This window comes from Pseudomonas fildesensis (assembly GCF_001050345.1).
Classification (GTDB): Bacteria; Pseudomonadota; Gammaproteobacteria; order Pseudomonadales; family Pseudomonadaceae; genus Aquipseudomonas; species Aquipseudomonas fildesensis.
Genome location: NZ_LFMW01000004.1, coordinates 57029 through 113206, shown reverse-complemented (window position 1 = coordinate 113206; position 56178 = coordinate 57029). Strand labels below are relative to the sequence as shown.

At 61.2% G+C, this 56178-nt stretch carries 54 protein-coding genes and 1 pseudogene (2 of these 55 only partly in view); 24 read left to right on the top strand and 31 right to left on the bottom strand.

All coding sequences use genetic code 11. From position 1 onward, the window contains the following. The 3 genes from ACR52_RS06925 to fdhA all read left to right on the top strand — a co-directional run. Positions 1-488, top strand: partial view of a sarcosine oxidase subunit gamma gene (locus tag ACR52_RS06925; RefSeq protein WP_048722236.1) — the 3' portion only. The gene continues 145 nt to the left of window position 1, outside the view; 488 of the gene's 633 nt are visible here — the last part of the coding sequence; the start codon falls outside the window, past its left edge; its stop codon occupies positions 486-488. Positions 489-678: 190 nt separating this feature from the next. Beyond that, positions 679-1536 (top strand): formyltetrahydrofolate deformylase, encoded by an 858-nt coding sequence (gene purU / locus ACR52_RS06920; protein ID WP_048722233.1) that lies wholly within the window; start codon positions 679-681, stop codon positions 1534-1536. Positions 1537-1648: 112 nt separating this feature from the next. Continuing rightward, entirely contained in the window at positions 1649-2848 is a 1200-nt protein-coding gene (fdhA, locus tag ACR52_RS06915; protein ID WP_048722231.1) for a formaldehyde dehydrogenase, glutathione-independent, read from the top strand. Positions 2849-3262: 414 nt separating this feature from the next. Here the strand turns inward: fdhA and ACR52_RS06905 are convergent, their stop codons facing one another. From ACR52_RS06905 to ACR52_RS06885, 5 genes are all read right to left on the bottom strand, one after another. Beyond that, a complete protein-coding gene (locus ACR52_RS06905; RefSeq protein WP_048722225.1) occupies positions 3263-4237 on the bottom strand; it encodes a hypothetical protein in 975 nt (324 codons plus the stop codon). A gap of 118 nt (positions 4238-4355) precedes the next feature. Next, positions 4356-4616, bottom strand: a complete 261-nt coding sequence (locus ACR52_RS06900; protein ID WP_236692119.1) for a hypothetical protein — start codon at positions 4614-4616, stop codon at positions 4356-4358. A gap of 312 nt (positions 4617-4928) precedes the next feature. Then, positions 4929-5387, bottom strand: a complete 459-nt coding sequence (locus tag ACR52_RS06895) for an anti-sigma factor domain-containing protein (RefSeq protein ID WP_048722220.1) — start codon at positions 5385-5387, stop codon at positions 4929-4931. Positions 5388-5472: 85 nt separating this feature from the next. After that, positions 5473-6150 (bottom strand): anti-sigma factor, encoded by a 678-nt coding sequence (locus ACR52_RS06890; RefSeq protein ID WP_048722219.1) that lies wholly within the window; start codon positions 6148-6150, stop codon positions 5473-5475. After that, on the bottom strand, positions 6147-6773 hold the full coding sequence (locus tag ACR52_RS06885; protein WP_048722217.1) for an RNA polymerase sigma factor: 627 nt from the start codon (positions 6771-6773) through the stop codon (positions 6147-6149). The genes ACR52_RS06890 and ACR52_RS06885 overlap by 4 nt, the downstream gene beginning before the upstream one ends. A gap of 151 nt (positions 6774-6924) precedes the next feature. Here ACR52_RS06885 and ACR52_RS06880 point away from each other — a divergent pair, with 151 nt between their 5' ends. Continuing rightward, positions 6925-7497: a DUF2780 domain-containing protein gene (locus ACR52_RS06880; RefSeq protein WP_048722215.1), complete on the top strand. Its 573-nt coding sequence runs from the start codon at positions 6925-6927 to the stop codon at positions 7495-7497. On the opposite strand, the pseudogene ACR52_RS06875 reads toward ACR52_RS06880, so the two are convergent. Then, positions 7494-7742: pseudogene (locus ACR52_RS06875) on the bottom strand (acyltransferase); the annotation flags it as partial. The gene ACR52_RS06880 and the pseudogene ACR52_RS06875 sit on opposite strands and share 4 nt — an antisense overlap. A gap of 119 nt (positions 7743-7861) precedes the next feature. On the opposite strand from ACR52_RS06875, the gene rloA2 reads away from it, so the two are divergent. Genes rloA2 through creD form a run of 4 tightly spaced genes read left to right on the top strand, consistent with a single transcriptional unit; the run spans position 7862 to position 11903 of the window. Then, positions 7862-8362, top strand: a complete 501-nt coding sequence (gene rloA2, locus ACR52_RS06870) for a retropepsin-like aspartic peptidase RloA2 (protein WP_027605972.1) — start codon at positions 7862-7864, stop codon at positions 8360-8362. An 8-nt stretch (positions 8363-8370) separates the two neighbouring features. Beyond that, entirely contained in the window at positions 8371-9039 is a 669-nt protein-coding gene (gene creB, locus ACR52_RS06865; protein ID WP_048722206.1) for a two-component system response regulator CreB, read from the top strand. After that, positions 9039-10478, top strand: coding sequence for a two-component system sensor histidine kinase CreC (gene creC, locus ACR52_RS06860; RefSeq protein WP_048722203.1), 1440 nt, complete (start codon positions 9039-9041; stop codon positions 10476-10478). The genes creB and creC overlap by 1 nt, the downstream gene beginning before the upstream one ends. Before the next feature lie 51 nt (positions 10479-10529). Beyond that, positions 10530-11903: a cell envelope integrity protein CreD gene (gene creD / locus ACR52_RS06855; protein ID WP_048722200.1), complete on the top strand. Its 1374-nt coding sequence runs from the start codon at positions 10530-10532 to the stop codon at positions 11901-11903. Positions 11904-12210: 307 nt separating this feature from the next. Here creD and ACR52_RS06850 read toward each other — a convergent pair whose 3' ends face one another. The 8 genes from ACR52_RS06850 to ACR52_RS06820 all read right to left on the bottom strand — a co-directional run bounded on the left by ACR52_RS06850 (position 12211) and on the right by ACR52_RS06820 (position 21309). Next, positions 12211-12840 carry a glutathione S-transferase gene (locus ACR52_RS06850; protein ID WP_048722197.1) on the bottom strand — a complete coding sequence of 210 codons (630 nt, stop codon included), beginning with the start codon at positions 12838-12840 and terminating at the stop codon, positions 12211-12213. 135 nt (positions 12841-12975) lie between these two features. Continuing rightward, positions 12976-13146 carry a DUF4175 domain-containing protein gene (locus tag ACR52_RS30770; RefSeq protein WP_161799289.1) on the bottom strand — a complete coding sequence of 57 codons (171 nt, stop codon included), beginning with the start codon at positions 13144-13146 and terminating at the stop codon, positions 12976-12978. Further along, the gene (locus ACR52_RS06845) at positions 13143-14246 is read right to left on the bottom strand and encodes a PepSY-associated TM helix domain-containing protein (protein WP_048722195.1); all 1104 of its coding nucleotides are present in this window, start codon (positions 14244-14246) and stop codon (positions 13143-13145) included. The genes ACR52_RS30770 and ACR52_RS06845 overlap by 4 nt, the downstream gene beginning before the upstream one ends. A gap of 63 nt (positions 14247-14309) precedes the next feature. After that, on the bottom strand, positions 14310-16718 hold the full coding sequence (locus ACR52_RS06840; protein ID WP_048722193.1) for a TonB-dependent siderophore receptor: 2409 nt from the start codon (positions 16716-16718) through the stop codon (positions 14310-14312). Positions 16719-16869: 151 nt separating this feature from the next. Further along, positions 16870-17838, bottom strand: a complete 969-nt coding sequence (locus tag ACR52_RS06835) for a FecR domain-containing protein (RefSeq protein ID WP_048722190.1) — start codon at positions 17836-17838, stop codon at positions 16870-16872. After that, positions 17835-18353 (bottom strand): RNA polymerase sigma factor, encoded by a 519-nt coding sequence (locus ACR52_RS06830; protein WP_048722187.1) that lies wholly within the window; start codon positions 18351-18353, stop codon positions 17835-17837. The genes ACR52_RS06835 and ACR52_RS06830 overlap by 4 nt, the downstream gene beginning before the upstream one ends. 329 nt (positions 18354-18682) lie before the next feature. Continuing rightward, complete coding sequence (locus ACR52_RS06825; protein ID WP_048722184.1) at positions 18683-19390, bottom strand: 3'-5' exonuclease; 708 nt, start codon at positions 19388-19390, stop codon at positions 18683-18685. Continuing rightward, positions 19387-21309, bottom strand: coding sequence for a putative nucleotidyltransferase substrate binding domain-containing protein (locus tag ACR52_RS06820; protein WP_173439211.1), 1923 nt, complete (start codon positions 21307-21309; stop codon positions 19387-19389). Before ACR52_RS06820 ends, ACR52_RS06825 begins: the two co-directional genes overlap by 4 nt. 247 nt (positions 21310-21556) lie before the next feature. On the opposite strand from ACR52_RS06820, the gene ACR52_RS06815 reads away from it, so the two are divergent. Together ACR52_RS06815 and ACR52_RS06810 are read left to right on the top strand one after the other, a co-directional pair. Continuing rightward, a complete protein-coding gene (locus ACR52_RS06815) occupies positions 21557-22003 on the top strand; it encodes a response regulator (RefSeq protein ID WP_048722178.1) in 447 nt (148 codons plus the stop codon). Between the two features lie 124 nt (positions 22004-22127). Further along, positions 22128-22598, top strand: a complete 471-nt coding sequence (locus ACR52_RS06810) for a hypothetical protein (RefSeq protein WP_152687594.1) — start codon at positions 22128-22130, stop codon at positions 22596-22598. 56 nt (positions 22599-22654) lie between these two features. On the opposite strand, the gene ACR52_RS06805 is transcribed toward ACR52_RS06810, so the two are convergent. Continuing rightward, entirely contained in the window at positions 22655-24832 is a 2178-nt protein-coding gene (locus ACR52_RS06805; protein ID WP_048722172.1) for a malate synthase G, read from the bottom strand. 410 nt (positions 24833-25242) lie between these two features. Here ACR52_RS06805 and ACR52_RS06800 point away from each other — a divergent pair, with 410 nt between their 5' ends. Then, positions 25243-25755 (top strand): glycine cleavage system protein R, encoded by a 513-nt coding sequence (locus tag ACR52_RS06800; protein ID WP_048722170.1) that lies wholly within the window; start codon positions 25243-25245, stop codon positions 25753-25755. A gap of 222 nt (positions 25756-25977) precedes the next feature. On the opposite strand, the gene rarD is transcribed toward ACR52_RS06800, so the two are convergent. From rarD to ACR52_RS06775, 5 genes are all read right to left on the bottom strand, one after another. Then, entirely contained in the window at positions 25978-26862 is an 885-nt protein-coding gene (rarD, locus tag ACR52_RS06795; protein WP_048722168.1) for an EamA family transporter RarD, read from the bottom strand. A gap of 177 nt (positions 26863-27039) precedes the next feature. Continuing rightward, positions 27040-28014: a serine/threonine protein kinase gene (locus ACR52_RS06790; protein ID WP_017138020.1), complete on the bottom strand. Its 975-nt coding sequence runs from the start codon at positions 28012-28014 to the stop codon at positions 27040-27042. Between the two features lie 225 nt (positions 28015-28239). Further along, positions 28240-30138: a PhoX family protein gene (locus tag ACR52_RS06785; RefSeq protein WP_048722165.1), complete on the bottom strand. Its 1899-nt coding sequence runs from the start codon at positions 30136-30138 to the stop codon at positions 28240-28242. Between the two features lie 81 nt (positions 30139-30219). Next, positions 30220-30984, bottom strand: coding sequence for a TOBE domain-containing protein (locus tag ACR52_RS06780; RefSeq protein WP_048722162.1), 765 nt, complete (start codon positions 30982-30984; stop codon positions 30220-30222). Between the two features lie 57 nt (positions 30985-31041). Further along, on the bottom strand, positions 31042-31779 hold the full coding sequence (locus ACR52_RS06775) for a ComF family protein (protein ID WP_048722159.1): 738 nt from the start codon (positions 31777-31779) through the stop codon (positions 31042-31044). Positions 31780-31871: 92 nt separating this feature from the next. Here ACR52_RS06775 and bioB point away from each other — a divergent pair, with 92 nt between their 5' ends. The 6 genes from bioB to ACR52_RS06745 all read left to right on the top strand — a co-directional run bounded on the left by bioB (position 31872) and on the right by ACR52_RS06745 (position 36777). After that, the gene (bioB, locus tag ACR52_RS06770) at positions 31872-32927 is read left to right on the top strand and encodes a biotin synthase BioB (protein WP_048722156.1); all 1056 of its coding nucleotides are present in this window, start codon (positions 31872-31874) and stop codon (positions 32925-32927) included. A gap of 76 nt (positions 32928-33003) precedes the next feature. Next, positions 33004-34185 carry an 8-amino-7-oxononanoate synthase gene (gene bioF / locus ACR52_RS06765; RefSeq protein ID WP_048722154.1) on the top strand — a complete coding sequence of 394 codons (1182 nt, stop codon included), beginning with the start codon at positions 33004-33006 and terminating at the stop codon, positions 34183-34185. Then, the gene (locus ACR52_RS06760) at positions 34178-34909 is read left to right on the top strand and encodes an alpha/beta fold hydrolase (protein WP_048722150.1); all 732 of its coding nucleotides are present in this window, start codon (positions 34178-34180) and stop codon (positions 34907-34909) included. Before bioF ends, ACR52_RS06760 begins: the two co-directional genes overlap by 8 nt. Beyond that, entirely contained in the window at positions 34902-35714 is an 813-nt protein-coding gene (gene bioC, locus ACR52_RS06755; RefSeq protein WP_048722148.1) for a malonyl-ACP O-methyltransferase BioC, read from the top strand. Before ACR52_RS06760 ends, bioC begins: the two co-directional genes overlap by 8 nt. Then, positions 35711-36391 carry a dethiobiotin synthase gene (bioD, locus tag ACR52_RS06750; protein ID WP_048722145.1) on the top strand — a complete coding sequence of 227 codons (681 nt, stop codon included), beginning with the start codon at positions 35711-35713 and terminating at the stop codon, positions 36389-36391. Before bioC ends, bioD begins: the two co-directional genes overlap by 4 nt. Positions 36392-36495: 104 nt before the next feature. Further along, positions 36496-36777, top strand: a complete 282-nt coding sequence (locus tag ACR52_RS06745) for a hypothetical protein (protein WP_048722142.1) — start codon at positions 36496-36498, stop codon at positions 36775-36777. Positions 36778-37026: 249 nt separating this feature from the next. On the opposite strand, the gene ACR52_RS30765 is transcribed toward ACR52_RS06745, so the two are convergent. After that, a complete protein-coding gene (locus ACR52_RS30765) occupies positions 37027-37188 on the bottom strand; it encodes a hypothetical protein (RefSeq protein WP_161799288.1) in 162 nt (53 codons plus the stop codon). Positions 37189-37217: 29 nt separating this feature from the next. Between ACR52_RS30765 and ACR52_RS06740 the strand changes: the two genes are divergently transcribed. The 4 genes from ACR52_RS06740 to ACR52_RS06725 all read left to right on the top strand — a co-directional run bounded on the left by ACR52_RS06740 (position 37218) and on the right by ACR52_RS06725 (position 44278). Further along, entirely contained in the window at positions 37218-39023 is a 1806-nt protein-coding gene (locus ACR52_RS06740) for a phenylacyl-CoA dehydrogenase (protein WP_048722139.1), read from the top strand. 205 nt (positions 39024-39228) lie between these two features. Continuing rightward, positions 39229-40518 (top strand): GGDEF domain-containing protein, encoded by a 1290-nt coding sequence (locus tag ACR52_RS06735; protein ID WP_048722137.1) that lies wholly within the window; start codon positions 39229-39231, stop codon positions 40516-40518. A gap of 90 nt (positions 40519-40608) precedes the next feature. Next, on the top strand, positions 40609-42381 hold the full coding sequence (locus ACR52_RS06730; protein ID WP_048722134.1) for an acyl-CoA dehydrogenase C-terminal domain-containing protein: 1773 nt from the start codon (positions 40609-40611) through the stop codon (positions 42379-42381). A 118-nt stretch (positions 42382-42499) separates the two neighbouring features. After that, positions 42500-44278 carry an acyl-CoA dehydrogenase C-terminal domain-containing protein gene (locus ACR52_RS06725; protein ID WP_048722132.1) on the top strand — a complete coding sequence of 593 codons (1779 nt, stop codon included), beginning with the start codon at positions 42500-42502 and terminating at the stop codon, positions 44276-44278. A 241-nt stretch (positions 44279-44519) separates the two neighbouring features. On the opposite strand, the gene ACR52_RS06720 is transcribed toward ACR52_RS06725, so the two are convergent. Next, the gene (locus tag ACR52_RS06720; protein WP_048722130.1) at positions 44520-45419 is read right to left on the bottom strand and encodes a LysR family transcriptional regulator; all 900 of its coding nucleotides are present in this window, start codon (positions 45417-45419) and stop codon (positions 44520-44522) included. Positions 45420-45628: 209 nt separating this feature from the next. On the opposite strand from ACR52_RS06720, the gene ACR52_RS06715 reads away from it, so the two are divergent. The 3 genes from ACR52_RS06715 (at position 45629) to ACR52_RS29210 (ending at position 47655) form a co-directional block, all read left to right on the top strand. Next, positions 45629-46897 (top strand): aspartate aminotransferase family protein, encoded by a 1269-nt coding sequence (locus tag ACR52_RS06715; RefSeq protein WP_048722128.1) that lies wholly within the window; start codon positions 45629-45631, stop codon positions 46895-46897. Positions 46898-47079: 182 nt separating this feature from the next. Then, positions 47080-47400, top strand: a complete 321-nt coding sequence (locus tag ACR52_RS06710; protein WP_048722125.1) for a helix-turn-helix domain-containing protein — start codon at positions 47080-47082, stop codon at positions 47398-47400. A 96-nt stretch (positions 47401-47496) separates the two neighbouring features. Continuing rightward, positions 47497-47655, top strand: a complete 159-nt coding sequence (locus tag ACR52_RS29210; RefSeq protein WP_010207008.1) for a YqaE/Pmp3 family membrane protein — start codon at positions 47497-47499, stop codon at positions 47653-47655. A 5-nt stretch (positions 47656-47660) separates the two neighbouring features. Here ACR52_RS29210 and pqqE read toward each other — a convergent pair whose 3' ends face one another. The 9 genes from pqqE to ACR52_RS06665 all read right to left on the bottom strand — a co-directional run. Continuing rightward, positions 47661-48842: a pyrroloquinoline quinone biosynthesis protein PqqE gene (gene pqqE / locus ACR52_RS06700; RefSeq protein ID WP_048722119.1), complete on the bottom strand. Its 1182-nt coding sequence runs from the start codon at positions 48840-48842 to the stop codon at positions 47661-47663. After that, the gene (gene pqqD, locus ACR52_RS06695; protein ID WP_048722115.1) at positions 48784-49059 is read right to left on the bottom strand and encodes a pyrroloquinoline quinone biosynthesis peptide chaperone PqqD; all 276 of its coding nucleotides are present in this window, start codon (positions 49057-49059) and stop codon (positions 48784-48786) included. Before pqqD ends, pqqE begins: the two co-directional genes overlap by 59 nt. After that, positions 49056-49808, bottom strand: a complete 753-nt coding sequence (gene pqqC, locus ACR52_RS06690) for a pyrroloquinoline-quinone synthase PqqC (RefSeq protein ID WP_048722112.1) — start codon at positions 49806-49808, stop codon at positions 49056-49058. The genes pqqD and pqqC overlap by 4 nt, the downstream gene beginning before the upstream one ends. A gap of 11 nt (positions 49809-49819) precedes the next feature. Next, positions 49820-50731: a pyrroloquinoline quinone biosynthesis protein PqqB gene (gene pqqB, locus ACR52_RS06685; protein ID WP_048722109.1), complete on the bottom strand. Its 912-nt coding sequence runs from the start codon at positions 50729-50731 to the stop codon at positions 49820-49822. A 71-nt stretch (positions 50732-50802) separates the two neighbouring features. After that, positions 50803-50877, bottom strand: a complete 75-nt coding sequence (pqqA, locus tag ACR52_RS29205; RefSeq protein ID WP_003194766.1) for a pyrroloquinoline quinone precursor peptide PqqA — start codon at positions 50875-50877, stop codon at positions 50803-50805. Between the two features lie 159 nt (positions 50878-51036). Continuing rightward, positions 51037-53406 carry a pyrroloquinoline quinone biosynthesis protein PqqF gene (gene pqqF, locus ACR52_RS06680; protein ID WP_048722106.1) on the bottom strand — a complete coding sequence of 790 codons (2370 nt, stop codon included), beginning with the start codon at positions 53404-53406 and terminating at the stop codon, positions 51037-51039. Positions 53407-53454: 48 nt separating this feature from the next. Continuing rightward, positions 53455-54249 carry a carbon-nitrogen hydrolase family protein gene (locus tag ACR52_RS06675; protein ID WP_048722102.1) on the bottom strand — a complete coding sequence of 265 codons (795 nt, stop codon included), beginning with the start codon at positions 54247-54249 and terminating at the stop codon, positions 53455-53457. 10 nt (positions 54250-54259) lie between these two features. Continuing rightward, positions 54260-55942: a flavin monoamine oxidase family protein gene (locus ACR52_RS06670; RefSeq protein WP_048722991.1), complete on the bottom strand. Its 1683-nt coding sequence runs from the start codon at positions 55940-55942 to the stop codon at positions 54260-54262. Positions 55943-56108: 166 nt separating this feature from the next. Further along, a protein-coding gene (locus ACR52_RS06665) for an Lrp/AsnC family transcriptional regulator (protein ID WP_048722099.1) crosses the window boundary here: on the bottom strand, positions 56109-56178 show its 3' portion. The gene runs 377 nt beyond the window's last position; only the last 70 of its 447 coding nucleotides appear in the window; the start codon falls outside the window, past its right edge; its stop codon occupies positions 56109-56111.

Genomic DNA, 56178 nt, shown 5'->3' with positions numbered 1-56178 from the left:
ATCTGACCCTTCGTGGTGATGGCCACGATGCAGCCTTCGCAGCCGGCGTGCACAAGGCCTTGGGCATCGAGCTGCCCGGCGCCCTGACCGTCATCGTCAAAGGCGAAACCAGCCTGCAATGGCTCGGCCCGGATGAGTGGCTACTGATCGTGCCAAGCGGCGAAGAATTCGCTGCCGAGAAAAGCCTGCGTGAGGCACTGGGTGAATTGCATATCCAGATCGTCAACGTCAGCGGCGGCCAGCAGATTCTTGAACTGAGCGGCCCGAACGTGCGCGAAGTGCTGATGAAGTCCACCAGCTACGACGTGCACCCCAACAACTTCCCGGTGGGCAAGGCGGTGGGCACGGTGTTCGCCAAGTCGCAGCTGGTGATCCGCCATACCGCTGAAGACACCTGGGAACTGGTGATTCGTCGCAGCTTTTCGGATTACTGGTGGTTGTGGCTGCAGGATGCCTCCGCCGAATTTGGCCTGAGCGTAGAAGCCTGATCGAATGAGCACATAACTTCTGTTATGAGCAGGCTGTTGTGGCGAGGGGGCTTGCCCCCCGTTGGAGCGCGCAGCGGTCCCAATAAGGTCAGTGCATTTTTTCTGAAATAACCGAGCGGCAGGTTTTGGGGCTGCTTCGCAGCCCAACGGGGGACAAGCCCCCTCGCCACGAAGGCCTGAGGATTCCAATATGAGCCGCGCACCCGATACATGGATTTTGACCGCCGACTGCCCCAGCGTGCTCGGCACGGTGGACGCGGTCACCCGCTACCTGTTCGAGCAGGGCTGCTACGTCACCGAGCATCACTCGTTCGATGATCGCCTCTCGGGCCGATTTTTTATCCGCGTGGAATTCCGTCAGCCAGACGGTTTTGATGAGCAGGCTTTCCGCGATGGCCTGGCCACGCGCGGCGAAGCCTTTGGCATGATCTTCGAGCTGACGGCGCCGAACTACCGGCCAAAAGTGGTGATCATGGTCTCCAAGGCCGATCACTGTCTTAACGACCTGCTGTACCGCCAGCGCATCGGCCAACTGTCGATGGACGTGGTCGCGGTGGTGTCCAACCACCCTGATCTCAAACCGTTGGCCGACTGGCACCAGATTCCCTACTACCATTTCCCACTCGACCCCAACGACAAACCGTCCCAGGAGCGTCAGGTGTGGCAAGTGGTGGAAGACACGGGCGCCGAACTGGTGATCCTTGCGCGCTACATGCAAGTGCTGTCGCCGGAGCTGTGCCGCAAGCTGGATGGCAAGGCGATCAACATCCATCACTCATTGTTGCCGGGGTTCAAGGGTGCCAAGCCGTATCACCAGGCGTACAACAAGGGTGTGAAATTGGTTGGCGCGACGGCGCATTACATCAACAACGATCTGGACGAAGGCCCGATCATCGCCCAGGGCGTTGAGGTGGTAGATCACAGCCACTATCCGGAGGATTTGATTGCCAAGGGGCGCGATATCGAAGGGCAGACATTGGCCCGAGCCGTGGGGTATCACATTGAGCGGCGGGTGTTTTTGAACGCCAATCGGACGGTGGTGCTCTGACTCCCGATGAGGCCCTAACAAACAACACAAGAAACAGCATCTGTACCCGAGCATTTAACGCGCTGCCTGCCTGGGCAACGCGGTTCCATAAAAACAACAGCGAGGTGAAAGCATGTCTGGTAATCGTGGTGTCGTGTATCTCGGCAACGGCAAGGTCGAAGTACAGAAAATCGACTATCCCAAAATGCAGGACCCCCGTGGCAGGAAGATTGAGCACGGCGTCATCCTGCGCGTGGTCTCCACCAACATCTGCGGCTCCGACCAACACATGGTGCGCGGCCGCACCACCGCTCAGACCGGCCTGGTGCTCGGTCACGAAATCACCGGTGAAGTGATCGAGAAGGGCAGCGACGTCGAAAACCTGAAAATCGGCGACCTGGTCTCCGTGCCGTTCAACGTTGCTTGCGGCCGCTGCCGCTCATGCAAAGAGCAACACACGGGCGTATGCCTGACCGTCAACCCGGCCCGTGCCGGTGGCGCCTATGGCTACGTCGACATGGGCGACTGGACCGGTGGCCAGGCCGAATACGTGCTGGTGCCATACGCTGACTTCAACCTGCTCAAACTGCCGGACCGCGACAAGGCCATGGAGAAAATCCGCGACCTGACCTGCCTCTCCGACATTCTCCCTACTGGCTACCACGGCGCTGTCACGGCTGGCGTTGGCCCGGGCAGCACCGTGTACATCGCCGGTGCTGGCCCTGTCGGTCTGGCCGCAGCGGCTTCTGCACGCCTGCTCGGTGCGGCGGTGGTGATTATTGGCGACGTCAACTCCATCCGCCTGGCCCACGCCAAGGCGCAAGGGTTCGAAGTGGTCGACCTGTCCACCGACACCCCGCTGCACGAACAAATCGCCGCGCTGCTGGGTGAGCCTGAAGTGGACTGCGCCGTCGACTGCGTGGGCTTCGAAGCGCGTGGCCACGGTCATGACGGCGCCAAGGCGGAGGCCCCGGCCACCGTGCTCAACTCACTGATGGGCGTGGTGCGCGTGGCGGGCAAGATCGGCATCCCCGGCCTGTACGTCACCGAAGATCCAGGTGCCGTCGACGCCGCTGCGAAAATGGGCAGCCTGAGCATCCGCTTTGGTTTGGGCTGGGCCAAATCCCACAGCTTCCACACCGGGCAAACGCCGGTGATGAAGTACAACCGCCAGCTGATGCAGGCGATCATGTGGGACCGTATTCACATTGCCGACATCGTGGGGGTTGAAGTCATCAGCCTGGATGACGCGCCACGCGGGTATGGCGAGTTTGATGCGGGCGTGCCGAAGAAGTTTGTGATTGATCCGCATAAGTTGTTCAGCGCGGCCTAAATCGCAGGCGAAATAAAAAGGGCGACCCGAGGGTCGCCCTTGTTTTATGGAACATTAGTCCTTCATAAGAAACCAGCTGATAGCCATGCCTGCAATGGAGAGGCAGGGAACGAGTGTCGGTATCACCATCCAGTACTTGAGGTGCCGAGGTATTTTTTTAACGTCCTCAACGAGTACCAAGCGCCTCCATTGGAGTACTTTTGGGATAAGAATGATGGTCGCCATGGCGAATAGGCGTTGCGGTCTTCCTTCAAAATGAGCTCTACGAAAGATGTCTTTGTTCACGACTAGATAGGGGCTGTGTTGCACATAGCGTTCTGCTGCATCGAGTTTTTTGTACATGGCACAAAAGATGAGCGGGAAGCTAAGTAGCATGAGGGCGCATGAGCTCAACATAATAAATTCCAGGTACATTTAGTCCCTCGCAGCCTCATAGAGAAATTTACCCGCAATTTCCCCACCTTCGGCTCCGAGCTTGCCTAAGGCGAGTCCACCTGCGGCACCGCCGACGATGGCACATGCTAAGGCTCCGGCGCCTGCTGTAGGTATACCGAATACAATCATGCAGGCGCCGATACCGATAGAGGCCCCAATTGTCCCGCCCAGGGATGCGCCGCCAACGCCAAACACTAACTTGCCTCCTTCAACATACTTCGCTTGCGTACATTCCTGCTCACGCCCCGTAGAGCACGCCTGCGCTATCTCCATCGCGGTTGCCCCAACATCCAGCGCTATACCAATGTAAGTCCCTTTCTTCAACATTTCCGAGGCTTTGGCGACTCGCTTGACCGTGTCCTCATACCCGAGAATCTGTCCATGATGCCAGTAGCTCTTACTGGAAATCCCCAGCATCTTTTTAATCGACCCTTCGTTTTTCAGCCCCGTACCAAAGCGGGCCATGCCGGAAATTTGGCCATCCAGCGTCGCAAACAATGCCCTGCGTTTGACCAGGAACTCGCTCCTTGCCGCCGTGGTGCCCTTACTCAAGTACTGCTTATGCAAATCGTCGATTTCCTTGAGGGTCTTCTCGATTTGCGCCAAGTGCTTGCTCCATGCACTGCTGGCGGCCCCGATGCCGATAGAGGAATAAGTCATGATTGCCTGTAACTGATCGTAGTTTTTGATCAAGAATTGATCGGCGGCAGAATGTGCCAATAGCGCATGTTTGATTTTCGCCGCCGATTGCATCAATCGTGCTTCTTCAGCCGTGCAAGCCGCTGTTCGACTGTCGCCGATAATGACCAGTTGCCCAGGCAATACCATTGTGTTGCGGATGTGTTGATTGAGCGTGTCGAACTTTGTCTGCGTCTGCGGATTAAGCGACAGGCTTTGCTTGAGCAGCGGATACGGCTGCGCTCGATCATTGATAAATACGTAGGGTCCCTGCATCGCGTACACCTCCATGGCTGTGGCGCACGACTATAAGAAGGCGCCACAAGCGGTGTAAGGCGTGTACAGGGACGTTTTTAACGTTTCGGAAATGGACTACTTAAGTTCAGGCTCATGCCTACGATTGTAGGCGGCGGCTGATCACGTCGAGCAAATCGCACCCATCGCGCAACGGAATGGCGCAGAGCAGGGCGAAGTCCTGGAGGACGATGGTGTCGGTTTGCAGGCCCTCGCGAAACGCCAGGTTTTCCATGACTTGGGTCACCGCGCGGATGCGGTAGACAGCGGCGTCGTGGAGGACGTCGAGGGGCACTTGGGTGTCGATGAGCAGGGAAGGGGTAGTGCTGTCGTGGCCGGTGAGCGGCATGTATCGGTTCATGTTTTAACCTTCATTTCAGAGAATGGGGCTACCACTCACACGTCGCCAAACGAATGGGTGGCAGCTGTACGCAGGTTGGCGAACCGGTGAAATGAGGCAAAGCCGGCAGACCCGAGGGTCTCCCACGCACAGCCGCCATAAAGGACAGCATCGCGGGTGCAAAAAAACCTGCAAAGGAGCAGGTGCTTTTGCATGCCTTACTTCAATCGAGTCGCCAAACCCGTGTCGCCATGTGGACGACCGCCGAACTATAAGCGCCATCCTTCGCCGGGAGCAAGTCGCCTGGGCGGTGAGCGGCGCTTGGGGGTGGGGTTAACGAGTAGCCAGTGCGCCTTGATAGACAGTCGGGCCTGTCGGTTGCTTACTCACCGACCCACCCTTGCTTTCCGAACTCACCATCAACTCCACCGGCTTGCTGATGGATTCCTGCTGGCGCGGATTCAAGCCGATGATGCCTTTGCCATCTTCCGGCAACAGGCCCAGGGACACGGGCGTGCCGCCTTCGGGGATGGCCCACAGTTCCAGGCTCTGGTCCGGCGCCGGGGCTGTGGCGGCGATGGGCTGCACTTCCAGGTAGTCCTTGTGGGCCATGATCTGCGCGGCCGGTTGCTGGGTGGTGGTCACCAGCGTGGCGGCGGATTTGACGCTGTCCTGGGTGTAGAGCGCGCCGCCGATACCGGCAACCACCACCACGCAGGCGCCGATAAACAGGCGGGAGCGGCTCCAGAATGGAGGCTTGTGCTCAATCACTTGGGGTTGGATCGCAGTCATAAGTCTCTTCCTGACAAATTTTGTAGTCAGTTCATGGACCCTCGTGATCGCGATGGGTTCCTGAACCTATCGTCGGCGATCTTCGTTAGAGTGATGCCAATTGGCCTTGATACAGCACGGGGCCGGTCGGTTGGCCGCTTGGCGAACCCCCTCGAGGTTCCAGGGTGACGGCGAGGGTCACTGACGCTTTCAGCAACGCTTGTTGCTCCTTGCTCAACTCGATTCGACCTTTGCCGGCAGCCGGTACGACGCCCAGGGAAATGGGTTTGCCGCCGGTCGGAATCGCCCACAGTTCCAGGTCACGCGCTGCTTCCACTGCGGCCAATGTCAGCGGTTCGACTTGCAGGTGATCGGCAAATGCCTTGATCTGCAGGGCCGGTTGCTGGCTGGCATTGACCAGTGTGGCGTTGTACCCAAGGCCGTTGTCGCGCTGGTAAAGCACGCCCACCAGCAGCGCGACGACCACGGCGCACGCAGCCGCCAGCAGGCGGATGTTCATCCAGAACGGTTTCTTCGCCGGTACATGCAGCACTTGCGGTTCGATGCGCGCCTTGATGCCTTCCCAGACATGCTCTGGCACCGGTCGCTCCGGCAATGCACCGGTGAGGCTGGCGAGGGCATCCTGCCAATGGCCGAGTTCGACGCGCAGCGCGGCGTCGTCGAGCAGCAGGGCATCAAAGCGCCGGCGGGCAGTGGCGGGCATCAGGCCGATGGCGTAATCGGCGGCCAGAGCGCGGCGCAAGGAGGTGGTTTGGTAGTTCATGATTCAAGGCACCTGCGCAGGCGTTCCATGCCGCGACGTATCCAGGATTTGACCGAGCCCAGGGGCGCCGCCAACTGCTCGGCCAATTCCGAGCATGACAGGCCCTGGAAGTAAGCCACGGTGATCGATTGGCGCTGCATGCCGTCGAGGGTGTCGAGGCAGCGGTTCAGGGCGCGGGCCTCGCGCTCGCTGTCGAGTTGCTCGTGAGCGCTGGCCCCCTCGTCGAGCAGGGCGTCCTGCTGACCGTCGGCCAAGGGTTGTTCACGGCGCTTGCGCAGTTGGTCGATGGCCAGGTTGCGGGTGATGTTGACCATCCAGGTCATCGGCGCCGCCAGGTGCGCTTCGTAGCGCGAGGCGTTGTACCAGATGCGCACGAAGGCCTCCTGCAGCACTTCTTCGGCGAGGTCCGAACGCCCCATGAAACGCAAGGCAACGCCGTGCAATCGCGGCGAAACACTGCGGTAGAGGGTTTCGAACGCCTGGCGATTGCCCAGGGCACATTGGGCCAGCAGGGGCAGCAACGGATCAATATCATTCGCGGAAATAGGGCTTCTCCAGGCACTCGAGCGAGGGCGATGGGACTGCGCACGGTAGGCAGAGGGTAGTCCAGCTTGGGCATTCATTCCATCCGACTCCGGGCAGCGTATGAAGGATATACGCGGGGCAGGGCGATTCGGATGCAGTGATGTCTGGACCTCATCCTGGTGTGGGAACAATCCTCCGGGACTGTCAGTCAAACACCTGTTTTTAGCGCTTAATTCAGAGGTTGTCTTGATGAAGATTTCACGCGGTTTCGCCCTTTCCTGCCTGATGACCCTGGCTGCCAGCCCAGTGTTTGCCGCAGGGTTCAGCCTTGGCGATGCGGCCAATGCCATCTCTGGGATGCAGGGTGGCAACAACAAGGCCGCTGCCGCAGCACCGTCGTCCGAGACGGCCGGCCTGCTGAGCGCCCTGACCTCACAATTGAACGTCACCCCCGAGCAAGCCGTCGGCGGCACGGGTGCCATGCTGGGGCTGGCCAAGAATAGCCTGAGCGGCAACGACTATTCGCAACTGGGCAAGAGCGTGCCGGGCCTGGATCAGCTGTCGGGCAACAATGCGCTGGGCAGCCTCGGGGCCTTGAGCGGGATGCTCGGCCAGACCGGTGGCAGCAAGACCAGCGGCCTGGACGGCTTGCTGGGTAACGTGAAGAACACCAACGACCTGAACACCGCGTTCAGCGCGCTGGGCATGGACAGCGGGATGATCGGCCAGTTTGCGCCGGTGATCCTGCAATACCTGGGCGGCCAGGGTGCCAACAGTTCCGTGTTGGGCAAACTGGCCCAGGCCTGGGGCACAGGCGGCTAAGGACGTTCCGCGCGCAGTTCATCGATGCGCGCATCTTTCTCCTTCCAGAGCTGGTTGACCCAGTTCTGGACGGTCTGGCGAAACGCCGGATCGTTCTCGTAATCGCCCTGCCACAACGCCGGGTCCAACTCACGGGTGCGGATATCAATGATCACTTTCGGCACCGCGCCGCTGATCAAATCCCAGAACCCCGGAATCGTCTGCTGCGGATAGACCACGGTCACGTCGAGCACTGCGTCGAGCTTTTAACGTCGTGACGCAGAGCGTCACAGCAGGCATTCCCACGCAGAGCGTGGGAACGATCTAACTAAGTACTGCTTTTGCGGTCTAGAATCCGCCTACTTCTTTCCGAGGAAACCACTTCGTGAAACTGCTTCTTGCCTCCCTCGCCCTGGTTGCCCTGCCTGTCATGGCCGCCGAACCGACCCTTTACGGTCGTTACGAATACATCCAGCTGCCGGAGATCGGCGAAACCTTCAAGGCCAAGATGGACACCGGCGCGCTCACCGCGTCGCTGTCGGCCCGCGACATCGAAACCTTCACCCGTGACGGCGACGATTGGGTGCGCTTCCGCCTCGGCGGCAAGGACGCGACCAACAAAGTCTATGAACACAAGGTCTCGCGCATCAGCAAAATCAAGAGCCGCGCCGACGAAGATGACGACAAGGATGAAGCCACCGTCGCCAAGCGCCCGGTGATCGACCTGGAAATGTGCCTGGGCAACGTGAAGCGCACTGTCGAGGTCAACCTCACCGACCGCAGCAGCTTCAACTACCCGCTGCTGATCGGCGCCAAGGCCCTGCGTGAATTTGGTGCAGCAGTGAACCCGGCCCGTCGCTACACTGCCGACAAACCAGACTGCTGATCGAGCCCATGCCGCACATCCTGATTGTCGAAGACGAAGCGGCGATTGCCGACACGCTGATATTCGCCCTGCAAGGCGAGGGCTTTACCACCACCTGGCTGACGCTTGGCCAGGCTGCGCTGGAGCATCAGCGCCAGACCCCGGCCGACCTGATCATCCTCGATATCGGCCTGCCGGATATCAGCGGCTTTGAAACCTGTAAACAGTTGCGCCGCTTCAGTGAAGTGCCGGTGATGTTCCTCAGTGCCCGCGATGGCGAGATCGACCGGGTGGTGGGGCTGGAGATTGGCGCCGACGATTATGTGGTCAAGCCGTTCAGCCCACGGGAAGTGGCGGCGCGGGTGCGGGCGATCCTCAAGCGCGTTGGCCCAGGTGTTGCGGCCGTCGTGTTCCAAGTCGACCTTGAGCGCATGCAGATCAATTATCGGGGTCAGCCCTTGAGCCTGACGCGCCATGAATTCCGCCTGCTGCAAAGCCTGCTGGAACAACCCGAGCGCGTATTCAGTCGTGAACAACTCTTGGACGCGGTGGGTGTGCCCGCCGATGCCGGCTACGAGCGCAATATCGACAGCCACATCAAAAGCCTGCGCAGCAAGTTACGCAACGTGGCCGCCGATGCCGAGCCGATCCAGACCCATCGCGGCCTCGGCTACAGCTACAGCCCGAGCAACAGCTGATGCGCCTGGGGCTGCGGATTTTCCTGGTGTATGCGTTGTTTATCGGCCTCACCGGCTACTTCGTGCTCAGCACCGTGATGAAGGAAATCCGCCCCGGCGTACGCCAGTCCACCGAAGAAACCCTGGTGGACACCGCCAACCTGCTGGCCGAAGTGCTGCGCGATGACGTGAAGAACGGCACCCTCGGGCAGAGCCACTGGCAGGCATTGCTCAAGGCCTACGGCAACCGCCAGCCTGGCGCGACTATCTGGGGCCTGCCGAAAAACCAGGTCAACCACCGTATCTACGTGACCGACGCCAAAGGCACGGTGTTGCTCGATTCCACGGGCGAAGCGGTGGGCCAGGATTACTCCAAGTGGAACGACGTGTACCTGACCCTGCGCGGCGAGTACGGCGCGCGCTCCACGCGCAGCGAACTGGAGGACCCCACCTCGTCGGTGATGCACGTCGGCGCGCCAATCCGCGACAAAGGCCAGATCATCGGCGTGGTCACAGTGGCCAAGCCCAACAGTTCGTTGCAACCCTACGTCGACCGCACCGAGCGCCGCTTGCTCTGGTACGGCGCCGGGCTGGTGATTCTGGGCCTGTTGCTGGGCGCGTTGCTGTCGTGGTGGCTGAGCGCGGCCCTGAGACGACTGACCGCCTATGCCGAGGCCGTCAGCGAAGGGCGCAGGGCTGAGTTGCCGCATTACCGGGGCGGCGAACTCAAGCAGCTGTCCACCGCCGTGGAGCACATGCGCACGCAGTTGGAGGGCAAGGCTTACGTCGAACACTATGTGCACACCCTGACCCACGAATTGAAAAGCCCGCTGGCAGCGATTCGCGGTGCGGCGGAGCTGCTGCAGGGCGACATGACTCGCGAGCAACAGCAGCGCTTTGTCGGCAATATCGACAGTGAAAGCGCGCGCCTGCAACAGTTGATCGAACGCCTGCTGAACCTGGCCCAGGTGGAGCAACGCCAGGGGCTGGAAGAGCAGGTGAGCATCCCGCTGGCGGCATTGGTCGACGATGTGCTCAAGGCCCAATGTGCGCGGATTGAAGGTGCCGGCTTGCAGGTCGAACAGACGATTGCCACGGACGTGAAGGTATTCGGCGAACCCTTTCTGCTGCGTCAGGCCTTGGGTAATTTGCTGGATAACGCCCTGGACTTCACACCGCCCGGCGGCGCATTGAGGTTCAGCGCCCAGACGCGTCACAACGACGTCGAGGTCCGCCTGTTCAACCAGGCCGCCCCCATTCCCGACTACGCCTTGCCGCGCCTGAGCGAGCGTTTCTACTCGCTGCCACGCCCGGCCAGCGGGCGCAAGAGCACCGGCCTGGGCCTCAATTTTGTCGAAGAGGTGATGAAGCTGCACGGCGGCGTCTTGCAGATCGGCAATGTGCCCGGTGGTGTGCAAGCGGTGCTGCATCTCCACACAGTCTCCACAGAACCCACATAAATCCCCCACACGCGCGGCTCACTCTCTGCCCATCAAAACAGGGAGAGACCCATGAACCGCAGCCTGCTTTTCAAACTTGGCGCGATTGCGCTGCTGATCCTGCTGTTGCTGATTCCGTTGCTGATGATCAACGGCATCATCAGCGACCGCCAGCAACTGCGCGACGGCGTACTGATGGACATCGCCCGCAGCTCCAGTTACGCCCAACGCCTCACCGGCCCGGTGATGGTGGTGCCGTATCGCAAGACCGTCCGCGAGTGGAAGCTCAATGAAAAGCTCAACAAACGCTACGAGGAAACCCGTGAAGTGCACGGTCGTCTGTATTTCCTGCCGGAGCATTTTGCGCTCGACGGCCAGGTGCAAACCGAACTGCGCGCCCGGGGTATTTACCAGGCGCGGCTGTTCCATGCCGACAACCGCATCAGCGGGCGCTTCGTGCTACCGGAGCAACTGGGCATCAAGGAAAACTTTGCCGATTACCGCTTTGAGCCGGCGTTTCTGGCGGTGGGCATCAGCGATATTCGCGGCATCGAAAACGCGCTGAAGCTAGAGCTGGGCGCACAACGTCTGGAGTTCTCGCCGGGCACCCAGGTGGACTGGCTGGGCGAGGGCGTGCATGTAGCGCTGCCGGAGCAGGACAGCAAAAAGCCGGCCCCGCTGGACTTTGCTTTCGACCTGCGCCTGCAAGGCACCGAGCAACTGCAAGTGGTGCCGGTAGGCAAGACCAGCCAGGTGTCACTCGCCTCGAATTGGCCGCACCCGAGCTTCATCGGCAACTTCCTGCCGGCACAGCGGGACGTCACCGACAAGGGCTTCACCGCCAATTGGCAAACCTCGTTTTTCTCCACCAACCTCGAAGAAGCCCTTCGCGGTTGCCTGGCCGAGCGTGGCTGTGACGACTTCAATAACCGCAGCTTCGGCGTGAACTTCATCGACCCGGTGGACCAGTACCTCAAGAGCGACCGCGCGATCAAATACGCGCTGCTGTTTATCGCGCTGACCTTCGCCGGGTTCTTCCTGTTCGAGGTGCTCAAGAGCCTGGCGGTGCACCCGATTCAGTACGCGTTGGTGGGTGTTGCGCTGGCGTTTTTCTACCTGCTGTTGTTGTCGTTGTCCGAGCACCTGGGCTTTGCGCTGGCGTACCTGATATCGGCGAGTGCCTGCGTATTGCTGATCGGTTTTTACGTGTGCCACGTGCTGCGCAGTGTCGCCCACGGCCTCGGGTTTTCGGCCGGCTTGGCGGCGTTGTATGGCTTGTTGTACGGGTTGTTGAGTGCCGAGGATTACGCGCTGTTGATGGGCTCGCTGTTGCTGTTCGGCCTGCTGGGTACCGTGATGGTGCTGACGCGCAAACTGGATTGGTATGGCGTGGGCAAGCGCAAGGCGGCCGAGCCGTTGGAGTTTGACCTGGAGGCGGTGCAATGATCGGGTTGCGGGAGGATCAGCGGGTGAGGGTGCAGTTGGTGAGCAGGATCAACGCGCTATTCCCTGTGGCGAGCGGGCTTGTTGTGGCGAGCGGTCTTGTTGTGGCGAGCGGGCTTGCCCCGCGTTGGGCTGCGAAGCAGCCCCAAAACCAGCCGCTTCGGATTGACTGATACACCGCATGCTGCTTGATTGGGGCTGCTTCGCAGCCCAACGCGGGGCAAGCCCGCTCGCCACAACAAGCCCGCTCGCCACAACAAGCCCGCTCGCCACAACAGCCCCGCTTGCCACAGGGTAATGCGTCACCAGGTTAAACCGGCGGCTGGGTGTCCAGCATCGAAGGCCGTAGGCTGACTTCGGCATACCAGTCAGCCAGCTTTGGGTTGGCGGTGCGCCATTGCAGGTCCGGGTGGCGGAAGTCCAGATAGCCCAGGGCGCAGGCCACGCTGATCGAGGCAATGTCGAAGTGACTGGTCAGTTCGGCAATCGCGTCCTGCTCAAGCTCGGCGACGGCGCGGCGGATTTTGTTGCGCTGTTCGTCGAGCCACGGAGCCCAGTGTTTTTCCACCGGGCGCAGGGCGGTTTCGTAACGCACCAGCACGGCGGCGTCCATGATGCCGTCGGCCATCGAGGCCAGGGTCAGGCGGCGCCAGCGGGCGGAGCCGTCACGGGGGATCAGCGGGTTGCCGACGTGCTGGTGGTCAAGGTAATCGAGGATCACCCGGCTGTCGTGCAACACGGAGCCGTCGGCCAGGCGCAGCGCCGGGATCTTGCCCACGGGGTTGCCCTGGACCACTTGGGCGTCCGGTGTGACGGGGGTCGGCACACAGGCTTGTAGGGCCACGCGGTCCTGCTGGCCGGTCTCGATCAGCAGCACGCGGACTTTGCGCACGAACGGCGAGGCGGGGTTGTGGAACAAGGTCATGCTGGGTGCGGACATGAATATTTCCCGTGTAGGAGCGAGGGGGACGCCTAGTCCTTGCTCGCGAAGAGCGTTAACGATAACGCAGCGCGGCAGATTTTACGCGGCGCTCTCAGGTTTTTCGCGAGCAAGGGCTAGCTGCTCGCCTCGCTCCTACAATAATGCCCAAACGCCAATGGCGGCGGGGATGCCCAGGCCCACCCAGCTCAATGTGTCCCACAGCCCATCGCCCAGCAACGCGGCGAACAAACCGGTAGCACTCAGCAAACCAATCCCCAGTGGAATGCCAAACACCTTCCAGAAATTCGACTGACGCGGCTTCATGCCTTGCCCGCCTTGCGTCTGACGATCCAGAGATAAACCCCGCTGCCCAGCACGATGATGGTCAGCACATCCAGCGCCGCCCAGAGGATCTTCATCGGCATGCCGCCGTAGTCGCCAAAGTGCAGCGGCTGCGACATGCCCATGGCGTCCATGTACCACGGCCGCTCGGCGATGGCGGTGACGGCCAGGGTGCGGGCGTCGATCAACACGGGCGTGAGCAAGTGCGAGGTCAGGTGCGTGCTGCCCTTCATGAACACCGCGTAATGGTGCTCGCTGGAAAAGCGTGTGCCGGGGAAGGCGATAAAGTCCGGCTGCATGCCGGGGGCGGCCTTGGCGGCAATCGTCAGCAGCTCGGTGGCGGGTGCGCGCAGGGTCAGCGGCGGTGCGTTTTTGTAGGGTTCGATCATTGCGCTGAGGCTGTCGGTACGCCACGCAGCGATGATCAGGTCGGCACAGGCACTGATCACCCCGGTCACGCCCACCACCAGCGCCCAGGTCAGCGTGACCACGCCGATCAGGTTGTGCAGGTCGAGCCAGCGCAGGCGGGTGGATTTGTCCTGGCGCACGGTGGCGAACTTCAAGCGGCGCATGAACGGCAGGTACAGCACCGTGCCCGAGACAATCGCCACCACAAACAGAATGCCCATGAACGCCAGCAGCAACTTACCCGGCAGGCCGGCAAACATGTCGACATGCAGGCGCAGCAGGAACAGCGTGAAGCCGCCATTGGCCGACGGCATCTCGACCGTTTCACCGGTGCGCGCGTCGAGCATGAAGGTGTGGGACGAGTTGGGTTCGGTGCCGGCCGTCGCGGCCATGATCGCGATCACGCCGTTCTTGTCGTCCTCATCCCACGCCAGGTATTGCATGGCTTCGCCCGGGCGATGGGCCTGAGCCTTGGTCACCAGTTGCTCAAGGTTCAGTTGCGGGGTATCGGCGGGCATCTGCTTGAGCACAGGCTCGTTGCCCAGCAGGTGGTCGATCTCGTGGTGAAACACCAACGGCAGGCCGGTGAGGGCGAGCAGCAGCAGGAATACTGTGCAGATGAGGCTGGTCCAGGTGTGGATGAAGGACCAGCGGCGGATGGTTTTGCTTTTCATGGTTCATCCAAATGCAAAAGGGCCACGGCGCTGCCGTGACCCTTGGGTGACCGTGTCAGTGGCTTACCACTTGTAGTTCACAGCCGCCACGACATTGCGCTCATCACCGTAGTAGCACCAGGCACCGTCGCAGGTTGACAGGTAATCCTTGTTGAAGATGTTCTTGGCGGTGACATCCACCGAGACACCTGCGAGTACTGGGTTCAGACGGCTCAAGTCGTAATGCACGGCAGCGTCATACACGGTGTACGAACCGACGTGGCCGTTGGCTGTATTGGCAGTGTTGCCGTAGGTATCGCCCACGTAACGTACGCCGGCGCCTACCCCGAAACCATCCAGAACCCCTGCATGCCAGGTGTAGTCAGACCACAGCGACGCCTGGTTGCGTGGCACCAGCTTCATGCGGTTTCCTTTGTCGTCACCCTTGAGGATTTCGGTGTCGGTGTAGGTGTAGGAACCCACCAGTTTCAGGTTGTCGGTGACTTCCGAAGTGGCTTCCAGCTCCAGGCCGCGCACGCTGATTTCGCCGATCTGGCTGGTGACGTTGTTTTGTGTCACCGAAACGTTTTGCTGGCGCAGGTCGAACACGGCAGCAGTCAGCAGGGTTTTGCTGCCCACTGGCTGGTACTTCACGCCAACTTCGGTCTGCTTGCCTTCGGTCGGTTTGAACGACTCGGTGGCACTCGCGCTGGCGCCGGCGGTGGGCTGGAACGACTCGGTATAGGAAATGTAGGGCGTGATGCCCGAATCGAACACATAGCTCAGGCCCGCGTTGCCGCTGAAGGCCTTGTCGCGTTGGGTGTTGGTGGCGTCATTCAGGTTGAAGAAGGTGGTGCCGGTGTGAATCCAGTCCTCACGGCCGCCAAGGGTCAGGCGCCATTTATCCAGGGAGATCTGGTCCTGGATGTAGAGGCCGGTCTGCACGGTTTTCTGGTTGTAATCGTAGAAGGTGAAGGGGTCGCCAGCCGGGCGTGGCTGGTTGTAGATCGGGCGGTTCGGGTTGATGCTCGCCGCGTTGCCTTCGATCCAGTGGTAGTCAGTGTTGGTGCGCTGGTGATCCAGGCCGAGCAACAGTGTGTGGCTCAAGGCGCCGGTCTGGAAGTCGGCCTGGAAGTTGTTATCCACAGCCAGCTGCGAGATGTCTTCGTCCACTTTGTCGTAAATGCGCTTGAGCATGCCATCTGCACCGACGGCGGTGTCGCCATAGCTGGAGTAGGTGGTGTTGAAGGCCAGTTCGCTCTTGGTGTAGCGCAGGTTTTGCTTGAACTGCCAGACATCGTTGATGCGATGGTCGAAAGCGTAACCGAGAGCGTAGTAGGTGCGGTCGTAGTAGTCCTGATCCGGCTCGCCAAGGTTTTTGTGATGGGAGATCTTGCCCGCTGGCGAAGGCAGCTTGGTGCCTTGCAGCGGCAGGAACTGGCCACTGATACCGGTATCGTCGCGGGTGAATTGCGAGAGCAGGGTCAGATGGGTGTCGTCGTTAATGTTCCACGTCAGGCTGGGCGCGATGTTGTAACGCTTGTCCTCGATATGGTCGATGGGGCTGCCGCTATCACGTACCACGCCGTCGACGCGGTATAGAAATTGGCCCTGGTCATCGATTTTCCCAGTGCTGTCGAAGCTGATCTGCTTGCGGTTGTTGCTGCCGACCTCGGCGCGCACGGCGTTGCTGCTCTCTGCTTGCGGGCGGCGGCTCACCATATCGAGCATGCCACCCGGCGGGGTCTGACCGTACACCGACGATGCAGGGCCGCGTAGCAGCGTGATGCGGTCCAGGTTCCACGTTTCCTGTTTTGGGTTGGCGTAGGAGCCTTTGGGCAACGGCAGGCCGTCGAGGAACTGCGTAGGCTCGAAGCCACGTACCCGCAGCCAGTCGGCGCGAGAGTCGCTGCCGTAGCTGCTGGCGATAACGCCGGGCATGTAGCGCACAGCGTCATCGAGGTTCTGCACACCACGGTCTTCCATCTGCGCACGCGTGACTACGGACATCGAACGGGGCGCCTCGATGATCGGCGTATCCGTCTTGGTACCCGCCGCCGTACGTGTCGCGACATAGCCGTCCACCGGCCCCCACGCACTTTCCAAGTTGCCCTGACCAATAATGCTGGTCTGCGGCAACGCCACAACCCCTTCCGGAATCGCTACCAGCGTAAAAGTCCCGGCGCTGCTCTGCTCCAACTGCAACCCGGTCCCGCGCAACGCTTCACGCAGTGCGCCCTGGGCATCGAACTGGCCGTTGACGGGGGCCGAGGTCTTGCCTGACGCGAGCGCAGGGCTGAGGGTCAGTGCGAGGCCAGCCTGGCTGGCGATTTGGTTCAGGGTGCTGGCCAGCGGTGCGGCCGGCAGGTTGTAGGCGCGCACGCTGGAGGCCTGTTCGGCGGCCATCAGCAACGGGCTTGCCAGCGGGGTGCTGAGGGCAATGGCCACGGCTAACAGGCTGGGGCGCAACAAGGTATCTAGCGTGCGGTACATGGGGCGGCTCCTGAATGGAAATATTTCTCAATTGCCTAGGTGCCGAACGAGAATCGAAAAGTGATAGGGCGCAATAAAAATATTTTTGCCTGAAGATGTTTGGGTGTTCTTGAGGCACCCATCGCGAGCAATGTTCCCGACACCTCAGAACCTAAGGCTTGCCCTTCACCGTCACCCACCACGACGTGCGCTGCTCGATCTGCACCGGCAGAGTCGGCAGCAGCGCGTTGAGCGCTAGCGTGGTGTCGTGCAGCGGGAAGCTGCCGGTGATGCGCAGTTCGGCCACATTTTTATCCACACCCAGGTGGCCGGTGCGGTAGCGCGCGAGTTCTTCGACCACATCGCCCAGGCGGGCGTTGTCGACCACCAGCATGCCGCGCGTCCAGGCATCGGTGGCGGGGGTGACGGCCAGCAGCGGGCCGAGGCCGTCGCTGCGCATCAGTACTTGCTGGCCTTCCTTGAACACCTGTTCTTGATGCAGTGCCTGTGGCTGGGCGGCAACTGCCGACTGCAACACGCTCAGGCGCGTGGCGTCGTCTTCGCGCTTGACGATAAACCGCGTGCCCAGCGCCCGCAGGCTGCCGTCGCGGGTTTGCACGTAAAACGGGCGCGCATCGTTGTGGCCGGTCTCGACGAGGATCTCGCCCTCTTGCAACACAATCAGCCGGCGTTTCTCATCGAAGCGCACGTCGATGGCGCTGTGGGTGTTGAGGTTGATCAGCGTGCCGTCCGCCAGTTTCAGCGTGCGCTGCTCGCCGGTGGCGGTGCGTTGATCGGCCAGCCAATAGTGGATCGGCACATAACGTTCGCCGGCAAACAACGCCAGGCCGCACACCAGCGCGATACTCGCCAGGCCGCTGCCGAGCTTGCGCACGCGCTGGCGAATGCCTTCGCGCGACTGCAACAACGCCGCCCGCGCCGGGCCCGAGGCCGCGCTGAAGCGTTGGTCGAGCATGCCCAGCTGGCGCCAGGCACGCGCGTGTTCTTCATCGCTGGCCAGCCATTTGGCGAATTCTTCCTGTTCCACGGCGCTGCCATCGCCCGAGTCGAGGCACAGTTGCCAGGCAATCGCGGCATCCAGCACATGGGCCGAGACCGGTTTGGAGCTGATCACGGTCACGACGGTTCGCCATACAGCGCGATGTAGCACTGACGAATGCCCTGGGCCAGGTACTGGCGCACGCGCGGCACGGACACGCCGAGGCGCTGGGCGATTTCTGCGTGGCCCAGGCCGTCGAGGCGGTTATAGAGGAAGGCGGCGCGGGCTTTGCTCGACAGCTTGCCGAGCAGGCGGTCGATGGCCTTGAGGTCTTCGAGGATCAGTTGCTGCTCTTCGGGCGAAGGGTGCTCGCTTTCCGGGATCAGCATCAATTCGGTGAGGTAGGCCTGTTCCAGCGCGGCACGGCGGAAATAGTCGAACAACAAGCCCTTGGCGATGGCCACCAGAAACGCCCGTGGCTCGCGAGGTTCGCGTAACTCGTCACGGCCCAGCAGGCGCATGAACGTGTCCTGGCTGAGGTCTTCGGCGCGGCTCGGGCAGGCCACATTGCGTCGCAGCCACGCCAACAGCCAGCCGCGATGGTCGCGATACAACGCACCAACAAGCTCACTGTGGGGGTTCTGGACCGACGACAAGGCATCACCGAATAAAAAAGTTTAAACTAACGAGAATTATTCGCGATTGTGTCAGAGGCGCGGGGTGGGCGCAATTGGCGTCTGTCGGGAGATGACATTAAAACGATGGCGCGTATTTACCCGTTCCCGATCGTTCCCAAGCCTCCCGATCGCTCCCACGCTCTACGCCGATCATTCCCACGCTCTGCGTGGGAATGCCGCCCGTGACGCTCCGCGTCAGCTTGCGCAGGGCTTGAGTTGTACGCGTACGGCGGGAACGCGGAGCGTCCCAGGCGGCATTCCCACGCGGAGCATGGGAACGATCTTAGAGGCGGAGCATGGGAACGATCCTAGAAGGAAGGGGCTTGTTTGCGGCGTTTCCATTGGCTCAAACGTTCTTGCAGCGCTTGGGGACTGTCGATGTGCTGCTGGCGCGCACGGCTCAACAGGATAAGCATCAGCTCGGCCGTGGCCAATGCATCGGCGCTGGCGTGGTGGCGTTCGCCGACTTGCAGGTTGAAGTGGTTGATCCAGTCGTCCAGCCCGGCTTCACGAATATGCGCCTCAGGGCACAGCAGCGGGGCGATGTCGGCCACGTCGAGAAAGCTGTGGGCCAGGCGATAACCCAGGCTGTCCTTGAGCGCGCGGCACAGCATGTGTTGATCAAACGGCGCATGGAACGCCAGCAGCGGGCTGTCGCCGACGAATTCCATGAAATCCAGCAACGCCTCGACCGGGTCGCTTCCGGCTGCAATTGCGCTGGGGCCGAGGCCGTGGATCAGCACGCTGGGGCTGAGTTTGGTTTCGGCACGGTGCAGGGTGCGTTCGAACAGCTGGGAAAAGTCCACCGCGCCGTCCTCGATTACCACAGCGCCGATGGACAACACCTGGTCGCGGTTGAGGTTCAGGCCGCTGGTTTCCAGGTCCACCACCACCCAGCGTTGGTTGCGCAACGAGCCTTCGCCCAATGCGGCGGGCTTGGGCAATTGCTCCAGGCGCCGCTGTTGCGCCGCCCCCAGCCCGGGTTTGGCCGCGCGCAGCCAACCGAACAGGCTCACAGCTGGTACCGCAAGGTCAGGCTGCTTTGCAGGCGCTGGGCCTGGCGCAGGGACTCGCGCAGGATGCGCCGGTCCAGGTGGTTGAGGCTGTCGGGGTCGACGCGGTTGGAATAAGGCTGGTTTTCCCGCGTCTGCAACTGGTGCTGCTGCATGCGGGTTTGCTGGATGAAGTGGTACGCCTCTTCATACGCGGCGCCGTCCAAAGGCTCGATCACCTCCTTGACCACCAACTGGCGCAGACGCTCAAGGGTGTTATTGACGTGGATGCCGTTGGCCAGTGCCAGCAGGCGCGCGCCGTCGACAAACGGCGTGAGGCCCTGCACCTTGAGGTCGAGGGTGGCCTTTTCGCTGCCTTTGCGCGTCAGCACAAAATCGCGGAAACGTCCCACCGGCGGGCGCTGGCGCAAGGCGTTTTCGGCGAGCATGCGTTGGAACAGCCGGTTGTCCTCCACCTGATCCAGAATGCCCTGGCGCAGTTGCTCGCAACCCTGCTCATCACCCCACACCACGCGCAGGTCGAAATAGATGCTCGACCCCAGCAGGTTCTCCGGTGTCGCCTCGCGAATAAACGCCGCAAAGCGTCGCGCCCATTCGGCCCGCGACAGGCACAGCTCCGGGTTGCCGGCCATGATGTTGCCCTTGCACAGGCTGAACCCGCACAGCGCCAGGCTCTGGTTGATCTGCTGCGCCAGCGGCAGCAAACGGATGCGAATCTCGGCGGCTTGGGCGGCATCTTTAGCCTCGAACAGGATGCCGTTGTCCTGGTCGGTGTACAGCGTCTGCTCGCGGCGGCCTTCGCTGCCAAAACACAACCAGCTGAAGGGCACGCCGGGGTCGCCCTTTTCGGCGAGGGTCAGCTCGATCACCCGGCACACGGTGTGATCGTTGAGCAGCGTAATAATGTGGGTGATCTGGGTGGACGACGCGCCATGGGCCAGCATGCGTTCCACCAACTGGCCGATCTCACCGCGAATCGCCACCAGGTTTTCCACCCGGGGCGCGTTGCGAATGGTACGGGCCAGGTGCACCAAGTCGACGCGCTGCAGGGAAAACAGGTCGCGCTCGGACACCACGCCGCACAGGCGCTGGTCTTTGACCAGGCACACATGGGCGATATGCCGTTCGGTCATGGCGATGGCGGCGTCGAAGGCGCTGTGGTCCGGGGTCAGGGAGAAGGGCGCCTGGGTCATGTGGCCTTCGATGGCCTGGCTGAAATCGCCGGTGCCGTCGGCCACCACCTGACGCAGGTCGCGCAGGGTGAAAATCCCCAGGGGCGCCTTGTGCTCGTCGACGATCACGATGCTGCCGACCTGTTGCTCGTGCATCAGCGTCACCGCTTCGCGCAGGGGGGTGTCGGGGTTACACATGACCGGGTGACGCATGGCCAACTCGCCCAGGCGGGTGTTCAGGGAATATTGCGTGCCGAGGGTTTCCACGGCTTTTTGCTGCACCTGCTGGTTGACCTGGTCCAGCAGGCTGCTGACGCCACGCAGGGCAAAATCGCGAAACGGGCTGGACAGCGCGAACAGCTTGATAAAGGCCGGTTTGTTCAGTTGCAGGCAGAAGGTGTCTTCGGCGGCCTTGTGCTCAGTGCGCGTCGCTCGTTCGCCGAGCAGTGCGGCGAGGGGGAAGCACTCGCCGGTGGTGATCTCGAACGTATTTTGTGCTGATTCCGGCCGTTCGCCGACCACCCGGCCCTGCTTGACGATATAGAAGTGCTCCACCGGCCCGCCCGACGGCTTGAGAATACTGTCGCCGGGGCCGTAGAAGCGTAATTGGCACTGCTCCACCAGAAACGCCAGGTGTGCGTTTTCCATCTGGTTGAACGGCGGGAAGCGTTGCAGGAATTGCAAGGTGCCGTGGATGTTCTGCAACACAGCAGTTTTCCCCGCCTCGGCGAAGGCATCAGCTTTACTCATCACTAGGACCGCATTTTTGTTGTCGTTATCGTCCTGCATGGTCGACTCCTGCGCGGCGGGTGCCCATTGGACGTAAGTCTAGTTCGATGAACCGCGCGTAAATTTAGGGAAAAACCTTACATGACTATCGTCCAAACCCCGTAGAACGCCCACTAGGCAAACTTTCCGACGAAGTGCACATTGATCGCCCTTCCGCAGATGTCTGACGAGTGTGACGGGGGGATTGATGAGAACTGCTGAGAAACGTATGTCCGACCACGATATTTTGAGTGACGCCGAGCGCGAGGCGCTGAGCGCCGTGATGCTGGAGCCTGATTTACCGCCACAGCGCGTGCTGATCGTTGACGACGACAAGGACGCGCGTGAACTGCTGGCGGAGATCCTGGGGCTGGACGGCATTCGCTGCATGACCGCCGACAGCGGTGAATCGGCGTGGGATTTATTGAAGTCGAGCAGCTCCATTGGTTTGCTTATCACCGACCTGCGCATGGCGCCGAGTAACGGCCTGCAACTGATCAAAAAAGTCCGCGAGTCCACCCGCGCGGCGCTGCCGATCATCATTATGTCCGGGGACGCCGAAGCGCCGGATGTGATCGATGCGATGCATTTGAGCGTGGTGGATTTTTTGCTCAAGCCGATTGATAGCGTGAAGTTGGCGAAGCTGGTGAAGCGGGAGCTGGGGATGGCGCAGTAGACGCCGTTGGTCGGCTGCTTGCCAGAACTGTCAATTCTGACAGTAGGCGGGGTGGGCAGGCGCATGTTTACTGGTTTTAGGAGCGCTGGGCCAGGGCTCCATGACCGGTGAACAGGAGATCCTCATGAATGATTCAACGCCCAACTTTACGCCAGAAGACTTTAAAGCGGCTCGCAGCAGTGTCAAAGCCGGCCTGAACCGAGCTGAAATTCATTACACGCTAGGCGACAAGCCTTTCGACTTTATAACAGACGGAGTCTCTGGTGGTTCTAGCCAGACATTGATCTTTGAAGGGACTGGTGTGGCTACGGCGTGGAGATACCCTGGAGGATTGAAGGAGGGGAGCAATAGTTTCCTGTTCAAGCAGCTTCTGAATGCTGTGTTTTACGCATCTTCATTTGATACTTACACACAGGTCCTAGAAGGGAGGCTGGATGTTGGTGTCAAGATTACCCAGGATGCGGATGAGGAAACTGCCGAGATTACTGGAACCATCACGGATGCTGAATTCGGGAAGGTGACGGACGAGGGTGACGTGCCTAGCACGGTGACGGTCAACGGTACATTTACTTACTTTGTTTCGGCGCCTCTTTAGCTCAATTGAAAAAGCCCTGGTCTTTTGACCAGGGCTTTTTCATTTGCCACGTTTATTCAAAGACCATTTTTAGCCTTGAACTCACGACGCCGACGGTGCAACACCGGCTCGGTATAGCCATTAGGCTGCTTGGTCCCTTCAATCACCAACTCCACCGCTGCCTGGAACGCGATATTGCTGTCGAAATCCGGCGCCAATGGACGGTATTGCGCGTCCCCGGCATTCTGGCGGTCCACCACCGGTGCCATGCGCTTGAGGCTTTCCAGCACCTGGGCTTCGTTGACGATGCCGTGGCGCAACCAGTTGGCGATGTGCTGGCTGGAGATACGCAGCGTGGCGCGGTCTTCCATCAGGCCGACGTCGTTGATGTCCGGCACTTTCGAGCAGCCGACGCCCTGATCGATCCAGCGGACCACATAGCCGAGGATGCCCTGGGCGTTGTTGTCCAGCTCGTTACGGATTTCTTCGTCAGACCAATCGGTGTTGCTGGCCAGAGGAATCGTCAGGATGTCGTCCACCGACGCGCGCTCACGCTTGGCCAGTTCGGCCTGGCGGGCGAACACGTCGACCTTGTGGTAGTGCAGCGCGTGCAGCGCAGCCGCCGTTGGCGATGGCACCCAGGCGGTGTTGGCGCCGGCCAGAGGGTGAGCGATTTTCTGTTCGAGCATCGCCGCCATCAGGTCGGGCATCGCCCACATGCCTTTACCGATCTGCGCACGGCCTTGCAGGCCGGTGCTCAAGCCGATATCGACGTTCCAGTTCTCGTAGGCGCCGATCCATTTTTCCGCCTTCATTGCGGCCTTGCGCACCATCGCGCCGGCTTCCATGGAGGTGTGGATCTCGTCGCCGGTGCGGTCGAGGAAGCCGGTGTTGATGAACACCACGCGCTCGCTGGCGGCCTTGATGCAGGCCTTGAGGTTGACCGTGGTACGGCGCTCCTCGTCCATGATCCCAACTTTCAGGGTGTTACGCGGCAGGTTCAGCACGTCTTCGATGCGGCCGAACAGCTCGTTGGTGAACGCGGCTTCTTCCGGGCCGTGCATCTTCGGCTTCACGATGTACACCGAACCGGTGCGGCTGTTCTTGCGAGTGCTGTTGCTGTTGAGGCTATGGATCGCCGCCAGGCTGGTGAGCAGACCGTCGAGAATGCCTTCCGGCACTTCGTTGCCATCTTTGTCGAGGATCGCGTCGATGGTCATCAAGTGGCCAACGTTGCGCACGAACAGCAGCGAACGGCCGTGCAGGGTCACGTCCTTGCCATCCACGCCGGTGTAGGCGCGGTCGGCGTTCATGGTGCGGGTGAAGGTCTTGCCGCCCTTGGCCACTTCTTCAGCCAGGTCGCCCTTCATCAGGCCGAGCCAGTTGCGGTAGATCACCACTTTGTCATCGGCATCGACGGCGGCGACGGAGTCTTCGCAGTCCATGATGGTGGTCAGCGCGGCTTCCATCAGCACGTCTTTGACGCCGGCTGCGTCGGTCTGGCCGACCGGGGTGCTGGCGTCGATCTGGATTTCGAAGTGCAGGCCGTGGTTTTTCAGCAGGATCGCAATCGGCTGGGCGGTGTCGCCCTGGAAGCCGATCAACTGGGCATCGTCACGCAGGCCGCTGTTGCTGCCGCCTTTGAGGCTGACGATCAGCTTGCCATCGACGATTTTGTAGCCGGTGGAATCGACATGGCTGCCGGCGGTGAGCGGCGCGGCGTCGTCGAGGAAGGCGCGGGCGAAGGCGATGACCTTGTCGCCACGCACTTTGTTGTAGCCCTTGCCCTTCTCGGCGCCGTCGGCTTCGCTGATGGCGTCGGTGCCATACAGCGCGTCATACAGCGAACCCCAGCGCGCATTGGAGGCGTTGAGGGCGAAACGCGCGTTCATCACCGGCACTACCAGCTGGGGACCTGCCATGCGGGCGATTTCGTCGTCGACGTTTTGGGTCGAGGCCTGGAAGTCTGCGGCTTCTGGCAGCAGGTATCCAATGTCTTGCAGGAAGGCCTTGTAGGCCACCGGGTCGTGCGCCTGGCCGGCATGGGTCTGATGCCAGGTATCGATCCGCGCCTGGAAATCGTCGCGTTTGGCGAGTAGGGCTTTGTTCTTCGGTGCGAGGTCATGGATGACCTTGTCGGCACCGGCCCAGAACTGGTCGGCAGTGATGCCGGTACCGGGAATGGCTTCGTTGTTCACGAAGTCGAACAGGACTTTGGCGACCTGCAGGCCACCGACTTGAACGTGTTCAGTCATTGCTTGCCTCACTCTACGGAGCTAATGCGCTTTTTCAGATTTTCATTATGTAGTGCACGGTTGCGCATACTACATGATGACTTGCGGTTGTGAAAATTAGACTAAATACGTCGTTTAGCGACCCACTTTGGTCGTACGGTCACAGCGGAGAACCAGATGTTCTCAAAAAACTATTGGATTGTTCCAGATAAATATAAAAACGGTACACGATTTGTTTTCAGGTACTCATGCGTCCACTTTGTAGGAGCGAGCTTGCTGTGGCGAGGGAGCTTGTCGAATCGTCGCACCGTCTCGTTCGACCGCGCAGCGGTCGCCGGCTTTTTTGGGGGCGCTTCACGCCCCAGCGCAAGCAAGCTCGCTCGCCACAGCAAGCTCGCTCCTACAGGTATAAGCACCAGAGGTATTTCGCCATGGACCATCTTGTACTCACAATTATCGCCGCCGACAAACCCGGCCTGGTTGAACGCATCGCGCAGAACATTGCCGACCACGGGGGCAATTGGCTGGAAAGCCGCATGGCCCATATGGCCGGGCAGTTTGCCGGGATTCTGCGCGTAAGCGTTCCCGCGCAAAGTCGCCAGGCATTGGTCGCCGCGCTGGAGGATTTATCCACACACGGCATTCGTGTGCTGGTGGGTGAGGGCAGTACCGGGCAGGCAGCAGCGTCCAAACCGATCCTGATGACGCTGGTCGGCAATGACCGCTCGGGCATCGTGCGTGAAATTACGGCGCTGTTGAGCAAGCAGGGCGTCAACGTGGAACGCCTGATTACCGATGTGCGCCCGGCGCCCATGAGCGGTGACCCGCTGTTCAATGCCGAGGCCTTGTTGCAGGTGCCGCCAACCTTGTCCCTTGAGACGTTGCAGGCGTCCCTGGAAACATTGGCGGATGACTTGATGGTGGAACTGCGCAACGAGGAGTAATGATCCACAAGGTTATGCATGGAAATCTTGCATGGGCCTGTGGATAACCTGTAGAGACCCGGCGCCAGGCCATGCCGGCCGGGCTTCTTCGGTATATGAGCAAAAAACGAGCAGTTTCAGGGGCTTGTGCACAAATGGCGGGGATCAGGGTGTGGATAACCTTGGAGTAAATGTCTGCAAGCCACGCGGCCTGTGGCTTGCAAAGGTTTGTATGTTATTTGATCAGCGTTTGCGCACGGTCAGCCAGGCGTCGAGGCTATAGACCACCAGCCCGGCCCAGATAAAGGCGAAGGCGATCAGCGTGCTTGTCGCCAGGTGTTCCCCAAACAGCAGCACCGCTTCGAGCAGCACCAAGGTCGGCGCCACGTACTGCAAAAAGCCCAGGGCGGTGTAGGGCAAATGCCGTGCGGCAGCGTTGAAACACACCAGCGGGATCAGCGTCACCGGGCCTGCGGCCACCAGCCACCAGGCTTCGGACGTGCTCCAGAATTCCAGCTGCGCACTGTGCGCCGACGGGTTGAACAGCAACCACGCGACGGCAATCGGCACCAGCATCCAGGTTTCCACCACCAGCCCTGGTAGCGCCTTGACCGGTGCCTGCTTGCGGATCAAACCGTAAAAACCAAAGGTCAGCGCCAGCACCAGCGACACCCACGGCAAGCTGCCGACCTGCCACACCTGTTGCGCCACACCCACTGCGGCCAAACCCACCGCCATCCATTGCAGGCGCCGCAAGCGTTCGCCCAGGAGGAGCATGCCCAGCAGTACATTCACCAGCGGGTTGATGTAATAGCCCAGGCTTGCTTCGAGCATGCGCCCGCTGTTCACCGACCACACATAGGTCAGCCAGTTACCCGCAATCAACGAACCACTGAGTGCCAGAATCGCCAGGCGTTTTGGGTTGTCGCGTAACTCGCGAAACCAGCCGGGGTGTTTCCACACCATCAGCAGCAAACCGCCAAACAGTGCGGACCACAGCACCCGGTGAACAATGATTTCAGCGGCAGGTACGCTGGCGATGGCTTTGAAGTAGAGCGGGAACAGACCCCAGATGACATAGGCGCTCAGGCCCAGGATGTACCCCTTGCGGGGGTTGGCGGCGTGCATTGCAGAATCCTTGCTTAGGCAGCTAACAAAGCGCGATTGTAAAGCGGTTCACAGATCGTTCCCACGCTCTGCGTGGGAATGTCGCCCTGGACGCTCTGCGTCCGCTCTTGGAATCGTGACGCAGAGCGTCACAGGATGCATTCCTTTGCTGCGCGTGGGAACGATCAGTGATAAGGGTCAAAACAGTTTCAGGGGTTCTTCGTTGAGGGCTGAGAGTTGCTCGCGCAACGCCAGCACCTGATCGCCCCAATACCGCTCGCTGCCAAACCACGGGAAGCTGTGGGGGAACGCCGGGTCATCCCAGCGCCGTGCCAGCCACGCGCTGTAGTGCATCAGGCGCAACGCGCGCAGCGGTTCTATCAGCGCCAGTTCGCGCGGGTCGAAATCGTGGAATTCCTGGTAGCCGTCCATCAATTCCGACAGCTGGCCCAGGCATTCCTGGCGGTCACCGGCGAGCATCATCCACAGGTCCTGCACCGCCGGGCCCATGCGGCAGTCGTCGAGGTCGACGATGTGGAACATCTCGTCGCGGCACATCATGTTGCCGGGGTGGCAATCGCCGTGCATGCGGATGTTCTTGTGCGGCGTGGCCTTGTACACCTCTTCCACGCGCTTGAGCAGGTCGCGAGCCACCGACTCGTAGGCGGGCAGCAGGCTTTTGGGGATGAAGTTGCCTTCGAGCAGCGTGTTGAGGGAGTCGTGACCGAAGTTCTTCACGCCGAGGGCTTCGCGGTGTTCGAACGGGCGGGTGGACCCCACCGCGTGCAAACGGCCAAGCAATTGCCCGAGACGATAAAGCTGATCAAGGTTGCCGGGCTCTGGTGCGCGGCCGCCACGGCGGGGGAACAGTGTGAAGCGGAAACCGGCGTGTTCGAACAGGCTTTCGCCGTTATGAATCATCGGTGCGACCACCGGCACTTCGCACTCGGCCAGTTCGAAGGTGAAGCGGTGTTCTTCGAGGATCGCTTCGTTGGTCCAGCGTTGCGGTCGGTAGAACTTGGCGATCAGCGGTTCGGAGTCCTCGATGCCCACCTGATACACGCGGTTTTCGTAGCTGTTAAGCGCCAGAACGCGAGCATCGCTGAGGAAACCGATGCTTTCGACAGCATCGAGTACCAGGTCGGGAGTGAGTGTTTCAAACGGATGGGCCATGCGAACTCCTGCGCGCAGCAGGGCGCCGCGTCCGGCCGGGTATGGTAACGCACACCGGGCCGGATAGGTGGCGGCTGTTGTGGCGAGGCAGCTTGCTCCCGTGGGGGCGCGAAGCGGCCCCACGGCGGTTGGCGGAGTACTTCAGATACCCAATTTGGGTGGTTTCAGGGCTGCTGCGCAGCCCAACGGGAGTAAGCTCCCTCGCCACAGAGGTGGTGTTGGCTCTTATGAACCGACGATGCCGCCATCATCCCGTCGAATCGCCATCACCGACGAGCGCGGCTTGCCATTCGGCAGATGTTCCGGGAACGTCGACCCACCGGTTTCGCCCGGATGCTGAATCCCCACAAACAGCGTTTTCTGATCTGGCGAGAAGCTGATGCCCGTCACCTCACAGGCCACCGGTCCTACCATGAATCGGCGAATTTCCCCGGTTGCAGGGTCGGCACAGAGCATCTGGTTATTGCCCATGCCGGCAAAGTCGCCCGCGTTGCTGTAGTCGCCATCGGTAAGGATCCACAGGCGCCCGGCCTTGTCGAAACCGAGGCCATCGGGGCTGTTGAACATGTTCTGCGGGTTGATGTTGGACGAGCCGCCCTTTGGCGTACCGGCATGTGCCGCCGGGTTGCCCGCGACCACAAACAAGTCCCAGCTGAAGTCGGCAGCGCCATGGTCATCGGCGTTGGCCTTCCAGCGCAGGATCTGGCCGTAGACGTTCTTCTCGCGCGGGTTCGGGCCGCCCACTGGCTGGCCGTCTTCGCCGCGCTTGGCGTTGTTGGTCAGGGTGCAGTAGACCTGGCCGTCGGTGGGGCTGACCACGATCCATTCCGGGCGGTCCATACGCGTGGCTTTCACCACGCTGGCGGCCAGGCGCGTGTGGATCAGCACTTCAGCCTGGTTGGCGAAACCGGTGCTGGCGTCGATGCCGTTTTTGCCATGGGTGAGTTCGACCCAGTGGCCTTTGCCCTTCGGATGATCGGCATCGCCGTCGCCTGCGTCGAAGATCGCCACGTACAAGGTGCCGTGGTCGAGCAGGTCTTTGTTGGCCTTGGGGTTCTTGTGATTGATCTTGTCGCGGCTGACGAACTTGTAGATGAACTCGCCGCGCTCGTCGTCGCCCATGTACACCACGGCGTGGCCGTCGCGGGTTTCAGCCAGCGCCGCGTTCTCGTGCTTGAAGCGGCCCAGGGCGGTGCGCTTGGCGGGTGTGGATTGCGGGTCGAACGGGTCGATTTCCACGATCCAGCCGTGGCGATTGAGTTCGTTGGGGTTCTTGGCCATGTCGAAACGCGGGTCGTGCTGATGCCAGTTGATGTCCTTGCTGGCGGCCACCACGCCGTAGCGTTTCTGCCCAGCGTCGAAGGTTTGCTGTGGGTTGCTGCTGCCGAAGCAGTCAGTAAAGTTCTCTTCGCAGGTCAGGTAAGTACCCCACGGGGTCTTACCGTTGGCGCAGTTCTGGAAGGTGCCGAGGGCGTTCTTGCCGGAGGTGTCGGCACTGGTTTTCAGCCAGGCATGGCCGGCAGCGGGGCCGCTCAGGTGGATCGGCGAGTTGCCGTGGATGCGCCGGTTGTAGCGCGAGTCCTGGACGAACTGCCAGGTGTCGCCCTGGCGCCGCACTTCGATCACCGACACGCCTTCGCAGGCCTGGGCCTTGTGCACGTCTTCGGCCGATTGCGGCGCGCCGCCGTGGGCGTAGAGGTAGCGGTAGTTGGTGTACTCGTTGTTGATCGCCATCAGTGCGCGGTTGTCGTCGCCGGGGAAGGCAAACAGGCTCATGCCGTCGTTGTTGTCGCCGAACTGTTGCTCCTGGGCCTTGGCCGTGCCGTTGCCGGACGGGTCGAAGGCCGGGGCGTTCTTGTGCAGCGGTTGACCCCAACTGATCAGCACCGAGGCGCTGTAGCCGGGCGGCAGGGTGATGGTGTCACTGGTGGCGGCGGCAATGCTGGCGAAACCCAGCAGCGGGCTGGCGTTGGCTGCGTTAACGGCCAGGGCGCTGCGGGTCAGCAGGTTGCCGCCCAGGAACATCGCCGCACCGCACAGGGCGCCGGCGCCGATAAAGCGGCGGCGGGTGAGGCCGACCATCTGTTCCAGGTCGGTGGCTTGGTTTTCTTCTAATAGGCTCATCACAGGCTCCTTTCATGCTTTTTGCGAACACCTTAAGGAGTGGCTGTGACGAAATTGTTGCAATTTGAAGGCTGGCGCCGCTTAGACCGGCGTGCCGAGCAACACGTTGCCGGGGGCGAATTGCACCTGGATCGGCTGACCCTCGATGGCGCGGAGTGCCTTGAGCGCGTCGGGCTGCGCCAAGGCACATAACACCTGGCCGTTGGGCAGGCCGATGCGCACCTCGCTGGGGCCGTCTTCGGCGTCGAAAATCGTCTCGATGACGCCGCTCATGCAATTGTGTCCAAGTGTTGCAGAATGCTCGGCGGCGAGTAATTCCAGCCAGCCGGCCTTGATCAGCGCGACCACTTCCACGCCCCTCTCCAGTTCCAGCCGTTGCGTGCTGTCGTGGGTGATTTGCGCCTCCAGGGTCAAGCCACCGGCCAACTGCAAGCGGATCAGGTCATTGCGGCCATGGCTTTCGATGGCGATGACTTGGCCATGTAATTGGTTACGCGCACTGGTACGCAGCATCAAGCGACCCAGCAGGTTGAAGTCGCTGGCAGCTTCGTCCGAGCCCAGTACCTCGGCCTGCAATACTTGCAGGCGCTGATAGAGGCGCAACACGCGCTCACCTTCGGCCGTCAATTTGGCCCCGCCGCCGCCCTTGCCGCCGACGCTGCGCTCCACCAGTGGTTTTTGCGCGAGGTTGTTCAGCTCATCGATGGCGTCCCAGGCGGCCTTGTAACTCAAGCCGGCGCTTTTGGCAGCGCGGGTGATGGAGCCCTGTTCCGCGATATGCCCGAGCAAGGCGATGCGCTGGGGGCGACGGATGATGTGTTGGCTGAGGGAAGTCGGCAGAGACATGGGAATACACTTCGATAAGGTGAGCGGACGTTGCCGCCCTGGCGCACGGGCGTCAAGTCATGCGCCCGGCTTGGGCGTGCGGGCCAGGCAGTACACGTCGACCTGCCGTGCGCCGGCGTCCATCAATAGCTGCGCCAGGCTGTGGGCGGTGGCGCCGGTGGTGAGTACATCGTCGACCAGGGCCAGGTGGCGCCCTTGCACCTGAGCGTCGGGTGCAAGGGCGAAGGCTTTGAGCAGGTTGCGTTTGCGGGTCTTGGCGTCGAGGGCCTGCTGGGCCACGGTTTCATGGGGGCGTAACAACAGGTGTTCATCATAGGCGATCTTCAGGTCGGCGCTGAGCCACCGCGCGAGCATCAGGGCCTGGTTGTAGCCGCGCTCGCGCAGGCGCTTGCGGGCCATGGGTACCGGCAGCAGGCAGTCGGGGCGGGTGAGTTCGGCGTTGTCGTAGCGGTGCTGCAGGTGATGCCCGAGCAAACGGCCCAGCATATGCCCGAGTGGCCAGCGCGCCTGGTGCTTGAAACGGCTGATCAGGGTGTCGACGGGAAAGCTGTAGGTCCAGGGGGCTATCACCTGTTTAAAGGCCGGCGGGTGTTTCTGGCATTGGCCGCAAATCAGACCGTCCATCGGCAAGGGTAGGGCGCAAACCTCGCACTGATCCATCAGCCACGGCAGCTCGGTTTCGCAGGCGTTGCACACGCAATCGATGGTTTGCGTAGGCTCATCGCAGATTAAACAGATCTGATTGTTTTTTAACCAGATGTAAGCCTCGTGTTTGTATCCAGGTTGACAGTGCATGAATCTTCCTTAAATATGCCGAGCATCCGTGTCGCGCCTGTGGGTATTGCCCTTCCCGCAGCGCTTGCCCAAGCATAATCAAGGAATCGCCCATGAGCGCCAGCACCACTGCCAACCTGCGTCACGATTGGTCCTTAGCTGAAGTAAAAGCACTGTTCGTGCAGCCGTTCAATGACCTGTTGTTCCAGGCGCAGACCGTGCACCGCGCGCATTTCGATGCCAACCGCGTGCAGGTGTCGACATTGTTGTCGATCAAAACCGGTGCCTGCCCGGAAGATTGCAAATATTGTCCGCAGTCGGGCCACTACAACACCGGCCTGGAAAAAGAAAAGCTGATGGAAGTGCAGAAGGTCCTCGAAGAGGCTGCCCGCGCCAAGGCCATCGGCTCGACGCGTTTCTGTATGGGCGCGGCGTGGAAACACCCGTCGGCCAAAGACATGCCCTACGTATTGCAGATGGTCAAAGGCGTGAAGGCCATGGGCCTGGAAACCTGCATGACCCTCGGCCGCCTCGACCAGGACCAGACCGAAGCCCTGGCCCAGGCCGGCCTCGACTACTACAACCACAACCTCGACACGTCGCCGGAGTTCTACGGCTCGATCATCACCACCCGCACCTACGGCGAGCGCCTGCAAACCCTGGCCTACGTGCGTGATTCGGGGATGAAGATCTGCTCCGGCGGCATCCTCGGCATGGGCGAGTCCCTCGACGATCGCGCCAACCTGCTGATCCAGTTGGCCAACCTGCCGGAGCATCCGGAGTCGGTGCCGATCAACATGCTGGTGAAGGTTGCCGGCACGCCGCTGGAAAACGCCGAGGACATCGACCCGTTCGACTTCATCCGCATGCTCGCGGTGGCGCGCATCCTGATGCCGCAATCCCACGTGCGCCTGTCGGCCGGCCGTGAGGCGATGAACGAGCAAATGCAGGCCCTGGCGTTCTTCGCCGGTGCCAACTCGATCTTCTACGGCGACAAACTGCTGACCACCGCCAACCCGCAGGCCGACAAGGACATGCAGCTGTTCTCGCGCCTGGGGATCCTGCCGGAAGCGCGCGAAGAGCACGCCGACGAAGTGCACCAGGCGGCGATCGAGCAGGCGTTGGTGGAGCAGAAGAGCAGCGAGCAGTTCTACAACGCCGTTGTTTGATTGAATGTCATCCCCTGTAGGCGCTGGCAAGCCGGCTCCTACAGTAGAATTTTTTACACACCGCCCCGAGGCCTGCATGTCTTTCGATCTCGCCGCGCGTCTCGCTGCCCGCCGTGCCGAACACCTTTACCGTCAACGCCCCTTGCTGGAGAGCCCTCAAGGCCCGCAAGTGGTGGTGGATGGCCAGCCGTTGTTGGCGTTCTGCAATAACGATTACCTGGGCCTGGCCAATCACCCGCACGTGATCGAGGCCTGGCGCGCCGGTGCGTCCCGTTGGGGCGTGGGCGGTGGCGCTTCGCACCTGGTGGTCGGCCACGCTACACCGCACCATGAGTTGGAAGAAGCGTTGGCCGACCTCACCGGTCGCCCGCGTGCCTTGCTGTTTACCACCGGCTACATGGCCAACCTCGGCGCGGTCACGGCGCTGGTGGGGCAGGGCGATACGGTGCTGGAAGACCGTCTCAACCACGCTTCCCTGCTGGATGCCGGCTTGCTATCCGGTGCACGATTCAACCGTTACCTGCACAACGACGCCGCCAGCCTGGCCAAGCGCCTGGAGAAGGCCACTGGCAATACGCTGGTGGTCACCGATGGCGTGTTCAGCATGGACGGCGATCTGGCCGACCTGCCCGCGCTGGCCCGTGAAACCCGGGCCAAAGGCGCCTGGTTAATGGTGGACGACGCCCACGGCTTTGGCCCGCTGGGTGCGAATGGCGGCGGGATCGTCGAGCATTTTGGCTTGAGCCAGGACGATGTGCCGGTGTTGGTCGGCACCCTGGGTAAAGCCTTCGGCACGGCCGGGGCGTTTGTAGCGGGCAGTGAAGAGTTGATCGAAAGCCTGATCCAGTTTGCCCGGCCGTATATCTACACCACCAGCCAACCGCCGGCGCTGGCCTGCGCCACCCTCAAAAGCCTGGAGCTGCTGCGCACCGAACATTGGCGACGCGAGCACCTGAATGGCTTGATTCGCCAGTTCCGCCAGGGCGCCGAGCAGCTTGGGCTGGACTTGATGGACAGCTTTACGCCGATCCAGCCGATCCTGATTGGCGACAGCGCCAGGGCCGTGCGGTTGTCGCAGATGCTGCGCGAGCGCGGCCTGATGGTCACGGCAATCCGCCCACCGACGGTGCCGGCCGGTAGCGCGCGTTTGCGCGTGACGTTGACGGCGGCCCACAGCGCGGCGCAGGTGCAGCTATTGTTAAACGCATTGGAAGAGTGTTTCCGCTTGCTTGGCGCCACGGAGCCCGACCATGCGTGATCGACTGATATTGCTGCCCGGCTGGGGCCTCGGCGTGTCGCCGCTGGAGCCGTTGGCCGCCGCCTTGCAAGGCCTGAACGAGCACCTGCGCGTACAGATCGAGCCCTTGCCGGCGCTGGATTCCAGCGACCTGGATGAATGGCTCGACGAACTCGACGCCACGCTGCCGGATAACGCCTGGCTCGGCGGCTGGTCCCTGGGCGGCATGCTCGCTTCAGAGCTGGCGGCGCGGCGCGGCGAGCGTTGCTGCGGCTTGCTCACCCTGGCGAGCAACCCGTGTTTCGTCGCCCATGACGGCTGGCCGAACGCGATGCCCACCGAGACGTTCGATGCGTTCCTGGCCGGCTGCCACGCCGACTCCCAAGTCACGCTCAAGCGCTTCGGCCTTTTGTGTGCCAAGGGCGCCGAAGACGCGAGAGGGCTTTCGCGGCTGCTGGTCAGCGGCGCGCCGAATACACCGTCCAGCCTATTGATGCCGGGCCTTGAACTGCTTGCCCAACTGGATACCCGTGCCGCTTTGCAGGCGTTTCGCGGCCCGCAGTTGCATCTGTTTGCCGGCCTGGATGGGCTGGTGCCCGCCGAAGCCGCCGGTGATTTGCTGGCGTTGCTCCCCGATGTAGAAATCGGCCTGATTGAACAGGCCGGTCACGCTTTTCTTCTGGAGGACCCCCATGGCGTAGCGGGGGCCATTCAGGCTTTTTTGCACGAGTGCGTCGATGACTGATTTATCCCATCCCCCCTTGCCGGGCGCCTTGCCGAACAAGCGCCAGGTAGCGGCGTCCTTTTCCCGCGCTGCGGCCAGTTACGACAGCGTGGCCGAGTTGCAGCGCGCCGTGGGGCATCAACTGTTGGCGCGTTTACCGGCTGCAATCGCGCCGCAACGCTGGCTGGATATGGGCTGCGGCACGGGGTATTTCAGCCGTGTGCTGGCCGGTTTGTTACCCGCCAGCCAGGGCCTGGCGCTGGACATTGCCGAAGGCATGCTCAACCACGCGCGGCCACTGGGCGGCGCCGGGCATTTCATCGCCGGTGATGCCGAGCGCCTGCCGTTGCAGGATGGCAGTTGCGGGCTGATCTTCTCCAGCCTGGCGGTGCAATGGTGTGCGAACTTTGACGCGGTGCTCAGCGAAGCCAATCGCGTGCTGCAACCGGGTGGCGTATTCGCCTTCGCGAGCTTGTGCGTGGGGACCCTGAATGAGTTGCGCGAAAGCTGGCGCGCGGCGGATGGCCTGGTGCACGTCAACCGTTTCCGCACCTTGGAGGCTTATCAGCAGCAGTGCGCAGCCAGTGGTTTGCGTGTGGTGAGCCTGGCGCGTCAGCCCCATGTGCTGCACTACCCGGATGTGCGCAGCCTGACCCATGAGTTGAAAGCGCTCGGCGCGCACAATCTCAACCCCGGTCGCCCTGGAGGGTTGACGGGCCGCGCGCGGATTGTTGCACTGGTGGACGCTTACGAGCAGTTCCGTCAGGCCCAGGGCCTGCCGGCGACTTACCAAGTGGTGTATGCCGTACTGGAGAAACCGCTATGAGCGCCGCTTATTTCATCACCGGTACCGACACCGATGTCGGCAAGACCACCATCGCCGCCGGCCTGCTGCATGCCGCGCGCCAGGCTGGCAGAAGCACCGCCGCCGGCAAACCGGTGGCCTCCGGTTGCCAGGTAACGCCCAAGGGATTGCGTAATGCTGATGCCCTGGCGCTGCTCGCCGAGTGTTCATTGCCGTTAAGTTACGCCGAGGTCAACCCGGTGGCATTCGAGCCGGCCATTGCGCCCCATCTGGCGGCACGTGAGGCGGGCGTTGCGCTAACAGTACAATTGCTGTTGAAACCCATGCAGCAGATCCTCGCGCGGCAGGCGGATTTCACCTTGATCGAAGGCGCAGGCGGCTGGCGCGTGCCCTTGGCCGATCAGGACAACCTGTCGGACCTGGCCATGGCCCTCAAGCTGCCGGTGATTTTGGTAGTGGGCGTGCGCCTGGGGTGCATCAGCCATGCGCTGCTGACAGCCGAAGCCATTGCGCGGGACGGTTTGCCACTGGCCGGTTGGGTGGCCAATATCATCGACCCCAAGACCTCTCGTCTGGAAGAAAACCTCGCCACCCTGGCCGAGCGCTTGCCCGCGCCGTGCCTGGGCCGTGTGCCAAAACTCAAGCGCGCCGGCGCCGAAGCGGTCGCCGAGCACTTGCAACTGGACCTACTTGACTGATTTTGGCTATCGGCAAGGCATTATGCCATTAGTGTTTTTGACGGGCCTTTTGCCTGGATGTCTGCTTCAATTCAACTTCACGATTCTCTAAGCAGGCCCACGCCATGGAAATCTCTGGCAGCAGCGCGTTTTATTCAGGTTTGAGCACTATTCAGGCCGGGCAGAGCCGTGTCGACCAAGCCGCCGGCAGAATTGCCAGCGCCGCGACTACCCAGCCGTCGGACGCACAGAGCGACCGTCTCCAAGCCAACGACCGCGCCCAGCCGTCCAACTCCGCCAGCAATATGGTCGAAATGGCCCAGGGCCAGTTTCAGGTGGAGTTGGGGGCGAAAGTCGCCAAGGCTTCGGATGAAATGCTCGGTACGTTGATCGACACCTTCGCCTGATCCCCGTTATGAGCGCCCGCTTGTTGTGGCGAGCGGGCTTGCCCCGCGTTGGGCTGCGTAGCAGCCCCCATCGAGGCCACTGCATTTATATCTGAAAGGTGTGTTTTCAGGCTTTGGGGCTGCTACGCAGCCCAACGCGGGGCAAGCCCGCTCGCCACAACAAGCCCGTTCGCCACAACAAGCTCCCTCACCACAACAAACCTCCTCGCCACATAAAGGCACTTCCCCTCGCCATTCCTCGGATTCTCTTCACCTCCCCAACTGTGGCATCCCGCCGCAGGCCTTGTCGTATGCGCTATTGATCGGTGTCATGACAAACGGCATCGGGACGACGCTTGACATCCCCAGGTCGTAAACGTATGTTTCAAACACCTGTTTGACCGCTACAACAAATCCCATGCGGTTGTTCATCCCAGATTCATCAGCAGAGGTTTATCGCTATGCCTGACTACAAGGCCCCCTTGCGTGATATTCGCTTCGTTCGTGACGAACTGCTCGGTTATGAAGCGCACTATCAGAGCCTGCCGGCTTGCCAGGACGCTACCCCGGACATGGTTGACGCCATTCTCGAAGAAGGCGCCAAGTTTTGTGAGCAAGTGCTGGCTCCGTTGAACCGCGTGGGTGACATCGAAGGGTGCACCTGGAGCGAGTCAGGCGTTAAGACCCCTACTGGTTTCAAAGAAGCCTACAAACAATTCGTCGAAGGCGGCTGGCCAAGCCTGGCCCACGACGTGGAGCACGGTGGCCAAGGCCTGCCGGAATCCCTGGGCCTGGCGGTCAGCGAAATGGTCGGCGAAGCCAACTGGTCGTGGGGCATGTACCCGGGCCTGTCCCATGGTGCGATGAACACCATCTCCGAGCACGGCACCCCCGAGCAGCAAGAGGCTTACCTGACCAAACTGGTGTCGGGCGAGTGGACCGGCACCATGTGCCTGACCGAGCCGCACTGCGGCACCGACCTGGGCATGCTGCGCACCAAGGCCGAACCTCAGGCTGACGGTTCCTACAAAGTCTCCGGCACCAAGATCTTCATCTCGGCCGGCGAACACGACATGGCCGACAACATCGTCCACATCGTACTGGCCCGCCTGCCGGACGCACCGGCCGGCACCAAAGGCATCTCGCTGTTTATCGTGCCCAAGTTCATGCCGAACGCTGACGGCTCGATCGGCGAGCGCAACGCAGTGACCTGTGGTTCCCTGGAACATAAGATGGGCATCCATGGTAACGCCACCTGCGTGATGAACTTCGACGCGGCCACCGGTTTCCTGATCGGCCCGGCGAACAAAGGCCTGAACTGCATGTTCACCTTTATGAACACTGCTCGCCTGGGCACCGCCCTGCAAGGTCTGGCCCACGCAGAAATCGGCTTCCAGGGCGGCCTGAAATATGCCCGCGACCGCCTGCAAATGCGCTCCCTGACTGGCCCGAAAGCGCCGGAAAAAGCCGCTGACCCGATCATCGTGCACCCTGACGTGCGCCGCATGCTGCTGACCATGAAAGCCTTCGCCGAAGGCAACCGTGCGATGGTGTACTTCACCGCCAAGCAAGTGGACATCGTCAAGTACGGCACCGACGACGACGCCAAGAAGCAAGCCGATGGCCTGCTGGCATTCATGACCCCGATCGCCAAGGCGTTCATGACCGAAGTCGGTTTTGAATCCGCCAACCACGGCGTGCAAATCTACGGTGGCCACGGCTTCATCGCCGAGTGGGGCATGGAGCAGAACGTTCGCGACAGCCGCATTTCGATGCTGTACGAAGGCACCACCGGCATCCAGGCACTGGACCTGCTCGGCCGTAAAGTGCTGATGACCCAAGGCGAAGCGCTCAAGGGCTTCACCCGGATCGTCCACAAGTTCTGCCAGGCCAACGAAGGCAACGATGCCGTTAAAGAGTTCGTTGCACCGCTGGCCGCGCTGAACAAAGAGTGGGGCGAGTTGACCATGAAGGTTGGCATGGCCGCGATGAAAGACCGTGAAGAAGTCGGTGCCGCTTCGGTGGATTACCTGATGTATTCCGGCTACGCTTGCCTGGCTTACTTCTGGGCCGACATGGCACGCCTGGCCGCCGAAAAACTGGCTGCCGGCACCACCGAAGAGGCGTTCTACACCGCCAAGCTGCAAACTGCGCGCTTCTACTTCCAGCGTATCCTGCCGCGTACCCGCACCCACGTGGCAACCATGCTGTCGGGCGCCAGCAACCTGATGGACATGAAAGAAGAAGACTTCGGCCTGGCTTACTAAGCCTTACCGGGTTCGCTTCAAAAGCCGCCGCTCCTTAAGGAGCGGCGGCTTTTTTTATGCGCGATAAAAAACCCCAGTGCGGCACTCAGGGATTGCCGGCGGCTGCCGTTACAGTGATGGCAATGTGATACATGCCGGGCAGGTTGTGCTTAACTGCTCGAATGAAGGCACTGTGCCATCTTTCTTGTGGGTCGGAGTTTTACCCTTGTTACGCGTTTCCGCTGTACGTTTCAGTCATTTTTTCCCTTCGTTGCTGCTGTTGCTGGCCGGGCTCTCGGCTGCGTACGTTAAAGACCTCAACGTGTTCTTCACCTCATTGTTCAACGTGCTGCCGACCCTGGTGCTGCTGCTTGGTGGTTCGTACTGCGCGGTTTATCGGCGCCAGCGTGAACTGTTCCTGATGATCACGGTGTACATCGCCTACTTCCTTCTGGACACCCAGACCGACTTCTACCGCGACAACGGCCGCGTGCGTGAAGACGCTGCAGTGATATTTCACCTGTGTTGCCTGCTGTTGCCGCTGCTGTTCAGCATCTACGCGCTGTGGCAGGAAAAGACCCACCTGTTCCGCGACTTCGTCGCACGCTGTGCGGTGTTGCTGGCCTTAGGCAGTGTGGCGCTGGCGCTGGAGCAAAGTTATCCCCAGGCGCTGTTGAACTGGTTGGCAGAGATTCGCTGGCCGGCACTGCATGGCAGCTGGATGAGCCTGATCCAGTTGTCTTACCCGATGTTCCTGATTGGCTTTGTTACCCTGGCGGCGCAGTACTGGTACCAGCCGCGTCCACTGCATGCAGCGCAGATGGTGGGGTTGGTGGGGTTGTTCTGGATGTTGCCGCAGACCTTTATCCTGCCGTTTACCCTGAACATCATGTGCAGCCAAGTAATGCTGATGATCGCTGCCGGCGTGGCGCATGAAGCCTATCAAATGGCCTTTCGCGACGAGCTGACCGGCCTGCCGGGACGTCGCGCCCTCAACGAACGCATGCAGCGTCTGGGGCGCAACTATGTGCTGGCGATGACTGATGTTGACCACTTCAAGCGTTTTAACGACACCCATGGCCACGACGTGGGTGACCAGGTGCTGCGCCTGGTGGCGAGCAAGCTGTCCAAGGTCAACGGCGGCGGACGTGCCTACCGGTATGGCGGTGAAGAATTCGCCGTGGTATTCGCCGGCCAGACCCTGGATGAGTGCATGCCGCACCTGGAAGAAATTCGCGAGATCATCGCCAATTACGACATCAAATTGCGCAACTCGGACCGGCCCCACGATGATCATCAAGGCCGTCAACGCCGGGCAGGCAGCGGTGCGTCAAGTGTTTCGGTGACCGTCAGCATCGGCGTGGCCGAACGCCAGGCCGAGCAGCGCACCCCCGAAGAAGTGCTCAAATCCGCCGACCAGGCGCTGTACGCCGCCAAGGGCGCGGGGCGTAACTGTGTGATCGCCGCCGGGCAAAACCGCCGCGGCGCCGTGCGTATGGAGAGTGCTGCCGGTTGAGTGATGGCGGTGTATTCAGCGGTTCTACAGTGATTGTTTGAGGCGCTGGCCGGCAGTAGGTTGAAACTATCTGCTGCCGGAGACATCGCCATGCCTGAATACAAAGCTCCCCTGCGCGACATGCGCTTTCTGATCGACCACGTGTTTGATTTCCACGGCCACTACGCCGCCCTGGGCGCGACGGATGCCAGCCCGGACATGGTCAGTGCGATCCTCGAAGAAGGTGCGAAATTTTGCGAGAACGTGCTCTCGCCGCTGAATCAAAGCGGTGACGAGGAAGGCTGCCATTTCGACAATGGCGTAGTCACTACGCCCAAAGGCTTCAAGGAAGCCTTCGCCCAGTACGTGGAAGGCGGCTGGCACGGCGTAGCGGCGGACCCGGCCTACGGTGGCCAAGGCTTGCCTCAATCCCTTGGGCTGGTGCTGAGCGAGATGATCGGCTCCAGCAACACGTCCTGGGGCATGTACCCGGGCCTGACCCACGGCGCGATGTCGGCGATCCACGCCCACGGCACCGATGAACAGAAAATCACCTACCTGAACAAGCTCACGGCCGGCGAATGGACCGGCACCATGTGCCTGACCGAAGCCCACTGCGGCACTGACCTGGGGCTGATCAAGACCCGCGCAGTGCCGCAAACGGATGGCAGTTACGCGGTGACCGGCAGCAAGATCTTCATCTCGGCGGGTGAGCACGACATGAGTGCCAACATCATCCACCTGGTGCTGGCCAAACTGCCGGATGCGCCGGCGGGCACCAAAGGCATCTCCTTGTTCATCGTGCCCAAGTTCCACGCGGATTCCGGCGAACGCAACGCGGTGCACTGCGGCTCCATTGAACACAAGATGGGCATCAAGGGCTCGGCCACCTGCGTGCTGAACTTCGACGGCGCCAAGGGTTTTTTGATCGGCGAGGCGAACAAGGGCCTCAACTGCATGTTCACCATGATGAACCACGCACGCCTGGGCACCGGGATGCAGGGCTTGTGCAATGGCGAAGCAAGCTTCCAGGGCGCGATCAAATACGCCAACGACCGCCTGCAAATGCGCTCGCTGACCGGTGCCAAGGCCCCGGAGAAAGCTGCGGACCCGATCATCGTCCACCCCGATGTGCGTCGCATGTTGCTGACCATGAAGGCGTTCAACGAAGGCAACCGGGCGTTGACCTACTTCACCGCGCAACTGTTGGATACCGCGCACCTGAGCAGCGACGCCGGCCAGCGTCAGGAGGCTGAAGACCTGTTGGCGTTCCTCACGCCGATCTGCAAAGCCTTTATGACCGACACCGGGCTGGAGGTGACGAACCACGGCATGCAGGTATTCGGCGGCCATGGCTATATTCGCGAATGGGGCATGGAGCAACTGGCACGAGATGCCCGAATTGCACCGATCTATGAAGGCACTAATGGCATCCAGGCGCTCGATTTGCTGGGGCGCAAGGTGCTGGGTAGCCAAGGCAAGTTGCTGCGCGGTTTTACCAAGATCGTGCATAAATTTTGCGCGGCGAATGCCGAGCATCCTCAGCTCAAGGCCCATGTGGCGCAGCTCAATCAGCTGAACCAGGAGTGGGGTGAGCTGACGACCAAGGTCGGCATGGCCGCGATGAAGAACCCTGACGAAGTGGGCGCCGCGGCGGTGGACTACCTGATGTACAGCGGTTACATCATCCTCGCCTACCTGTGGCTGCGCATGGCGATTGCGGCGTTGACGCACGATGACGCCGAGTTTGCCAAGGCCAAGCTGGCCACTTGCGACTTCTACTTCAAGCGTTTGCTGCCACGTACGGCGACCCATCGCGCCGCCGTGGAAGCGGGCAGTGACTGCCTGATGAGTCTGTCGGCGGAGGCGTTTACGCTGGAATGACCTAAAAATACCAATCAGTCACAAGTGGACCCTATGTGTCTTAAAAGTTGTTCGGGTACACTCGGAGCCTGTAAACCGATCCTGCCGAATCACTTTTCACGTTCTTACGAGGTTTGCCATGGCTGATTACAAAGCGCCGCTGCGTGATATGCGCTTCGTCCTCAACGAAGTTTTTGAGGTCGCCAAACTCTGGGCCCAATTGCCGGCATTGGCAGACACCGTAGACGCCGAAACCGTTGAGGCGATCCTCGAAGAAGCCGGCAAAGTCACCGCCAAATCCATCGCCCCGCTCAGCCGCGGCGGCGATGAACAAGGCTGCCGCTGGGCGGACACTGCAGTCACCACACCGGATGGTTATCCACAGGCCTACAAAACCTACGCGCAAGGCGGCTGGGTCGGTGTCGGTGGTGATCCGCTGTTTGGCGGCATGGGCATGCCCAAGGCGGTGTCGGCCCAGGTCGAAGAGATGATCAACTCGTCGAGCCTGGCGTTCGGCCTGTACCCGATGCTCACCTCCGGCGCCTGCGTGTCGATCAACACCCACGCCAGCGAAGAACTCAAGGCCACGTACCTGCCGAAGATGTACTCCGGTGAATGGGCCGGTTCCATGTGCCTGACCGAAGCGCATGCCGGTACCGACCTGGGGATTATCCGTACCAAGGCCGAGCCACAGGCGGACGGTTCCTACACCATCAGCGGTACCAAAATCTTTATCACCGGTGGCGAACACGACCTCACCGAAAACATCATTCACCTGGTGCTGGCCAAGCTGCCGGACGCCCCGGCCGGTCCCAAGGGCATTTCGTTGTTCCTGGTGCCGAAGTTCATGGTGAATGCCGACGGCAGCGTGGGCGCGCGTAACCCGGTGACCTGCGGCTCCATCGAACACAAGATGGGGATCCAGGCGTCCGCGACGTGCGTGATGAACTTCGACGAAGCCGTAGGTTACCTAGTGGGTGAGCCCAACCGTGGCCTGGCCGCGATGTTCACGATGATGAACTACGAGCGCCTGGGGGTGGGTATTCAGGGCCTGGCGTCCGGCGAGCGTTCGTACCAGAACGCGATTGAATATGCGCGCGACCGCCTGCAAAGCCGCTCTCCAATGGGGGCTCAGGCGAAAGACAAAGTGGCTGACCCGATCATTGTCCACCCGGACGTGCGGCGCATGCTGCTGACCATGAAAGCCTCGAACGAAGGCGGCCGTGCATTCTCCACCTACGTGGCGATGCAGCTCGATACCGCCAAGTTCAGCGAAGACGCCGCTGCCCGCGAGCGTGCAGACAGCCTGGTGGCGCTGCTGACGCCAGTCGCCAAGGCATTTCTCAGCGACCTGGGCCTGGAAACTACCGTGTTGGGCCAGCAAGTATTTGGCGGCCACGGCTACATTCGTGAGTGGGGCCAGGAGCAGTTGGTGCGCGACGTGCGCATCACCCAGATCTACGAAGGCACCAACGGCATTCAGGCGCTGGACTTGATGGGGCGCAAGATCGTCGGCAGCGGCGGCGCGTTCTACACGTTGTTCGCCGACGAGATCCGCCAGTTCATCGCCACGGCGGGCGCCGACTTGGGCGAGTTCACCAAGCCGCTGGGCGCGGCGGTGGATAACCTTGATGAATTGACGGCCTGGGTGCTGGATCGCGCCAAGACCAACCCGAATGAAATCGGCGCAGCTTCGGTGGAGTATCTGCATGCGTTCGGATACATGGCCTATGCGTATATGTGGGCGATGATGGCAAAGGCGGCCTTGGGCAAAGAGGCCGAGGAAGATTTCTACGCGAGCAAGCTGGGCACCGCGCGCTTCTACTTTGCCCGTCTGCTGCCGCGTATTCACTCGTTGAGCGCCTCGGTAAAAGCCGGTAGCGAATCGTTGTTCTTGCTGGATGAATCACTGTTCTAGGGGGTTGAAGGGCGTGTAAGCATTCTCTTACATGACGTGCTGCTATTCGTCCTCTATCGCCAAATTGGATCCACGGATAATCTACTTCACATGGACGTAGCGCAGGAAGCGCAAAGAAACAACACGGACACGTAGGATTCTGCCAGGACGGCGGAGTGAAATGGATGTCAGGGAAACAGTCTGCAAAACCCCGCTTCGGCGGGGTTTTCTTTTGCCCGCGAAAAAGTCAGGGCAGCGAAGTTCAAGGCTGTGTCTGCGGCGCATTCATCACGTCTTCCAGCAGCGTGCGCAGCAGCGCCACCGTCGCCTGCTGGCGCTGAACATCGCGGCACACCAATCCCACTTTCAGCGGCACCCTGGGCTCACTCAAGGGTTTCCAGAGCAGCAACTGGCTGTTGTGTTCATCCTGTGAGCGTCCCGGCAGCACGGTTGCGAGCTTTGTGTGCGGCAGGCTGTCGAGAATCCCCACCATCGTATTCAGCTCCGCTTGCACCTGCGGCCGCCGCCCGAGGTTGGCCAATTGGCCCTGCCAGATCTGCCGCACCTGAAACTCTTCCCCCAGCAGCAACATCGGCAACTCGGCTGCCTGTTTCAGCGAGACTTTCTTGAATTCGCGCAGGGGATGGTCCTCGGGGATGACCACCTTTAACTCATCTTCATACAGCAGCACGCCGTGTAAGCCCGGCTGACGTGGCGGCAGGTAGCTGATGCCGATGTCCAGCGAGCCGTTGAGCAGTCGCCGTTCAATCTCAAGCCCGGTCAATTCGTAGATCTGCACCACCAGGTGCGGCTGGGCCTTGCGCACCCGCTCCAGCATTTGCGGCACCAGGCTGGTGTGCACAGTTTGCAGCACGCCGATGGCCAGGGTACGCATGGCCTGGCCCTTGAAGTTACGCAAGGCTTCGACGGCTTGCTGCATGCCATCGATCAGCGGCAGGGCGTGGTTGTACAGCGTGTGCGCAGCCAGGGTGGGCAGCAGGCGCTTGCTGCTGCGTTCGAACAGGCTCACATCGAGGTTCTGCTCCAGTTGGCGAATCTGCTGTGACAGGGCCGGTTGGGAGATCGACAGGCGCTCGGCAGCACGGCCCACGTGGCCTTCTTCATACACCGCGACGAAATAACGCAGCTGCTTAAAATCCATAAGTTTTTCTTATCGAAAATGCTGGAAAATCGAAATGGCTGTTGGGCCTCGAGACGCCTAGTCTAGCGCCTATCCACAAGGCTTACAGGGCCAGATCGGGCGATGAATAACGATTTTGTTGATGGCGTTTACATAGGCAAGACAAAAAACCTCAAGCCAGGTAATGGTCAGTGTGTCGACCAAGGTCCGGTTGCCATTGGGGCTGACCTGTGAACCTGTTCAATTTGCGTCGCCCGGCAACGAGTCTGGATGACTTGATTCTGGACGCGCCGCGTGATGATCGCTCCAGCGAATGCCTGATGCCCACCGTAGCCCGACCGCCCCAGGTGTTCGTGCGTGGCCAAGGCTCCTGGCTCTGGGACAGCGATGACCGTGCCTACCTGGACTTCAGCCAGGGCAGCGCCGCCAACAGCCTCGGCCACAGCCCGCAGGTATTGATCAACGCTCTGGGCGACCAGGCCCAGGTGCTGATCAATCCCGGTAACGGCCTGCACAACCGCGCCCAACTCAACCTCGTCGACCGCCTGTGCCACCGAACCGGCAGCGACCAGGCCTACCTGCTCAACAGTGGCGCGGAAGCCTGCGAAGCGGCGATCAAGCTGGCGCGCAAGTGGGGCCAACTGCATCGCGGTGGCGCCTATCGCATCATCAGCGCCAGCAGCGGTTGCCATGGCCGCAGCTTTGCGGCGCTGTCGGCCTCTGCTGGCGCCCGTGAAAACCGCTTTGAGCCGCAATTGCCGGGCTTCAGCCATGTGCCCTTCAACGACCTGCCGGCCTTGCACGCAGCGGTCGATGCACAGACCGTTGCCATCATGCTGGAGCCGATCCAGAGCGAAGCCGGCGTGATCCCTGCGACCGAGCACTACCTCAAAGGCGTCGAGCGCCTGTGCCGCGAACTCGGGATCCTGCTGATCCTTGACGAAGTACAAACCGGCCTCGGCCGTTGCGGCACCTTGCTCGCCGAAGAGCAGTACGGCGTACGCGCTGACATCATCACCCTCGGCAAAGGCCTGGGCGGCGGCGTGCCGTTGGCGGCGCTGCTGGCGCGCGGGAAAGCCTGTTGCTTTGAAGTCGGTGAGCTGGAAGGCACCCATCATGGCAATGCGTTGATGGCGTCGGTCGGTGTGGCGGTACTCGACTCAGTGTTGGCGCAGGGCTTCTTCGAGCATGTGCGCGAGTCTGGCTGCTACCTGGCAGAAGGTATCGCCCGCCTGGCTTATCGCTACGAACACGGACAGTTACGCGGCCAGGGTCTGATGTGGGGGCTAACGCTGTCGGATGATTCTGCGGATGCCGTCGTAAAAGCGGCGCTGCACGAAGGCCTGATCCTCAACGCTCCCCAACCCGACTGCCTGCGTTTCACCCCGGCCCTGACAGTGAGCAAAAGCAACATCGACGAAATGCTTCTGCGCCTCGCCCGCGCGTTCTCCCGCGTGCGCACCGCACAACTGCAATGCCGCAAGGGCATCGCCGTTTAACCCCTATTCCTGAACCGTCTCGCGGCATACGCGGCGCCTCCGGCCTGATTATTTCGGCTGGGGGCGTTTTTTTGTCTGTGTAATTTTTGGATTGAAAAAGGACGGAGGTTTTTTGCACGGACCATTTTTTCTATACCACCGAGTGGTATGTTTTTAAGCCGTGGATATCCAGGAAATTCGTCATGACCAAAAAGTATGAAAGTGAAGCGCTTGAATCCATTCACCCATCCGCGCAAGCGCTCTATGCAATTGGCGCAATCAGCAAAACCACTCTTCGTGAGTTCGACGAGGCATGCCTTGCAACGGTCCCGCCGCAAATCCCAGCTGAACAGATCAAGCAGCTACGGGAAATCAATCATGTCAGCCAACCTGTGTTTGCCCGCTACCTGAACACCAGCGCCTCCACGATCAAGCAATGGGAATCGGGTGAAAAGCAACCCAGCGGCATGGCCCTCAAGCTACTGAGCATTGTGCAAAAGCATGGCCTGGAGATTCTGGCCTGAGAGATGGCGAGATGCCGGATCTCACTGAACCCTCACGAACGCCCAAGGTCGATTAGCTACACGGCTCACACGAGCCGATTTTTTGGAGCTGAACCCATGGATATCATTCGCATCATCATCGCCATTCTGCTGCCGCCACTGGGTGTGTTCCTGCAAGTGGGTTTCGCCGGCGCGTTCTGGCTGAATATTTTGCTGACCTTGTGCGGTTACTTCCCGGGCATCATCCACGCCGTGTACATCATCGCCAAGCGCTGATGGCCTCAGCCTTTTGCGATGAGCCGCGAATTGCGCTCATTGCGAAAGGCCAGTTGCTCGATGGTCTGGGTGGCGTGTTCGGCTTCTTCCCGCGCTTGAAGGATGATGCCGTGCTGCTCGGACTTGCTGCACACCGGGTCGGCATTGCTCGCGTCCCCCGTGAGCATGAAGGCCTGGCAGCGGCAGCCGCCGAAGTCTTTTTCCTTCTCGTCGCAGGAACGGCAGGGTTCGGGCATCCAGTCGTAACCGCGAAAGCGGTTGAAACCGAATGAGTCGTACCAGATGTGCTGCATGCTGTGGTCGCGCACGTTGGGAAACTGCACCGGCATCTGTCGGGCGCCATGACAGGGCAGGGCGGTGCCGTCCGGTGTCACCGTCAGAAAGATGCTGCCCCAGCCATTCATACAGGCCTTCGGGCGCTCCTCGTAGTAATCCGGTGTCACGAAGATCAGCTTGCACGGGTGCCCTTCGGCTTCCAGCTTGGCGCGGTATTCGTTGGTGATGCGTTCGGCACGCACCAACTGTTCCCGGGTTGGCAACAACCCCACACGATTGAGCTGCGCCCAGCCGTAGAACTGGCAGGTGGCGAGCTCGACAAAGTCCGCCTCCAGCGCGATGCACAGCTCGATGATGCGGTCGATCTTGTCGATATTGTGCCGATGGGTCACGAAATTCAGCACCATCGGATAGCCATGCGCCTTCACCGCTCGGGCCATTTCGAGCTTTTGCGCGAAGGCTTTTTTCGAGCCGGCCAGCAGGTTGTTCACCTGTTCGTCGCTGGCCTGGAAGCTGATCTGGATATGGTCCAGGCCGGCCTTTTTGAAGTCGCTGATTTTCTGCTCGGTGAGGCCGATGCCGGAGGTGATCAGGTTGGTGTAGAAGCCCAATTTACGGGCTTCGGCGATCAGTTCGGCAAGGTCCTGGCGCACCAGAGGTTCACCGCCGGAAAAGCCCAATTGCGCGGCGCCCATTTCCCGGGCTTCACGAAATACCTTGATCCACTGTTCGGTGCTCAGCTCCTTGCCCTGCTCGGCGAAATCCAACGGGTTAGAGCAATACGGGCACTGCAACGGGCAGCGGTAGGTCAGCTCGGCGAGCAACCACAGCGGCAGGCCGATGGCTGGTTTTTCAGGCAAGGGTGATCCAGTGCTCAGCACGGGCGACCTCCATAAATTGATCGATGTCATCACCCAGCTCAGGCACACCGGGGAATTGCCTGTCCAGCTCGGCGATGATCGCCGCCACATCGCGCTCGCCGTCGATCAAACCACCAATCAACGCGGCGCTGTCGTTGAGCTTGATCATGCCTTCGGGGTAGAGCAGCACGTGGCCTTTTTGCGCAGGCTCGTACTGGTAGCGATAGCCCTGGCGCCAGGTCGGTTTTCTGCTGCGATCAAAGCTCATAGGGTAATTCCTTTATGCCAGACCCGCTGCTCGGTCACGCTGTGATAGGGCGGGCGTTTCAATTCGTAAGCCATACTCATGGCGTCGAGCATGCTCCACAGGATGTCCAGTTTGAACTGGAGAATTTCCAGCATGCGCTCCTGGCCTTCACGGGTGGTGTAGTGCTGCAGCGTGATCGCCATACCGTGTTCCACATCGCGACGAGCCTGGCTCAGGCGCGTGCGGAAATACTCATAGCCGGCGGGGTCGATCCACGGGTAATGCTGCGGCCAGCTGTCGAGGCGTGACTGGTGGATCTGCGGTGCGAACAGTTCGGTCAGGGAGCTGCTGGCGGCTTCTTGCCAACTGGCCCGGCGCGCAAAGTTTACGTACGCATCCACCGCAAAACGTACGCCGGGCAGCACCAGTTCCTGGGAGCGCAGTTGGTCCGGGTCGAGGCCGACCGCCTGGCCCAAACGCAACCAGGCTTCGATGCCGCCGTCTTCACCGGGGGCGCCGTCGTGGTCAAGCAGACGCTGGATCCACTCGCGACGGATTTCGCGGTCCGGGCAGTTGGCCAGGATTGCGGCGTCCTTCAGCGGGATGTTCACCTGATAGTAGAAGCGGTTGGCGACCCAGCCCTGGATCTGCTCGCGGGTGGCGCGGCCTTCGTACATCGCCACGTGGTACGGGTGATGGATATGGTAGAAGGCGCCCTTGGCCCGCAAGGCATGCTCGAATTCGGCGGGCGTCAGCGGTGTGTCAGTCATTTCGGTTGCTCCTACAATTCAATGCTCATGCCGTCGTAAGCCACTTCGACATTGCGTCGCACCAATTCCGCCCGCTCGGGCGAGTCTTCATCGAGGATCGGGTTGGTGTTGTTGATGTGGATGAGCACCTTGCGCTGCTCTGGCAATTGTTCCAGCACTTCGAGCATGCCGCCGGGGCCGTTCTGCGCCAGGTGGCCCATCTCGCGACCGGTGCGGGTGCCCACGCCACGGCGCTGCATCTCATCGTCGTCCCACATCGTGCCGTCCACCAGCAGGCAGTCGCTGCCAGCCATGATCTCCAGCAACGGCGCATCGACCTTGCCCAGGCCCGGTGCGTAGAACAGTTTACCGCCGGTGCGCAGGTCTTCGACGATCAGGCCGATGTTGTCGCCGGGGTGCGGGTCGAATCGGTGCGGCGAATAGGGCGGCGCGGCACTGCGCAGTGGCAGCGGTGTGAAACGCAGGTTGGGGCAGGCCGGGATGGTGAAGCTGGCGTCCAGCTCAATGCGGTTCCAGGCCAGGCCGCCGTTCCAGTGGGTGAGCATGGTGAACAGCGGGAAGCCGCTGCTCAGGTCTTCATGGACCATGTCGGTGCACCACACCTGATGCGGGCAACCTTCGCGCAGGCTCAACAGGCCGGTGGTGTGGTCGATCTGGCTGTCCATCAGGATGATCGCGCTGATGCCCGTATCGCGCAGTGCGCGGCCGGGCTGCATTGGCGCGAAGCCCTGGAGTTGCGCGCGGATATCCGGCGACGCATTGCACAGCACCCAATTCACGCCATCGTCGGAGATCGCGATAGATGACTGGGTGCGCGCGTGGGCTCGCAAGCTGCCGTCGCGAAAACCTGCGCAGTTTACGCAGTTGCAGTTCCATTGCGGGAAGCCGCCGCCGGCGGCGGAACCTAGAATCTGGACAAACATGGCCGCTCCATCAAGCAAAGCTCAAAACAAAAACGCCCCGGGCGAGCCGAGGCGTTGTATTACCCAGCTGATCAGCGGCTGGCGAAGTACATGGTGACTTCGAAACCGATGCGCAGATCAGTGTAAGCAGGTTTGGACCAAGTCATATTCTTACTCCTACGAAGGGATGGGACGTTTACTACCAAGTAATACATATAGTCCACCTCCAGTCGGAGATGTTCAGATGTGTGCGTGGGAATGTTACGCAATTCTTTTCAAGTTAGCGCTGTCTTGGTGGAAAAAGCCTTTTGCAGGGACGGCAATGATCAGCTTGCCGTTTGCCAGAAATCGTTGATAGGTGGGCCGTTGGCCACGCAGCGCCAGCCGCCGGACGCGTCCTGCAACCGCTGGACGGCATGCTGCAGATCCTTCGGCGTAAGGCTCTGGATCGCCTGTTGCAGCCGCGCGAGATAATCCGACGGATGGCCCGCCACATGCGCGTGCCAAAGCAACTCGGCGGCTTGGGCGACGGGCAGCCCTTGCGCGGCGAACTGTTGCGCCAAAGGCAGGTTACCCAGGTCTTCGCTGTTGTCGATCAACGCGGGCAATTGCTCGAAAAAGGTTCGAAGGTGATCAACGATCCCCTCGAGGGAAACGCTGGGGGATTGCACGCCAAACATCAGGCCGGTTTGCCCGCTGATTTGTCGGACACCGCTGAACACGGCGTAGCCCAACTGCAACTCGACGCGCAGGCGTTGGTAGAAGGGGCCTTGGAGCAGATGCCCGAGCAGTCGCCATGCCGCTTCATCGTCCAGGGACTGGCTGGGTGCCGGGCAAAACAGCAGCAAGGCGGCTTCGTCGGAATCGGTTTTTACTTCATGCCACACGCGCTGGCCGCTGAGGCCTGGCAATTTAAATTCGAGGGTTGCGGGCTGCCCAGGCAGGCGGACAGCCGCTGCCTTGATCGCTGCTTCACAGGTAACTGGCAGGCCCAGCCCGAAGCCTTGCCAGCGTGCGGTGGCCCACGAGACGGGCTCCTCGCGGGTCTCGGGGTTGGTGCCGGCGCAGCAAGCTGGCAGCGCCTTGAGCAAGGCCCGGATGGCAATCACGGGGAGGGGGGGCGGAGGCGCTTCTTGCGGCTGATTGAGGCTATGCGCTAACGCTTCCAGCACGGCCGGCATCGGTTCGTGCAGCCCGATCATTTTCACCCGCCAGTCTTTGCCGATAACTTCAAAAGACAATTCGACGCCCGCCTGACGGGCATCCTCACGCAAGGGTTGCAGGCTGTTCTCCAGACCGGCGCAGGCATCGGATTCAAATCGCCAGTGCAGGTACAGCGCGCCTTCATCGCCATCATCCGCCAACGCCTGGCTGAACGTCAGCGCAGGCAGCTCCCGCCGGCCCCGTGAGCGGTCTTGGGCAAAGGTACGCAGGCCGCGGTGTGCGCTGGTCTGGCCACGAATCAGGCCGGCTCGTTCTTCCTTGGCCGGTGGGCGCAGGAACGGGTTGTTCGGCGGCAGTTGCCAAGTGTGCTGCGATGGCTGCAGGTGCAGCGAATCAAGCATCGCCTTGAGGCCCGTGACAGCGTGTTCCGACAGGTCTTCGCTGTCATTGCGCGCCAATGCCAGTGCTCCCAGGATTTGTTGTTGGCGGGCGTTCAACAGGGCGAGTTCTTCGCGCAAGGGTGTCCAGTCGCTGTGTGCGAAAAAACTCAGCCAGTCGTGCAGCAATGTCCCGATCTGTGTCGCCGAATCGCTGTGGGCCTCGACGGTAAAGTCGATATCCAGCACCGCTTGCCCGGCGAAGTGGTACAGCACAGATGCATGCAGTGCAGTGGCCAGCTGTCGCGTTTTCAGTTCAGCGAGTAACCCGCCCGTTGCCGGCGCGTTGAGCCACAGACAGAGAAAGTCCAGCGCCTCGCGCGGTGCGTCACAGGTGATGACGTGGTGCAGGTGGTCTTTATCGACGTGCTGATAGCGCCGTGCCGTGCCGGTCATCAATGCAGGTGGCGCATCCTGTGGGCGCAGAGGGCCCGAGGTCAGTTCCTCGCTGAAGCGCTGCGCCAAGGCTTCCAGTTCTGCCAATGACTGCGGCCCGGCAAGGCTCAGGGTCATTTGCCCGCCTTGATAGAAATGCGCATGAAATGCCTGCAACGCTTGTTGAAATGCCTCACGCTCAACCGGCAGGCTGTCGCGATTGCCCGCATGAAATCCCCGCAGCGGATGATCGGCCGCCAACCCCTCCAGCAACGCCACGTGTTGTTGGGCCTTGGCATCCTGGGACCAGGCGACAAACTCCGCGTGCAGCACTTCGCGCTCGCGCAATTGGTCTTCAAGCGTCAGGCGCGGATGAGTCAGCATGTCCGCCAACCGCTCCAGTCCATCACCAAAGGTCGACACCGGCAGTTCAAAGAAGAACTCCGTGGTGCGCTCGCGGGTGCTGGCGTTGACTTGGCCACCGTGGCGTTGCACGTAGGCCATCAGCCCTTCGCCCGTGGGGAAACGTTCGGTACCCAGAAACAACAGGTGTTCCAGAAAGTGCGCCAGCCCCGGCCAGGTCAAGGGCACGTCATGGCTGCCCGCAGCTACCCGCAAAACAGCGGCGCAACGCTTTAAACGCGGCGCATGGCGCAGGGAAACCCGCAGGCCATTGGCCAGGGTCAGATGAAGGTGATGAGGGTGGGCCGGCGCAGGCATGGGCACTTCCGAAACGTAGGAAGTGCCTATGCTAGCAAACCCGATAGATCAGGGCTTGTGCAGTGCGCCGTACAGTTCGGGGCGGCGGTCTTGCAGGTAGTGATTCGCGGCCCGCGCGTCGAGGATCGATTGGCGATCCAGTGTGCCGACGATCAAGGCTTCATCCAGACCGGCCTGGGCAATTCGCTGGCCATTTGGCGCGGCAATGCTGCTTTGCCCGCAGTACTGGATTTCATCTTCGTGCCCGCAATAGTTGGCGTAGGCCACGTAGCACTGGTTCTCAAAGGCCCGCGCACGCACGGTGACGTCGGCGACAAAGTCGAACGGCACCATATTGGCGGTGGGCACCAGGATCAGCTCGGCACCGGCCAGGGCCAGGCGCCGGGTGTTTTCCGGGAACTCCAGGTCGTAGCAAATCAGGAAACCCAGCTTCCAACCGTTGAGCTCCACCAGCGGAAAGTCATCCTCCCCGGTACTGAACATCGAGTGATCCAGGTCGCCAAACAAATGCGTCTTGCGGTAGTTGCAGAGGCGCTGACCGTGGGCGTCGATCAACTGTATGGCGTTGTAAATCTGCCCGTCCTCTGCCCGCTCCGGGTAGCCATAGACAATCGCCAGCCCGGTGTTTTTCGCGATTTCGGCAATGGCTTGCGCAGAGTCGCCATCCTGCGCTTCGGCCAAGGCACCGACGGCTTCAGCACCGATGTTGTAGCCGGTGAGGAACATCTCCGGCAGCACTAGCACATCAGCGTCGGAGGCCTCATGTGCGAGTTGGTGCAGGCGCGTGAGGTTACCGGCCACATCCAGCGGCAGCGGCGGGCATTGGTACAGGGCAACACGCATGGTCATCTCCTTACTCGGCCAGGGCGATCGGCCCGAGTTCATCGAACACATCGCCTGGCCCAGGGTTCTCCGGGTGGGTGCTGCCACCGAAGTGGGTCATGATGCCCCACACCGCGTTCAGCGAAGTTTGCACCGCGCCCTCCACCCAGGCGGGGGTCCAGGACACGTCGTCACCGGCGATAAAAATCCCGCGTTGTTCGGCGGGCATGTCCTTCTGCATGAAGTGTGCATACATCCGCTGGTTGTAGCGATAGTGGCCGGGCAACGCGCCTTTGAAGGCCCCGAGGAAATGCGGGTCGGCTTCCCACGACACGGTGATCGGGTCGCCGATGATGCGCGCCTTGATATCGACCTTCGGGTAGATCTTGTTCAGTGCGTCGAGGGCCAGTTTCACCCGTTTATCGATGGGCTGCGGGAGCATTTTCAGCGCGTCGCTCATCCACGAGTACGACAGGCAGATCACGCCGGGCTTGTCGTCGCCGTTGTCGAAGAGGTAAGTGCCACGGGTCAGGCGATCGGTGAGGGTCATGCTCATCAGGTCGCGACCGGTCTCTGGGTCTTTGTCCTTCCAAAACGGGCGGTCGACCATCACGAAGGTCTTTGACGATTGCATGTAGCGCGTGCGGTCCAGGGCCATCCACATCTTTTGCGAGAACAGGGTTTCGTCGCACTCGATCTGGGTGGTCAGCAACCAACTTTGGCAGGTGGTCAGCACGGCGGCGTATTCGCGGGTGTCGCCATAGTTGTCGGTCACCGCGAAACGGCCACCGGCGGCGTGGGCAATGCGCTTGACCCCGGCCCGTGGCGCGCCGCTGTGCAACGAACTGAGGCTGGTGCCGGCCGGCCAGTGGGCGCAGCGCTCCGGCACATGACGCCAGATGCCCATTGGCACCTGCGCCACGCCGCCGACCACCAGGTGTTGGTGGTCGTCGCAGTTGGTCATCACCACGCGGAAAATTTCCAGCATCGAGTTGGGGAAATCCGAGTCCCAGCCGCCGGTGCCGAAACCGACCTGGCCAAACACTTCGCGGTGATGGAACGACAGCTTGGCGAAGGCCTTGGACGTAGCAACGAAGTCGTAGAAGGTGCGGTCGTCCCACAACGGCACCAGCTTGTTCCACAGCGCTTTGAGGCGTGGTACGTCGCGGTCACGGATGGCTTGCTGGATATCACCGAACTGCGAGCCGGCCTCCAGGGCATCAGCCCAGGCGTCAGCCACTTCCTGGAACAGTGCAGGAAGATCGGAGAGTTTTTGTGCGTAGTGGGTCTGACCTTCCAGGTCGATCACCGTGCTGCCTGAGGCTGGCGTCAGCGGGTTGGGGAAGGGTTTGGTTTCCAGGCCCAGCTTGTCCACATAGTGATAGAACGCGGTGGACGACACCGGGAAACGCATGCCGCCCAACTCGGCGATGATGCCCTCGGCGCCTTCAAACGCCTGGGAGCGCAGGCGGCCGCCCATTTTCGAGGCTTCATACACCACGGGTTTAAGGCCCAGTTTCATCAGCTCGTAAGCCGCGACCAGCCCGGCGATCCCGGCGCCGACGATTGCCACTTCGGCGCCCAGGTTGGCCGCGGGAATACTGCCCAGGCCGGCCGGGTGCTCGATCCAGTCATCAAAGGCGAACGGGAAGTCCGGGCCAAAGATGGTGATGGGTTTTTTACCGTCTGCAGGGTGGCGATTGGTTTTGCTGATGGTGCTGGACGGAATGCTCATGGCTGACCTTACTGACGACTCGGCGGGATGTGCCCGTTGAGTATAGGAAAAGATGGCAGCCAGTTTAGGGAGCGTAGCGCTCGTTAATAAGACGCAAAGTGTCGTCGGATTGGATTGGTTTCAGTCAATATGACGAAGTAACTGGTCAGATAGGTTGTCCGCGATCCAATTTGTTACTGAGGATGATCGAGGTGGTTGTTTTTTCCACGCCGTCG

Bases quoted from the DNA above. Each gene is read 5' to 3' on its own strand.
- ACR52_RS06880 (WP_048722215.1), top strand. From the start codon at position 6,925: ATGAAGATTTCACGCGGTTTCGCCCTTTCCTGCCTGATGACCCTGGCT.
- ACR52_RS06760 (WP_048722150.1), top strand. From the start codon at position 34,178: ATGCGTGATCGACTGATATTGCTGCCCGGCTGGGGCCTCGGCGTGTCG.
- ACR52_RS29210 (WP_010207008.1), top strand. From the start codon at position 47,497: ATGGATATCATTCGCATCATCATCGCCATTCTGCTGCCGCCACTGGGT.
- creB (WP_048722206.1), top strand. From the start codon at position 8,371: ATGCCGCACATCCTGATTGTCGAAGACGAAGCGGCGATTGCCGACACG.
- ACR52_RS06840 (WP_048722193.1), bottom strand. From the start codon at position 16,718: ATGTACCGCACGCTAGATACCTTGTTGCGCCCCAGCCTGTTAGCCGTG.
- ACR52_RS06895 (WP_048722220.1), bottom strand. From the start codon at position 5,387: ATGACTGCGATCCAACCCCAAGTGATTGAGCACAAGCCTCCATTCTGG.
- bioC (WP_048722148.1), top strand. From the start codon at position 34,902: ATGACTGATTTATCCCATCCCCCCTTGCCGGGCGCCTTGCCGAACAAG.
- bioF (WP_048722154.1), top strand. From the start codon at position 33,004: ATGTCTTTCGATCTCGCCGCGCGTCTCGCTGCCCGCCGTGCCGAACAC.
- pqqC (WP_048722112.1), bottom strand. From the start codon at position 49,808: ATGACTGACACACCGCTGACGCCCGCCGAATTCGAGCATGCCTTGCGG.
- ACR52_RS06905 (WP_048722225.1), bottom strand. From the start codon at position 4,237: ATGCAGGGACCCTACGTATTTATCAATGATCGAGCGCAGCCGTATCCG.
- ACR52_RS06780 (WP_048722162.1), bottom strand. From the start codon at position 30,984: ATGTCTCTGCCGACTTCCCTCAGCCAACACATCATCCGTCGCCCCCAG.
- ACR52_RS06790 (WP_017138020.1), bottom strand. From the start codon at position 28,014: ATGGCCCATCCGTTTGAAACACTCACTCCCGACCTGGTACTCGATGCT.
- ACR52_RS06900 (WP_236692119.1), bottom strand. From the start codon at position 4,616: ATGAACCGATACATGCCGCTCACCGGCCACGACAGCACTACCCCTTCC.
- pqqB (WP_048722109.1), bottom strand. From the start codon at position 50,731: ATGTTTGTCCAGATTCTAGGTTCCGCCGCCGGCGGCGGCTTCCCGCAA.
- purU (WP_048722233.1), top strand. From the start codon at position 679: ATGAGCCGCGCACCCGATACATGGATTTTGACCGCCGACTGCCCCAGC.
- ACR52_RS06725 (WP_048722132.1), top strand. From the start codon at position 42,500: ATGGCTGATTACAAAGCGCCGCTGCGTGATATGCGCTTCGTCCTCAAC.
- ACR52_RS06815 (WP_048722178.1), top strand. From the start codon at position 21,557: ATGTCCGACCACGATATTTTGAGTGACGCCGAGCGCGAGGCGCTGAGC.
- ACR52_RS06745 (WP_048722142.1), top strand. From the start codon at position 36,496: ATGGAAATCTCTGGCAGCAGCGCGTTTTATTCAGGTTTGAGCACTATT.
- pqqD (WP_048722115.1), bottom strand. From the start codon at position 49,059: ATGAGCTTTGATCGCAGCAGAAAACCGACCTGGCGCCAGGGCTATCGC.
- ACR52_RS06710 (WP_048722125.1), top strand. From the start codon at position 47,080: ATGACCAAAAAGTATGAAAGTGAAGCGCTTGAATCCATTCACCCATCC.
- ACR52_RS06720 (WP_048722130.1), bottom strand. From the start codon at position 45,419: ATGGATTTTAAGCAGCTGCGTTATTTCGTCGCGGTGTATGAAGAAGGC.
- ACR52_RS06885 (WP_048722217.1), bottom strand. From the start codon at position 6,773: ATGAATGCCCAAGCTGGACTACCCTCTGCCTACCGTGCGCAGTCCCAT.
- ACR52_RS06785 (WP_048722165.1), bottom strand. From the start codon at position 30,138: ATGAGCCTATTAGAAGAAAACCAAGCCACCGACCTGGAACAGATGGTC.
- bioB (WP_048722156.1), top strand. From the start codon at position 31,872: ATGAGCGCCAGCACCACTGCCAACCTGCGTCACGATTGGTCCTTAGCT.
- ACR52_RS06850 (WP_048722197.1), bottom strand. From the start codon at position 12,840: ATGTCCGCACCCAGCATGACCTTGTTCCACAACCCCGCCTCGCCGTTC.
- bioD (WP_048722145.1), top strand. From the start codon at position 35,711: ATGAGCGCCGCTTATTTCATCACCGGTACCGACACCGATGTCGGCAAG.
- pqqE (WP_048722119.1), bottom strand. From the start codon at position 48,842: ATGACATCGATCAATTTATGGAGGTCGCCCGTGCTGAGCACTGGATCA.
- ACR52_RS30770 (WP_161799289.1), bottom strand. From the start codon at position 13,146: ATGAAGCCGCGTCAGTCGAATTTCTGGAAGGTGTTTGGCATTCCACTG.
- ACR52_RS06820 (WP_173439211.1), bottom strand. From the start codon at position 21,309: ATGAGTAAAGCTGATGCCTTCGCCGAGGCGGGGAAAACTGCTGTGTTG.
- pqqF (WP_048722106.1), bottom strand. From the start codon at position 53,406: ATGCCTGCGCCGGCCCACCCTCATCACCTTCATCTGACCCTGGCCAAT.
- ACR52_RS06730 (WP_048722134.1), top strand. From the start codon at position 40,609: ATGCCTGAATACAAAGCTCCCCTGCGCGACATGCGCTTTCTGATCGAC.
- ACR52_RS06775 (WP_048722159.1), bottom strand. From the start codon at position 31,779: ATGCACTGTCAACCTGGATACAAACACGAGGCTTACATCTGGTTAAAA.
- ACR52_RS06845 (WP_048722195.1), bottom strand. From the start codon at position 14,246: ATGAAAAGCAAAACCATCCGCCGCTGGTCCTTCATCCACACCTGGACC.
- ACR52_RS06800 (WP_048722170.1), top strand. From the start codon at position 25,243: ATGGACCATCTTGTACTCACAATTATCGCCGCCGACAAACCCGGCCTG.
- creD (WP_048722200.1), top strand. From the start codon at position 10,530: ATGAACCGCAGCCTGCTTTTCAAACTTGGCGCGATTGCGCTGCTGATC.
- ACR52_RS06805 (WP_048722172.1), bottom strand. From the start codon at position 24,832: ATGACTGAACACGTTCAAGTCGGTGGCCTGCAGGTCGCCAAAGTCCTG.
- rarD (WP_048722168.1), bottom strand. From the start codon at position 26,862: ATGCACGCCGCCAACCCCCGCAAGGGGTACATCCTGGGCCTGAGCGCC.
- ACR52_RS06675 (WP_048722102.1), bottom strand. From the start codon at position 54,249: ATGCGTGTTGCCCTGTACCAATGCCCGCCGCTGCCGCTGGATGTGGCC.
- ACR52_RS06890 (WP_048722219.1), bottom strand. From the start codon at position 6,150: ATGAACTACCAAACCACCTCCTTGCGCCGCGCTCTGGCCGCCGATTAC.
- ACR52_RS06810 (WP_152687594.1), top strand. From the start codon at position 22,128: ATGAATGATTCAACGCCCAACTTTACGCCAGAAGACTTTAAAGCGGCT.
- creC (WP_048722203.1), top strand. From the start codon at position 9,039: ATGCGCCTGGGGCTGCGGATTTTCCTGGTGTATGCGTTGTTTATCGGC.
- fdhA (WP_048722231.1), top strand. From the start codon at position 1,649: ATGTCTGGTAATCGTGGTGTCGTGTATCTCGGCAACGGCAAGGTCGAA.
- ACR52_RS06740 (WP_048722139.1), top strand. From the start codon at position 37,218: ATGCCTGACTACAAGGCCCCCTTGCGTGATATTCGCTTCGTTCGTGAC.
- ACR52_RS30765 (WP_161799288.1), bottom strand. From the start codon at position 37,188: ATGAACAACCGCATGGGATTTGTTGTAGCGGTCAAACAGGTGTTTGAA.